Origin of the sequence: Pelagicoccus sp. SDUM812002, assembly GCF_031127835.1 — a bacterium.
GTDB lineage: Bacteria > Verrucomicrobiota > Verrucomicrobiia > Opitutales > Opitutaceae > Pelagicoccus.
Map to the genome: position 1 here is coordinate 230685 of NZ_JARXHX010000003.1, position 56053 is coordinate 286737.

Sequence of the window (56053 nt, forward strand, 5' to 3'; positions counted from 1 at the left end):
CCGAGAGCTCCGTTGAGAATCTGATCCCTCATAAATGCGTTCTCCTGCAAGCCGAAGAAGTTCAAGGCAATGCCAAAGACCAGGCCTATGACCATCGCGACCAGAATGTTTCGAGTGAGTTTTGAATTTGAAATTTTCATTGGCAAACAGGGTGAAGAAATGGCGGAGCGTAAAGCTGCTACAATGAAGCGGCAACACACCACCGCTTCAAAGCAATTAAGCTGTCCCCAGCTATTAGTGCGCCTAAACGCCTAACACTTTCAACAAACCACTCCAGACGCCCTTCCAAAAGCGGGATGCCTCCGTCGCTTCTTCCGCTGAGATCTCTTGGCACAAGAAAGCGCCTCGTCCTCGAAACACGTCGTCGAAGAGTGGATTGAAACCTCGAAAATACCCCCAAAAAGTCTCCGCTCGCACGACACCGTATCCAAGATCTGGAGAAAAGCCGATGGTTGCGATTTGATTGGATCTACGCCCTTGGTTCCTTTCCGTATCCATTCTTTCAAACCGCACACCTCGGATTCCCGATACAATCAAAGAGCAGTCGCCTTGGAAAACGAAGTATCGAAATTGAAACGTTAGCCACGCTTGCGGGTGAAACAGCCTCCAGCGTCGCTCGATCCGAACTGGCGATCCTTTTCGCGACACTAAGCCAGCGATGCTACTAGGGCGGACTACCATTTGCCCGCCTTCTGGAATTTCGACAACTGCGACCTCCAGCTCGGCTCTTCGCTGTGGTGATACCGTCACTTGTCCCGCGCCACCCTCCGGAGCTGTCAATTCCACCATCTCCACCAGTCCCGCTGCCAAGCACGTGGCTGGAATCTTCCAATCTAAGATGAACCGAGTCTTCCGGCGTAAACTCTCATCAGAAGCCTGCAGGTAGGATTCCTTCACCCAAATACGTTCTCCCTCAGCGAGACGAATTTTTGCCGAGACTCCACCATCACCTAGGCTTCCAGCTGGTAGAGCCTTGTTGACGAGACGGATCGGCCCAGCAAGCGATAGGAGCGGCGCCCATATGAAAAAGGCGAAGAGTTTCCAAGCGATCGGAACGAAAATGGCAGCGACCAAAGCTACGACCAAGTAGGGCTTCATTGTCAGCCACGCCTTTTCTAGGTGCTCGACAAAACTGGAACTCTCACCTTCTAAGGCACCGATTCGAGACTCTAGCGACTTCGCTTCCTCGCTGTACGAAATGCGGTTTACGCGCAACTGAGACTGTTCGTTCACAAAGACCTTTCTATCTTCCAGCAGCGAAGCCTTTTCAGCCTTCGCCTTTTGCAGCTTTCGTTCGCTCTCCGCACGCTCAGCTGAGCTCATCGTAATCAGTCTTTCGATACGATTTAGAATCCCGTCGAAGTATTCGATCACTTGATTGGCCGCCGCGATGCGCTTACGCGTTTCTTCGATATCCTCGCCAAGCTCGATCAGTCGAGTATGGGCGGATTCGAGTTCTGCATATACTTCGGTCGCCCGCTCCTGAAGATCTGCGAGCTCCGAAACTCGGTTCCCTTCCGAACTATAGCTCTTTTCGACAAACATCCAAAAAGCGAATACGCCAACCGCCAGCCCCGCCACCACCGCCAAGACAATCCCCTTGCCTAGGAGCCACTTGGCAAGTTTCAGCAGGATCAGCGGCATGAGCGTCGGTTATTCGGCACGTTCTACTCGAGGGGAAACAAAATCGACAAGCGTTTGTAGCGACTCCTCTACCGTTTGGGACTCTGTCTCGATGACGAGATCGGTAACCTTCGGCTCCTCGAACCCCGAGTCCTTTCCGGTGAAATTAGGCACAAGCCCTTTTTCCATTTTCGCATAGAGTCCCTTCACATCCCGTTCCTTGCAGGTTTCGAAAGATGCCTTCACGTAAACTTCAACCAAGTTATCTTTGCCGATGATTTCCCTCGCCATTTTTCTTAACTCCTCGGTTGGCGTGATGAAGGAGTTGAGCGTAACCATCCCCGCGTCGGCAAAGAGCTTTGAAACCTCCGCAATACGCCGGATGTTTTCTCGCCGATCGTCATCAGAGAAACCCAAGCCTGCATTAAGACCGGTGCGAATATTGTCTCCATCCAAGACGTACACGTGTTTTCCCTTTTGATGGAGGGTCTTCTCCAGGGCGATCGCCAACGTACTCTTTCCGGAACCCGAGAGCCCGCAAAGCCAGACAACCTTCCCTTTTTGTCCCAGCGAAACCTCGCGGTCAGTTTGCGTGAGTAATCTGTCGGAAATGGGATGTAGATTTTCGTCCATAGTCTGCCCAAATACTCCAGTAAGCCAGCTAGAGGGCAAGCCAAGAGAATGCACCTCACGAACCGGCGTCGAGTTTCCCCTTCAATTCTTCGATACGTTTAGAGACAAAGGGTTTCAGAGCCGTGTGATCATCGTCGGAAAGCGTCGCGTAATGGCTTTTCAGATACTCGTAAGCTTCTCTAACCTGACCGTTCTTGACTAGGACCTCCGCATAAACGCGACAGATGTGGTTCGGTACGGATTCGATGGCGACTGCCTGTTTGAAATAAGCTAAAGCTCGATCGAAGTCTTCCAAGCGCCGCCAGCTAATGGCGGCCTTCTCCACCAAGATAGGAACCTCCTGCGATAGTCGCTCCGGCGCTTTGTCTAGAAACGCCAGCGCCTGTTCGCCGTACTTTTTACGAATTTCCAATCCCTCTGGAGTTGTGAAAAGGGTATTCATCAACTCGTCTCCCACCTGCCAGACCGGCATGTCGTTGGCCAAAATGCGGGAGCCATCGATCCAAAAATAGATCGAGTCTGGATTGAGGGAAACGGCCAGCATCATTTTCTGCGCGACTTCCGACTTCAGCCGGTACCGCCAGTCTCCGTACATGCTGACCCAAACCAAGTTAGCCGCGATGTTACGATATCCCCCCAAAGCTGCCAACGTGATCCCTTGGCCTAGTCCTACCGACAAGGAAACCAAAGATTCCTCTGCCTGCTTGCCCGTAAGAGTTTGAGTTGATCGACGCAAAGGTTGCGTCAACAGGCCGACTAGAAGCGACGTGCAAAACCAAATGCAAAAAAGGCGAAGCTTAAAATTCACGGTGCTTCAAGACAAGGGCTGCCAAACTTCCGTATAACACAGTGTAAACCAATGCATAGCAAACAAGCCCTGCTATGGAAATCGGAGCGACGCCGGCTCCTTCAATAACTTGGGTACCGAGGTCAAAGACTCTTAAATCAGGAATGAGGAGCGTGAGCAATTTGAGCACGCTTTGACCGAACCCCTCGCCCCATTGAGCAACAAGCGAGCCTCTCAGTTGGCCGATGACCCAAACGAAAAAACCCATGAAAACCGCAAACATCGAAGAGCTCGCGTATCCCGAGAAAAAGGCGGTGATGCTAGCAAGAACCATCAGGCGAAAGCACTGAACACCCGCAAAGACCAGAACTCCGAGATAGCTCACAGAATGATCCGCTCCCAAAGTCTCGTCTGTCAATTCAGGCAACTGCTGCTCGCGAATAAACAGAGCAAGGAGCAAGGCCACAGTGAGAATTGCTACAAAGGAGCAAATCGTCAACCAAGCGCCCAGCAATTTGCCGACGAGAAACTCCCCTCTGCGAACCGGTTTGGAGAGAATAGGCAAAATGGTACGGTGCTCTATTTCACCAAAAAGGAGCTGGACAGTCGCCACTACGGTGACGATCGAGCCTAGCAAGGTCATGGCCCCAAAACCAAAGTCCGCGATGAAACGAAGCTCCGAGCTACCGAGATTGAACTCCTGAAAATACAGCCCACCTGCAAGGGAAACAACACCGCTCACCGCTAGCAGTAAAAACAGACGCATACGGATCGCTTCCCGATAAGTGTTGCCCGCTATCGCCGCAATTCTACTCCAAGCACCTTTCACGGAGCTCCTCCGCTTTTGTCGTCTGCAATGACGAGTTTTCGAAAGATATCCTCCAAATCATCTCCGATAGAAAAGGCCCTACCGCCTTTGCTCTCCGCCAACCGAGCGATCTCGTTAAGATCCGACTCCGTTAAACCATCGATTGCTAGTCGAGAATTTCCTCCTCCAGGCAACAACGTCTCAATACTTCCAGCCGCCAACAAACGACCTCTGTTCATAATACCGACCGCATCACACAAGCCTTGCACCTGCGTCAGCAAATGAGAGCACAATAAAACCGTCTTTCCTCGCTCTCGAAGACTACGCACGAAGACTCCGACTTCCGACGCCCCCACCGGGTCCACTCCGGCAGTCGGCTCATCTAGAATCAATATTTCAGGATCACCCAACATCGCCTGGGCAAAGCCTAAGCGCTGCAGCATACCCTTCGAGTAGGCTCCGAGCTTCCGATCAATCGCATCTGCCAAGCCAAATTGGGACAGAAGCGCAAAAGACTGCCGTTCCAGATCTGTTTTGGGGATTCCGAGCAAGCGGCCGAAAAAGCGAAGAAGCTCACGACCCGTGAGAAACTTGTGATAGTAGGGTGCGTCCGGTAAGTAGCCAATCCGCCTCCGTACTGCTGGATCCTTTGCGGACCCGCCGAAGATCTGAATCCCGCCACTTGATGGCTCGGACAATCCCAACAACATGCGAATGGTCGTGCTCTTGCCCGAACCATTTGGGCCGAGAAGTCCGAATACAGAGCCCTCAGGTATGTTGAGCGTCAACTTGTCTACCGCTCTCAGGTAGTGCCCCTTCTCCATCAGGGGGAAGTCCTTTGTCAGCTCGGAGAGCTGGATGGCTTGAGGAAATGGTTTCAAAACTAAGCGATCCTAAAGGTGGTAAAACGCTTGGGACGCACTCCTTCAGAGGTTTCTGTTTTGCGGATGTAAGCGTCGAGTTCGTCATCGACGCTTGCTAACATCTGTCGACACTCTTTCTTGTCTCCCTCAATTTCCAGCTCTACTCGTCCGTCGGCTAAGTTTTTTACAAAACCCGTCACCTCATATCCCTTGGCGAGCTGAGCAGTTGAGTACCGAAAACCCACCCCTTGAACATGACCAGAAAAGTAGGCCGTCAGATAGAAAATCGAATCCGGATCATTCATAAGCCCCTAATAAACAGTCATAAACGGAAGATACCAGCGAAAATTAAGCATCCAAACCAAAACCGCGTATCGACAATTTTGTTAATAACGCATTGGGAATAATAACTACCAATATTAAGTTGCATCCGAGAAATGCCATTCTTACGTTTCGGCGTCTTTTTTAAAAAGCCTGTCAACGAACCGAATGGGAAACTACGAGAGCGACGCGAATCCTAACAACGAGTGGGAAGAGAGCTGGGAATCCACTTGGAACGAATTCAACTGGGAGCAATACCTCCAGTCTGAATCTGACGAAGTCAGAAAGTACCAAGCAATTTACAGCAAATTGATCCGCAGTTCTAACCGGCTCGACGAGGTTGCCCTCTACATGGGCTGGCAACCGCGCGCAGAGAATGTTGAGCAGGAAGACGAAGCCCTGCCTCAATCCGAGGCTCCCTATACGCTTCACCGTCATCCCCTCTTCGTCTCCAGCAAAGCACTGCATGGGTGGCTCGTAGAGCAATGGGGGCGGCGTGTAGCCCTAACGCCAGAGGCGGTAGACGCGGCGAAAGCACTTTCTTACCAGACTTCACTTACAGAATCAGACTACTACGGATTGCTCGCCGTAACCGCATTGGATATGGAAGACTTCGCCTTGGCGATCGCCTACTTCAAGCGCGGCATGGTGTCCCTTAACACCGCGCTTGGCATGCTGTCCGAATTTGACTCCCTACAAATCGAATCCGTTTCTCTCTACGCGAAACATGCTCGAATTCGACTCTTCGATATTCGAGAAATTTGGCTTCGAGTCACTTCCGATTGTCGAGCGACGATCGCGAGAGGCTCCGACGAAGACTAGGCTACGCCCCACAGCCTTTTTACCGTCCTCCCACCCGACCACCGATCCACCTTAGTAGCATGACTCTCAAAAAGTTCAGGGTCCCGCGCTTGTCGCAGGGCTCCTTCTCTCCTGAGCGCCGCCTCACGCGCTCACTCCTCCGAAAAGCGGCAACTGGCAACGTTCATGCCTACGTGCAGGCCACTTCTTCGTACTCAAACTTCGTCTCCGAGTACCTCTATCTCGCCGGACTGACCGACAAGTCCGAGAGGCATTTCGAGATCAAAAACGTCCTTGCCGACTGCTGGCGGTACCTTCCATACACCCGCCGGGTCTCAGATTTCGAACGCTTCCTTCAGGTCCGTCTGGAGCGCTATCAAGCCTCGTCTAAACCCAGGTTCGCGGCTCCCCATGACTCTATAAACAAGCTGAGCCACGAGGGACGCTTCCTCCTAGCTTCCAGAATTCTCAACAATTGGAGCCACAAATCCGTGCGACTCGCTCTGAGAACCAAGAAGAAGGAGCTCTCTGACTCACTCATGCGCCTCCGTTGCCTTCTCACTGGAGTCGAAGCAGAGAAGCTCACTTGGGTAGAACAAGCTCAGATTATGCGAATTAGCGAACTCCTCGAGGGCGGCTTCTCCAACAAGGACTGCCGCAAGATCGAGAAAGAAGTAAGCGGACAATACCATGCCCTGCAATTTAAGGCCGACTGGCTCAGCTACCGTTGCGAACTCGCCAACCTTAGCTCAGAAATGACGCTCGCAGAAGAAGAGCTCGCTGAACTCAATGCCTCGATAATCGACCTAATAAAAGTTCAGCCGATGGAAAAGCCACGGCTCTACGACAGCTTGGTCAACCAAATTTCCTTTGTTCGCTTGCCACTGCTCTAACAGCTCGAGCGAGATAAGGTTTAAATCATCTCAGACCTGCTTGGCCCGGCAGTAATAATTCACTGCACCAAGGAGCGTCTCTTTTTTGACTGGTTTCGCTAGAAAATCATTCATTCCAGCTTCGAAACACAAATCCCGATCGTGAGCAAAAGCGTTCGCCGTTAAGGCGATTATTGGCGTCCCACGATTCATATGATCAGCTGGAAATGCTCGTATCCGCTTTGCTGTTTCAAATCCATTCAACTTTGGCATCAGACAATCCATAAAGATTAGGTCGAAGTCGATTTCCTCGACTCGCTCCAAAGCTTCCAGCCCATTTGATGCCACGTGTACCTCATGCGTTGCACGCTCCAAGAGTGACTCGATAACGTGTTGGTTGATACGGTTGTCTTCGACGATCAATATCCGAGCATTTTCCACGACCTCGGTAGTCCTCGAGAGATCCAATTCCTCGGCCACCGGACTTCCAGCGAAATAGGGAATCCAAAATTCGAATACAGATCCAGAAGGCATATTTCGCTCGTAAGTCAGCTCGCCGTCCATCAAAGAAGCAAGACGCTTGGATATCGCCAGACCTAGGCCTGTTCCCTTCTCCTCCAACCCGGATTCCGCTTGGCTGAAAGCTTCAAACATTCGCTCGAAGGACTTTGGGTCGATGCCCATACCGGAATCAACCACCGATAAGAGCAAGCCCTCCCGATCTCGATCTTGCATCGCGATAGTCAAAGAGACTCCGCCCTCATCTGTAAACTTGAGTGCATTACTCAACAGATTCGCGACAACCTGCCTTACGCGAACCGAGTCGCCTAGAACGAACTGAGGAACATCAGGTGCTATTACTAGCTCGTAGCGCAAACCCTTCTCTTTAGCTCGCGCTTTGAAAAGTGAGTGAGTGGCGGTGCAAGCGAAGATAAAATCGAAGGACTGCAACTTCACATCAAGCTTTCCTGCTTCGATCTTCGAGAAGTCGAGTACGTCATCAAGGATCCTTACTAAGGACTCGCCTGACAGTTTAATCATTTCGATCTTTTCTTGGATTTCTCGTCCGAAATCGTAGCTCAATAAATCATCGGCCACCGCTAAGACTCCATTCATCGGAGTCCTGATCTCGTGGGACATGGTGGCTAGAAAGTCCCCTTTCCTAGCACTGAGCAATACTGCGGAATGCGTTGTATCCGAGTTCTCGGATAACCTCTCCAGAAACGAGAACCGAGACCTCTCCAGCTCCGCCAGAGCTTCTGTACGGTCATTATTGAGTCTCTCTATCCAGTCATCGAAAGACTCCATTCTACTTTCGAACGCTCTCTCAAGATCGCGCAAGAGCGGGTTTTGCAACTCTTTGGAAACCGAGCTGCCTTGAGTCCCTTCGCCTTGTAAGCTCGTCTTTAAGCAATCGATGTCTCGTTCGAGCTGTCGGGCGTAGTTGACGGAACAATACATTCCAAAGGCAGCCAGTAACGAACCAATCCCGATGCTCAGCATGCTGGGCGGAGAAAGCCTCCACTCTTCCGATACCGCAAGGGATTGTTCCGTCACGACTCCGCCTTGAGGAGGATCTGTGGGCCAGGCAATGGGGCTCGATACAGTTAACCACAATGGGACTGCGATCAATGCGACTCCCGCCAAAGCAAGTAGCCAGTATCGTATTTGGTTTCGCATTCCCGTGTTCATCGAATCAGAGCCTCGCTCGCAAACAATTGCAAAAACCATGCAAATGCAAATGCAGGCACAAGAACTCGGCCAGACCTAACGAAAGAGCAGCGTCGGCAATCGGCAGTCGCGAAGTATTTCTGTCGTCGTGCTGCCAATAATGAGATGGCGGATCTTCGAATGACCATATGCACCCATTGCGAGCATACCAATGCCCATGTCTTTCGCGTATTCCGACAATTCCGGAGCTACTGCTCCATGCAGCATTTGACAGGTTACTTTCAACCCAGCTGAGCGCAATCGGTCTTCCGACGCTTTCAACTCGTTTAGTACACCTGATTCGTCGTCTTTCTTTGAAACGCTGACAAGATGAAGCTCAATGTCGGAAAAGCAGATCGAATTGCAAAAATAGTCTATGGCAGCATTGCAGCTCTGTACGTTTTCATACGCTAAGAGCACTTTGTCCACCGGTTGGAAAGATCGGGATGCGACCAAACAGGGCTTGGTCGAGGCCCGAACTACGCGTTCCATGGTAGAACCGAGATGCTCCGCCGCAAAGTTCGCATTCTCTCCACGCTTTCCGATTACAATAAGTTCCGCCGACTCTTCTAACTCGCTAAGTGAATCGACAAGGAACCCCGTTTTGTGGATACGCGATATCTCTCCTTCGTAACCAGCATTCCGCACTATTGTCTCCGCACGCTCTAGAACGAGCGTCGCTTTCTGCTCCTCCAATTGCTGCAGCTCTCCCATGATCGACTGGTAAGGCTGCAGTCCGAGGCTGCCGCTGAGATCGGCGACGAATGGGATTTCGAATTGCCGCAGATCAGTGACATAGACGATGTCGATCGACGCCTTCATTCGATGTGCGGCCCAAGCTGCATATTCGCAGCAACTTTGCGAATACTGAGAGCCATCAATGCAAACGAGAATCTTCATCGGAATAAGTTGGGTTAAAAAACGGTGTTGGATGGGACGCTGGTATTTTTGGTGACAATCACCACTCCGTCCCGAACGAACACTCCATTTTTCTCAAACATATCGGGTTTACCTTCGGGATTCAGCTTCACGTTGTCCCCGATTCGAGCACCCTTATCGATGATAGCGTTTTTGATCTCACAGTTGAGCCCCACCCCAACATCGGGGCGGCCGAGTTCCTTATTTTGGCGGCGATCATCGGCGCTCTCGAATTCATCCGCTCCCATCATGATGACGTTCTCGAGTCGAGTGCCTTCGCGCAGAACCGAGCGAATGCCAATCACGCAACGCTTGAGGTAAGAGTCCGTAATGATACATCCATCGCCAATGATCACATGATTGATGGAGCAGCGGTTGATCTTGCTCGCAGGAAGGTACCGAGCACGCGTGAAAATCGGTCGGCCACGAGAGAAGAAATTGAACTGCGGCATCGGATCCGCAAGTTGAAGGTTTGCATCGAAAAAAGCCTTAACGGTTCCGATGTCCTCCCAGTACCCTTCAAAGATTGAAGCCCTCAGCTTAGAGGAACCGAGCAATGATGGAATGACCTCTTTGCCGAAATCCGTCATCGAATTGTCAAGCGCGTCGATCATGGTCTTGCGGTTGAAAACGTAAATCCCCATCGATGCCAAACAGCATTCCTTAGCGTTGCCCGTCTTCAACGTTCCAGCTATGTTTTCCGGGATCTTGAGACCTTCAATAACGTTAGGGTCGGTCGGCTTTTCTACGAACTCCGTAATCTCCAAGGATGCAGAAACGCGCATTAGACCAAGCCCCTTGCAATTATCAGCAGGAAACGGAATAGCAGCGACCGTGACTTCAGCATCGTTCTTTATGTGCTCAGCGATGATCTTGTCGTAATCCATTCGGTAGAGCTGGTCTCCCGAGAGGATAATCACGTAATCATACTCGCTGTTGGTAAAGTGATGGATGTTCTGGCGAACGGCATCCGCGGTGCCTTGGTACCAGCTATCACCTTTTTCCGTCTGTTCTGCTGAGAGTATGTCGACGGTACCACCAGCGAAAGGATCGAACCGATACGTTTCCTGGATATGCCGATGCAACGAAGCCGTGTTGAACTGCGTGAGCAGGTAGATGTTATTTATGCCCGAGTTAAGGCAGTTGCTGATGGGAATATCGACCAATCGGTACTTCCCAGCTAATGGCACCGCAGGTTTGCAGCGCTCCTTCGTGAGCGGATAGAGGCGAGAGCCACGACCACCTCCCATAATTACGGCAATTGCTTTCTTTTGCATGATATTCTCTAAGCGTATTTGGAATCAACGACTTCCTATCGTTACCGTATCCAGCTTCGAAGAGTTCACAACCACAAAACCTAGAACGCTTTGTGAATTTAAGAAGACAACAAGAACTACCTCCGCCGGATTGAAGGCAGAGATAGGTATCTTGTTTCGCCTCCAAGGGGCCTGACCCGTTGCCCGCTGCCATATGCAGACAGGAATCCAAGCCACCACCGGCCAGAGCAGAGAGATTGCCGACTAGACGGCATTAATTCGATCGCAAACAAGCTTGGCAGCCGTCTTCACAGCGCTTCGCGTCGAGCGAATTTGCAACCATTCAAGTTGTGTCGTCAGGATCGCCTTCACGTTAAGACGTAGATCTTTATTTGTTCCGGGCGTTTCAATCTCAGGCAGTCCAGCTAGCGAGCGAATCTTTTGGATGTTTGTCAGCTGAAACAGCATGAAATCTCGAATGCTCACTCGTCCGTCGGCGTTGACGGGACATCCTGCATCGATCGACAGCTGCACCCAACCCCGCGAACATTTCAAGCGAGCGGCGATTTCGTCTATCGACAACGGGTGTTCGTCAGCTTTTTGCATAGGGTTTACATTAATTTTAAGTCTCCACCTGTAAAGACTTAGTAAACAAGAATACTCTCTAGGGGATCCCCTGAAACGAAAAAGGCAGCGTTCCCACAAAGGGAACGCTGCGTGATAAAAACCGATTTGAGGAGCGACTACCGTATCATGCCTGCGGCGACTGTCTCGTTGGTGAAGGCGTCCACCAGGATGAAGGAGCCCGTCACGCGGTTGCGCTTGTAGCTGTCGTAGCAAAGCGGCGAGGCGGTGCGGATGGTGATGCGCCCGATGTCGTTGAGCGTGAACTCGTTGTCGCCCTCGATCTTGTGCAGGGTGTTGATGTCCACCTTGTACTTGACCTCGCGAACCAGGGCCTTCGCCTCCTTGGAGCAATGGCGGATCAGGAACTTGCCCTTCGGGTTGAGGGGCTTGTCGGAGAACCAGCACACCATGGCGTCGATGTCCTGCCCGACCGTGGGCGGGTTGTTGGGCTTGCCGATCATGTCGCCGCGGCTGATGTCGATCTCGCGGTCCAGCGTCATCGCGACGCTCAACGGCGAGTAGGCCTCCGCGAGCTCGCCTTCCGCCGTGTGCAAGGCCTTGACCTTCGCCTCGAAGCCGGAGGGATAGACCACCACGTCGTCGCCGGGCTTGAAGACCCCGCCGGCGATGCGCCCCGCGTAGCCGCGGAAGTCGTGGTACTCGTCGCTGTGGGGGCGGATCACCCACTGGACCGGCAGGCGCGAGTCCACATGGTTGGCGTCCGGGCCGACGTACAGCGTCTCGAGGTGGTAGAGGAGGGTCGGCCCCTTGTACCAGTCCATGTTCTTGGACTGGTCCACCACGTTGTCGCCCTTCAGGGCGCTGATCGGGATGAAGGAGACCTCCACGATGTTCTCAAGGCGCGAGGCGAACTTCTGGAACTCCTCGCGGATCTTCTTGAAGGTCGCTTCCGACCAGTCGACCAGGTCCATCTTGTTGACCGCGATCACCACGTGCTGGATCCGCAGCAGGTTCGCGATGAACGAGTGGCGGCAGGTCTGCTCGATGACCCCCTTGCGGGCGTCCACCAGGATGATGGCCAGGTTGGCCGTCGAGGCTCCCGTCACCATGTTGCGGGTGTACTGGATGTGGCCGGGAGTGTCGGCGATGATGAACTTGCGGCGCGGGGTGGCGAAGTAGCGGTAGGCCACGTCGATGGTGATGCCCTGCTCGCGCTCGGAGCGCAGGCCGTCGGTGAGGAGGGCCAGGTTCACGTGCTCGTCGCCGCGCTGCTTGCTGGTGTTCTCGATGGACTCGAGCTGGTCCTCGAAGATCGCCTTGGAGTCGTACATGAGGCGCCCGATAAGGGTGGACTTTCCGTCGTCGACCGAGCCGGCGGTCGTGAAGCGGAGCAGGTCCATGTCGAGGTAGCCTTCTTCCGGAGAGCTGTTTTCAGTGCTCATAGTATTTGTGAAATCTGTAGTTAAGGTTCGGTTGCGCCGCAGCGGATCAAAAGTAGCCCGCCTTCTTGCGGTCTTCCATGGCGCTTTCGCTTCGCTTGTCGTCGGCGCGGTTGCCGCGCTCGGTCTGGCGGGCCGCCGCGACCTCCTCGATGATCTTCTCCATGGTGTCAGCGCCGGACTCGACCGCGCCGGTGATGGTCGCGTCGCCCATGGTGCGGAAGCGGATCTGCTTCCTCTCGACCGTCTCGCCGTCGCGCGGCTGGACGAATTCGGAGACCGCTAGGATCGTTCCGTTGCGGACCACTATGTCGCGCTCGTGGGCGTAGTAGAGGCTGGGCAGTTCGATGCTTTCCGCCTTCATGTACTGCCACACGTCCATCTCGGTCCAGTTGGAGAGCGGGAAGACGCGGAAGTGCTCCCCTTGGGCCATGCGGCCGTTGAAGATGTTCCAAAGCTCGGGGCGCTGGTTCTTGGGGTCCCACTGGCCGAACTCGTCGCGATGGGAGAAGAAGCGCTCCTTGGCGCGAGCCTTCTCCTCGTCGCGGCGGGCTCCCCCCATGGCCGCGTCGTACTGGCCCTCCTCGAGGGCGTCGAGCAGGGTCTGGATCTGCAGCATGTTGCGGGAAGCGTTCGCTCCCTTCTCCTCGACCACGCGACCGTCCTTGATCGCTTCCTCCACCGAAGCTACGATCAGGTTCGCGCCCAGCTTCTCCACCAGGTCGTCGCGGTAGACGAGGGTCTCGGGGAAATTGTGCCCGGTGTCCACGTGCAGAAGGGGGAAAGGGATCTTGGCCGGCCAGAAGGCCTTCGCCGCAAGATGCGTCATCACGATGGAGTCCTTGCCTCCGGAGAACATGAGCACGGGACGCTCGAACTGGGCGGCGGTCTCGCGAAGGATGTAGATCGCTTCGCTTTCGAGCTGCTTCAAGTGCGTTACTGAGTAATCTTGCATATCTTAGTAAAGTTAAGAGGGATTAAAGGTTGATTTCCAAAATTCGATTATCAGTCAATAGTGTTTTCATGAAATTTTCATGGCCGTTGTGTGTTTAACGGCAAAACAAAATCGATCTGCAGCTTTCTTGAGATCTTCGAGTCCGAGGACGCCAAAACTCAAACGCGCCCAATTACGTGGGCTTCGTCCCGCGTTACACAGCTCTCCCGGAACGTACAAGACGCCCGCTTCGATGGCTGCTTGGTGAAGCTCTGAGTCAAAGCCCGTTTCCATGTCGCCGGGGGCCATTAACCAGAGATAAAGTCCTCCCTCTGGCAGAGTCCAAGACCAGCCTTGAGCCAATAGCGTATCCGCCAAATGAATATGTAATGTCTCAATCTTTTCCAAATAAGACTTTCGCAAAACTCCAAGATGCCTATCGAAAAGCCCGGTCTCCAGTGATTTCGCGAGCAACGCTTGGTTGTAGTTGGCCGTTCCAAAATCCTGCTGCCCCTTTACTGCCATCATCCGATCGAGCCAATCACCGTGCGTGCAATAACCAAAGCCTACCTTTAGTCCGGTGGCGAAAGGCTTTGTGAGTGTCGTCGAATAGAAAATCGGAACATCATTCCCCTCGCCTGCCAAAGCAAGAGAGCTTTCCGCCTCGAATGGCTTAGCGTAGAAGAGCTCCCGATACGCGGCATCTTCGAACAGAGCAATCGTGCCATCGAACTTCCCTAGAAGTGCTAAGAGCGAGCTTTTGCACTCCCTTGATACGCTGTGGCCGCTGGGATTAGCGTAGTAGCTCACTAAATACACTGCTTTGACTCGATCCAAATTACCAGCCGCGGCGTACGCTTCTAAAACGTTGGAGAGACCTGCCTTATCAACGTCTCCATTGCGTAGCATTGGCATCGAAATCGCTTCAACACCCAAGCCGCGAAGCATCTCCAAGAAAACAAAATAAGTCGGTTGCTCGACCAACACGATATCACCCGGATCGCAGAGAGTTTGCACTGCGAGATAGAGAGCCTGTTGGGATCCATTACTTATGAAAGAACACTCGAGATCGTATGACCAACCTGCATGGTCCTGAGCCTCCAGGCGTCCCGTCATCAGTTTCCTCAACTTCTGGCTCCCTTGATTGGCTCCATATTGTAGAACCGATCGATCGCCTTCTTCACATAGGCTAACCGCAACTTCGGTTAGTTCGGCCAGAGGGAGAGTTCGATCATCAGTGAAACCGGCAGCGAGGCTCAGCAATTCCGGACGCTGCAAGGCGGCCGTCATCAGGCGAGCAATATCAGATTCCGTTTGACGGGTGCCGAGCTGAGAGAACTTGAGGGACATGAGGAGAGACTTTCATAACGAAAAAGACAGCGACGATAACCTCGCCGCTGTCTGATTAAATTTAATGATGTGATCGATTCGTCTAGGCAATCGATGGAGCTCCGTCCACGGCCGGTGGAGCGACATCCTCCTTCGACTTCTTCTTCACTGACTTCTCGTTGGCCTTCTTCTCGGCTTCACGCTTTTCATCGAGTTCCGTCTTGGAGGAAATGACATCAGAGCGAATTTCTCCATGCTCTAGAATTTCTTCTACATGCTTGCCGTCGATAGTTTCGTATTGGAGCAAGGCTTCAGCAATTGTAACCAACGCTTCCTTACGTTCCTCGATCATTTTCCGAGCACGTTCGAATTGTTCGTGAATGATCTCGCTCACCGCCTCATCGATCTGCTCGGCAGTGCTTTCGCTGTGATCCTGCGTGCGGTTGATGTCGCGACCGAGGAATACTTGATCTTGATTTTCGCCAAACGAGATAGGTCCCAGCTTGCTCATACCGTATCTGCAAACCATGTCCCGAGCCGACTTCGTCGCCTGCGAAATATCCGCCACAGCACCCGTGCTGTAATCGCCGGTGATAATCTCCTCTGCGAGGCGACCGCCCATACAAACTGCTATGTAGTCCTCAAGCTGCTTCTTGGACATTCCTAAGCTATCCTTGGTAGGGGCCATCATTGCCATGCCAAGAGTTCCCCCGCGCGGGAGAATCGTGACCTTGTGTAGGCGAACATCCCTATCGGTAAGAAGAACTCGAATCATAGCGTGTCCCGCCTCATGGTAAGCCGTAGACTTCAGATCATCCTCGTCTACGACACGACGGCGTTCGCGGCCGAATGAAATTTTGTCTCGGGCTTCATCCATGTCGATCGATTCGACCTTATCCTTAGCCTTGCGAGCCGCGGTAAGCGCTCCTTCATTGAGAAGGTTAGCGAGATCTGCACCAGCAAAACCAGGGGTGACACGAGCGATCGCAGAAAGGTCAACCTCTTCGCTCAAGCGGATCTTTTTGGCATGCACCTTGAGAATCTCTTCGCGGCCACGCAGATCCGGGAGTCCGACAACAACCTGACGGTCGAATCGTCCGGGACGGAGCAAGGCCTTATCGAGCACGTCGGCACGGTTGGTCGCAGCGATGATAATTACGCCCTCGGTCGTGTCAAAACCGTCCATCTCCACAAGCAAAGAGTTCAAAGTCTGCTCACGCTCGTCGTTTCCTCCGCCAAGTCCAGCGCCACGCTGGCGACCAACAGCGTCAATTTCGTCTACGAATATCAAACAGGGAGCGCTCTTGCGTCCTTGCTCAAACATGTCACGAACGCGGCTTGCGCCTACACCCACAAACATTTCCACGAAATCGGAACCACTGATCGAAAAGAATGGAACGTCCGCTTCGCCAGCCACCGCCTTTGCGAGCAAGGTCTTGCCGGTACCTGGAGGCCCCACCATCAAAATGCCCTTAGGGATCTTACCGCCCATACGTTGAAAACGTTTTGGGTCCTTCAGAAAATCGATAACTTCGCTGACCTCCTCTTTGGCTTCGTCGCAGCCAGCAACGTTCGCGAAGGTGATCTTGTCCTTGTCGCGGGTCAGCAGCTTTGCTTTGCTCTTGCCGAAGCTGAGAGCACCCTTGCCAGCCATTCGGAGCTGACGGACGAAGAGGAAGTAGAGTAACCCGATGACCAGCAGAAACGGAATGATGCCAGCGAGCAATTGCGGCAGAAAGGTGTTTGGGCTGGTTTCCTTGAAGACACCGCTCGATTGCAGTATTTCGTAGTTCGACTCAGAGAGCCGTCCCTTGGCGATGAATCCCTTGTTGGCGATCACCTCATCTCCCAAGTCATTCGTGACCGGAGTCGCAATCGTACCTCCAATCTCGTACCAATCCATGCCTCCATTCGGCATAGGAGCAATTTTGCCAGCAAGAACGCGTCCTTGCTGGGTCATTTCGATCACCTTGGTTACCGGTAGCGTTTCGACTTCGCCGGTCTCGGTAGAGTTTTGCCAGATGATCAGCATCAATGCGATGAGGACCACCCAGAATATGATAACCTTGGGTTGAAAACGCTCAGGCCCACCTTTCATGGGGCCGCGCCGGTTGGAACTATTTTTATCGGGCATTAAATTCTAATGGAGGCGTGTAGGTTGAGTCTCATCTATCGTAAGTCAATCGCAAGGCGGTTTCACAGTTAAAACCGAGTTTCTTGTCGGCAATCGGCGGAAATCCAGGCACCCAAAGGATTCCAAACTTCTCGCTAACGAAAACTGGCAAGCAGTCCCTATCCTTTCGGTCAATCTTACGGTCAATGAACAAATTCTTCAGCTTCTTTGGCGACGATTTACCGAGCGGCTTGAATGCGTCTCCAGGAGCTCTCGTACGGACCTGCACTCTACCACAAGAGTTCCCTCCTGCATCTAAGTACACGATTCTCGTGTCGTCGTTACCTCCAGAACGCACTTTTTCTTGGAGTTCTTCGCTCATCGTCACCTGCTCAAAAGACAGCCGGGCCCCGTCAGGAAGGTACGCTCGCGCCCCAAGCGGAAGGCAAAACGGCAGCCAGGTGGCGGCTTCCCAACTTCCTTCCTTCCGCAAAGAAAGCCAATTTTCAGTAAATTCGTAAAAAAACCCGGTCCCAACCTCCAACTTCAGTTTTTCGCCTGTTTCGATCGCGTTGAGGGCCACGGACATCGCATCCGACGAAACTGCGTCACCTCCGGGCAAAAGTGCCAGCACCCGACGCTGCAAGCCGACCGGTAGAGCCTTGAGGCCAGGACGCCTCAAGGCGGATTCGGACTCCTCCCAGCACTGCGACCAAAAAAACCTCGCTGCATAGTCCAAAGCGTCCGAATCCTCTTCGAGTAATCGGCGACTGCTGCCAACGCTCGCCAGCAACGGGCGATCTGCGGCACGCTGCCACGAGGGAACCGCTAGCTTCCGCAGGCGGGCTCGGTAGTTTGCATCCGAAGAATTGCTCTGGTCTTCTCGCCAAGGGACTTTTGCCGCCCGAAGGGTATCCTTGATCTCCTCGCGTCCCCAATCTAGCAAGGGCCGCAAGAAAAACAAACCGCCACCTGCCTCCGATATCTCCCTTGGCGCGCAGATACCCCTAACTCCCGCTCCGCGCGACAGACGCATCAGTATCGACTCGACCACGTCGTCTCCGTGGTGCCCAGTTACGATATATGCCGCGACCTCATCATTAGAACCTGTGGTCGCCCTGAAAAACGACAGCCGAGCCTCGCGAGCGAGCGCTTCGTTCACATTTTCGATTCCATCGACCCAATTCGCCTTCGCATGCAAAAAGGGAATATTTAAAGCAGAACACAGTTCCTTCACGAAAGTCGCGTCGGCTGCAGACTCTTCTTTCCTCAAGTCGTGATCGAAATGCAGGACACTGAGTCGTCCGCCCCACTCCTGGTCTCGAAGATAAAAGCGCAGCAGGAGTAGTGCAAAGACGGAATCCGCACCCCCTGAGCAAGCAACGTATAGCCGCTCAAGCGCATCGAGCTTAACCCCGACACCTCGAGGAAATCGGGAGAGATCTATTCTCGACTCTAGACGACGAGCTGCCTCTTCCCAATCCAATACCAGCCTCTCTCCGATTTAGAGTTTTTCGATAAACTGCTTGCCGACGTAAGGCACCAGAACCTCCGGAAGGCGGATACGTCCGTCTTCTTGCAAGCCGTTTTCGATGATCGCCACAAACACTCGCGGCACAGCGAGGCCCGAGCCATTGAGCGTATGCAGGATTTCGGGCTTTCCCGTTTCCGCATTGCGATAGCGGATACGAGCCCGGCGAGCTTGGAAGGACCCAAAGTTGCTGCAGCTCGAAACTTCCAACCAACGCTTCTGACCGGCTGCATAAACCTCGAGATCGTATTGCTTGCAGTTGGTGAACCCCATGTCCCCACCGCACATCAGCAGAGTACGGAAGGGCAAACCTAGTTTCTCGAGCAGGCTTTCCGCGTATCCGCGCAGCGACTCCAACTCGTCCATGCTGCTCTCGGGCTTAACCCATTTGAGCAGTTCTACCTTGTCAAATTGGTGAACGCGATTAAGACCCCGAACTTCCTTGCCATGGCTTCCGGCTTCGCGACGGAAACAGGCGGAGTGGCCGCAACGGTATATCGGCAAATCAGCTTCGTCTAAGATTTCATCGCGGAAGAAATTAGTCAAAGGAACCTCAGCGGTCGGGATCGCATACAGGCCATCCTCCACCGTTTGGTACATCTGCCCTTCCTTGTCAGGTAGCTGTCCCGTCGCTGTTGCGCTTTCGGCATTTACCAGAAACGGTACGCCAATCTCCTGGAACCCAGCATCGCTGCCTTCGTTGAGGAAAAAGTTGATTAGGCCGCGGGCCAGCTTCGCTCCATCGCCAACGAAAAAGGGGAAGCCTGCTCCGCTCACCTTGGCACCACGGCGCAAGTCGAGGATTTGCTCTATCCATTCGATATCGTAATGGGCCGTCTGGTAATCGGCATCGGCGGGTATTTCGCCAACCTCGCGCACCACCACATTCTCCGACTCGTCGCGTCCTTCCGGTACACTTTCATCGGGCAAATTAGGAATGTTGAGCACGCTCTCGCCCCACTCCGCCTCGGCTTCGCTAAGCTCGGCATCCTTCGCCTTCACCTCAGCAGAGACCGCCTTCATTTCTTGCACCTTGGCGATAAATTCTGGACTGCCTTTGGGGAGCTTGGCCATGTCGTTGTTGGCCGCCTTTTGCTTCGCGCGAAGCGATTCGGCTTCGGAGATAAGGGCACGACGCTTCTCGTCGAGCGCAAGAATAGCGTCGAGGTCGCACTTGATGTGCTTTTTAGCGATTCCCGCGCGAACTGCGTCTGGGTTTTCTCTGAGGAGTTTCGGGTCGATCATCTTCGATAGGGCTGAGAACTTCGCTTTAAGAAAAGGCTAATCTATTCAAAAAACGAGACCACGCCTTATTGGCCTCCTGACCTCAGAGTCAAGCCAGCTCAGAGGGCAAGGAGCTTTTCCACCTCAGCGAAAACCGTATCGCACTCGAGCAGGCTTACTTCCCCCTGCGGGGCCTTCAACGCAGCATTGGCAACGGCTCCTACTGGATAGGTCCCGCGAACCTCAGGCGAAACGAAGCTGTAAAGCGTAAGGTTTGTTGCACCCAAAGCGCCGGCCAGCTGGGCCGGCCCATTGTCATTGGCCACCACCAAGCTCGAACTCGCCAAGATCCGGCAGAGCTCGCCCCAAGAGAACTGGCCCTGCAAATCATGCACCCTATCCGGTAGTGGTTCGCTCAATACATGAGGAACAACTCCCAAGACCAAGACCTCAAGATCCTCGTGATTCGCCACCATTCGAGCGGCCAGATCCGACATCCCTGACCATGCCCGCTCCGTTTTAAACCTGCCTGGAAAAAGACAGACGACCTGCCTAGCATCCTCAAACATTCCCCGAACCAAATCAGGCAACCTCCCGCCTTGGGATAGCGACAAAGCTTCGCTCAACACCGGCTTCAGGCCGAAGATAGAACCAAAATCCTGGAAGCGCTCCACTAGGTGTCGCCTTTCGTCAGACAATTTGGAAATCACCTCGCCGTAACAGATCGAAGCACCCTCTCGAGCTGAACGCAGGCCAATCTTGCGACCGCCCTTCGCGAAGAAACACATTGCTCCCGTTCTAGCATACCCCTCGAAATCGAGAACGAAATCGTAGTGGTCCTGCCTAATCTCACGAAGCAAACTGGCAAAACTCGCCAACGCCTCGCTTCGACGAAAAACGATAGTTCGGTCAACGAAATCAAAAGACGCCACCAAGGGCTCGTAAAAGCGACGCACTACCCACGTGAACTCTAACTCGGGATGTTGGAGTTTGATCGATTCGACAACCCTCAGTGCGTGAACAATCTTGTCGAGCGGCGAGGTCATCAAGATCAGGACCTTCGCGGAACTCATGGCTAAGGACTTCCTCGCAATTGCCGCATCACCTCAAATACCGCGACCCCAGCAGAGGTCGCCAAGTTCAAGGAACGCAGGCTGTCGTTATAATGCGGAATCTTCAGACGCCGATCTTCACCGATTTCATCGTGTAACCAATCAGGAGCGCCGTAGCCTTCATTGCCGAAAAGCAAACCATCGCCCTCTTCGTATTGAATGTCCCAATACGGTTGGCTCGATTTGGTCGTGAACAGAAACAAACGCTTGGGCCCTGCTTCACTCCCTTTGAAGCCTTCCCAATTCTCGTGATGATGCACGTCGAGCGACTTCCAGTAGTCCATACCAGAACGCTTCAAGTGCTTGTCCTTAATCGCAAAGCCAAGGGGATGAATCAGGTGTAGCCGGGATTCCGTGATCGCGCAGGTGCGGCCGATGTTCCCCGTGTTTTGAGGAATCTCCGGCTGGAAGAGAACGACGTGAAGCAACGGCTTACTCACTGTGGGAAATCTGAAGTCCGGTATTGTCGGCGCTCAAATCGCGACCAACGCTTTCAAGCCCAACTTCGCTAAATGCCACACGCATCGCCCCCATCACAGCTTCCGCTGTATCCACTGAACAAGCGCAAAGCACACTGGAGCCACTCCCGCTCAGCCAACCCGTGTAAGCTCCTGCCTCGATACCAGCAGCGATCGCCGCGGCGGCGCCCGGAATATTTTTAAGTCGGTACGGCTCGTGCACGCTGTCATGCACAGCGTTGGAAAGCCCTTCGTATTGGCCCGAAGCCAACGCAGCCACCACGCAGGAAACACTGTTAATGCTGGAGACAACTTTCGCGAAACCGAGGGATTCGGGCAAAACTCCACGCGAAGCGGATGTGAGAACCTCAAACTCTGGAGACACCACCACTAAACGAAGGTCCTCTCCCACTTCTATCTTGTTGACCGCTTCGACTTTCGCAGGGCTGTCGAGAAAACGGGATACTGTAAAGCCGCCCAAAATCGAGGCGCTAGCATTATCAGGATGTCCCTCGAGCTCGGTGATCACCTCCACCAGCTTCTCCTTGTCCCAGTCTGCGCCGGACAATTTTGAGAGTCCGCCCAGAATGCCGCCGCGAACTGTGACGCTGGACCCCAGTCCACGCGCTTGCGGAACATCGCCGCGTATCCGGATTCTAACTTCAAAGGTTGCCACACCGCTTTCCGAGAAAAAGCAGGCCACCGTCTCTCGAGCCATTTCGCTCAATGGAAAAATGTCCGGCCCGAATGCTTCGTCGCCAACGCATTCGGCCCGCTCAACGGAAACCTCGTTGAAAAGGGCCACTGCCATACCCAAGGTATCGAATCCCGAACCGCAATTGGAGGTGCTTCCGGGGACTTTGCAAACTACGCGTGAAAGGGATGGCATAGGACGATTTTCGAAAAAGGCTGTGTCTCAATAAAAGCTAGCGGACGCGAAACGCCTTCATCGTACGATCGATGTCTAGCATCTGCGCTTTCTTTTTCAGGTCCTCTCTCTTGTCAAAGAGCTTTTTGCCCGTACAGATGCCGACCTCGACCTTTATTAATGCCTCCTTGAAATACATTCGCGTAGGGATAGCCGCCTTGCCGCCAGCTTCCAAAGCGCGTTCGATCTTCTTAAGCTCCGACTTCTTGAGCAGCAGCTTCCGCTCGCGACGCACCACGTGGTTGTTGATGTTTCCGAACGCGTACTCGTCGATGTGTATCCCATAAATGAAGAATTCACCTTTGTGAAATCGACAGAAGCCATCGGATATCTGCGCTTTACCGGCTCGGATCGACTTCACCTCGGTGCCGGTCAAAACGATGCCTGCCTCGAAGGTGTCCTCGACTTCGTAGTCGCGGCGCACCTTGGAGTTGCGGATATCTTGCGGGCTCGAGCCCTTGCCGCCTTTTTTGTTCTTGCCTGCCATCTCAGGTTATTATCGTCGTCCGGATATAAAAAGGGCGCGGCGGACAATGTCTACCGCGCTCTGTCGAAGTCTTGCGCGAGCACATGCACGCCCGCCGCCGTCGGTTTGCTACTCGGCGAGCTCGTAACTGATCTTGCCCTCGATGATCTCGCGCAGGGCGATATCCTCGGGATTTAGCTTCTCCAGCGATTCTACCAGCGGGCGATTGCCATGGCGAAGCTGTTTAACGCGGCGTGAAACGACGTTAATCAGAATGTTTGGGTCCTTGATGACCTTGCGTGCTTCTTTAATATAATCTTCTCTCAAAGCTGCCTCCTTATTAATGGAATCCGCCCTTTTACCTTGCTGCCAAGGTGGGTCAAGTGCTTATTCCGGCTTTCGCAACGGCTATGTCGCCCTGCGACACTTGGAATCACAGTTAAGCATCCCTGTTACAATGCCTAAATCCGATAACCTTTACGTCTGCTTCACCACTGTGTCGCGTCTGCCCGAGGCCGAATCCCTCGCCGAAGACATCGTTAAGAGCCGCCTCGCGGCCTGCGTCCAAATCGACTCCCCCGTCACTTCTCTCTACCGCTGGCGAGGAAAGGTCGAGAAAGAGGAGGAATTCCGCATCGTGATCTACGCACTTGAAACCTCGCTGGAAAAGCTGGAAAGTTTTGTAGACGATCGCCACCCCTACGACACGCCGAAGTGGGTTTGCTGCCGAGCGGAAAAAGTTTCAGAAAAGTACTTGAAATGGGCAAATGATGTGTGCAACCTCCGCGGCTTCATTTAACCGGAACCTTTTTCGACCATGTCACAGCATCCTAGCTACAAGTCCAACGCCGCAACCGGCGCCAAGAGAAACGTACTCAAGCGCTTCGAGCGCGTAGAGCTTCTAAAAAAGCGTGGCGAGTGGAAAACTGGCGACCGCGTTTCCGGACTCAAGAAGACCAAGCCAGAAGCCTAAGCTTCTAGATAACTATTTTCTAAAACGTCGCTCCCTAAACGGGGCGACGTTTTTTGCGTCCACTCGCAGGGCTAGGCTTCAGCCCGTAGCCACGGTGCAAGATCCCGAAAGCCCCGATCCGACCCTCACCTAAGGAACATTCGCTTCATCAGACTGTTCACCTTCGACCCCACTCCGCCAGAAGCGTTTTCTTTAGCGAGATCGAGGCAAAGGTTACCTTCCAGCAAGTCGGGCCGCAAAGCATCGACAGTCAGCCAGTGCTCGTATCCTTTCATCTCGGCGCCAGTTAGTGCCTTGAAACGCGTGGGAAGACCGTACCAAGTCAGTTCTACTCTCCAGCCAGCGTGATCGGGAGGGATCACTTCGTTGTGCATCAGATACGGATTCACTTTTAGCAAATCAGGTATCGACGTATCCCGTACGAAAGCTTCCACCGCTATTTGTTCGCTCATCAAATACTCCCACGCATCAGCCGCCTCGCCCCTGCGCAAGGCTCCGCAGAGAGCCCAAACATCTGCGCCCACTATGTTCATGCCGTTGTAGGAACCATGTTCGTTTTTGGAATCGTACGGCTGCTGGTCATACCACGTCTGAAAATCTGGTCCGAGCCAGAATCCCAGCTCGAAGTGAAGGTGGGCACGACTTCGCGGTATTGAATACCCGCCGGCGCTGCGTCCCATAACAGCGATAGCCTGTCCCCCATCTACGGATACGCCTGCTTCGATCTCTGATTCAATGGCGCTCAAATGAGCGTAGAGACTCACGACCCCAGGGCCAATTTGCGGATGTTCTATTACGATATATCGCCCGTAGCTACTGTTCCCAGCGACGGAATTCACGTAACGGACGGTCCCTTCCGAGAATGCGAAAATGGGATCTGTTGCCTCCTTGCGGCGGTCCCAAGCTGTCGCGCGTAGATCCAAACCTTCATGAAAACGATGGCCGCCATTTCTAACGCAACCGAACAAGCCAGACGTGATTCTTCCAGAAACCGTAGGCTGCAACACCCCTTCCATCTCGCCATGCTGCACGAACCCGGGATTAGGCGTCGGCCAAAAGTAGGGACCCAACTTCGCTGCTTCTTGAGCATGTCCCCAACATGCAAATACAAACAATGAGAGAAACGCATTAGCGCTTAAGCTTCTTTTGAATATCAAAATTAGATTCCTTCAATTTCTTTGCTAGCTCCTCGAGGTTCTTATCGCTCACCTCGAGGAACACAAAAATTTTCCCGTTCGCGATGGGTCCGTCGATCTTACGCACTCCTAACGGTGCCCCATTTACGACGAGCACCAAGCGCTTGCCCTGATTCGCCACCGAGATCTGATAAAACTCACGAGCCGCGGGTGGTTTCAAGGTAAATGCTAGGCATCGTCCCAAGTCTACATCTACAACTTCTATTGAATGGTAGTCGTACTCCGAGACGATCGCCTCGCTCTCGACAGGTATCTGGACTCGACTCAATGGCAGGGTCACAGCGGCTGAATAACCATCGCTCGATACCGATTCCAAAAAGAACCTAGCACGCGTGAAATTCGCTCCGTCCATTCCGGTGGACTGACAGCCAGCTAAGGCAAACGCGGCGGTCAATAATAGAAGCAATACAGAATTCGGCACGAAGGAACTATCCTCCTCGACACCGTACCTAGGCAAGCGAAGAGTTCCGCTCTAAGATTCCCTTACACACTCGCCATAATAGCGCGTCATGTTCTGCTTCAGAAAAACGCCGCATAAAAAGTACCCAGCCCCCAAGTCATGACCGCACCCGTCACCCTCGCTATCTGCGCCATCACGGCCATCGTCACACAAGTCGCCTTTTCAAAGCCAGAGATCTTGCAACGCTTGCTATTCAAGCCACGTGAGATCCTCGCTAACGGCCAATGGGATCGCATCCTATCGAGTGCACTGATACATGCGGATTGGATGCACGCGGGGTTCAATCTCTTCGCCTTCTACTCTTTCGGTAGCGCCATCGAAGTCATCTACGGATGGAAAACACTCCTGGTCGTGTACCTCTTTTCCGTCATCGGCGGCTCCATGCTTTCGCTCTTTCTTCATCGGCATCACTCATACTCGGCACTCGGAGCCTCTGGTGGCGTGAGCGGGGTAATCTTCGCCACAATCTTCCTCGTGCCAGGCACGGGCGTGAGCCTCTTCTTCATCCCGATCGCCATCCCCGGCAACGTATTCGCACTCATTTACTTGATTGGTTCTTTCTGGGGACTGCGCAAAAACGTAGGCAACATCGGGCACGACGCCCACTTCGGCGGAGCAATCGTCGGGCTCGTATTCGCCTTCGCAATACGCCCCAGCTTCTGCCTAGCGGATCCTCTCTATTTCTTGGGCTCGATCCTCGTGTCAATCGCGTGCCTGGCTATCCTCTTCATAGATCCCACCAACTCGAGCGGCTCACTCCTGCCGCGGTCGAAGCCTGAGAGGTCTGACTAAGCCAACTCTCGACCAAAAGATTTAAAGAATACCTCCGGCAAACGTGTCGGCCGTCCAGTGGTCTTGTCGATTGCTGCCATTTCAGTCTTCGCCAGCAGCAGCTGCTCATCGCGCTTGTTGTAGCCGCGATAACACAGGTCAAAACGCGTGGGCCGCGGATTCGTGATCGTTATGTCCAAACGAAGCGTATCCGGATAGAACGCCTGCCGCGTATACTTCACGCAGAGCTCCGACAAGGTCAGCCCCACGCCTTCGACATTCTTCTCGGTGTAGCCCCAATTCGCCAGAAACTGCACTCGGCCTTCGTGCAGGTATTCCACAAAAACGTTGTTGGCCACATGGTCACCATAATTGTGATCCGTAATACGGAATGGGATACAGGTAGTAAAGTCGACTCGATCGAGTGTTTTTATCTCTTGAAACATAGCAATTCTCCCCAAACACGCCGAAAATTCGCAGAAACTGCAACTAGACAATTCACTCGACCTCGCTTACCTCTCTGACGTGATGCCATCTCGCGGACGACACCAAAGCACCTCGAAGGAATGCCAGCACACCATCAAGAAAATCGAGGGTTTGCCAGGCGTGGTCGGCGTCATCATCGGTCGTTCCTACGGCGGCAAGTCACTCGGCGGCGGTAGTCGAACCGGTAGCGTCAAGATCCAGCGAAAGCAGCCAGGAGGACTGAAAGCCGTCACCCAAACCGCGAAGGGCCTGCAGGAACTGTTCATCCGAACCGAAAACGACGACAACGACGCGATCATCGAAGACATCGAAAAGCTCCGCTAGCTCACATCTCGCTTACTCTGCCTCTCCCATAATGCTCTTACGGGAGCGAATTCAATAAGCCAAAAAAACGAGAGAAGCTGAAGCTTCTCTCGTTCCTTAGTATTCGAAAATTTAATACTCTCAGAACCCCCAATGGCCGCAAGGCCTTACCGCTAGAGCGGACTGGAATTCTCGAGTCGAAGGTCTTAGACCTTCTGTACTTTAGTGGCGCAAGGGCCCTTACGGCCTTCTCCAATTTCGAATTCAACGGTATCACCTTCATTGAGCGCGTAGCCGTCCGTCTCGGAGTGATGTACGAAAAGATCGTCTCCGCCCTCACTCTGCTGAATGAAGCCGTAGCCCTTTTCCTGATCAAACCACTTAATTGTTCCTTTTGACATATATATTTTTTTGTATTCTCGCGTCGTCGGCCACCCAGAGTGCTTCCTGAGGACCGCGACCCGCAGCGGCACCGTAGACGCAGCCGAGCGTTTGTCTAAGCAATTCTCGAATAATCGCGTTTTCAGCCTAGTTTCGCTACGATTTCGTTGAAATAGCAGGAGCTTTAGCTTCCTCCCACCACCCATGCGCAGCCTCTTTGGGAAGAGCTCTTCCCGAATCGACTATTTCCGACTTTAAATGTTCGTCCGATTCGAACATTCCCAAAGCATCAAACGCCTACTCAAAGAATCTCCCGCCGTCGTCGCCCTTCTCGCTGCCAACATCCTATTGTTTGCGCTCAAGTGGCTGCTCGCTCCTGCCACCGCACCAGGCGAACCCCTTGTCGACAATCCGCTCGATGTCCTGCTCGCCTTGCACTTCCCATACTCGCCGGACTTCCATATTTGGCAATTTCTGAGCCACATGTTCATGCACGGAAACGAGACGCACATCCTGTTCAACATGTTCGGCGTATTCACGTTCGGTAGTTTACTCGAACAGGTCTGGGGCACGAAGCGCTTCGTCGTGTTCTATCTCGTAGCCGGCCTTGGAGCGAGCTTGATCTATACCGGACTCAACGTCTACGAGTTCGGCACTTACATCGATTTCTTGGGGACCTACAACGTCTCCACCGAATCCATACAGAGTTTCTTAGCCACCCGCGTGCCCAATAGCGAACTAGCTTCGCGACTCTCCATCGAGGAACTTGTCACCTTCTACGGGATCTACAACGGCAGCATGCTTGGTGCGTCCGGCGCCCTCTACGGCATCTTAGTCGCTTTCGCGGTGCTCTTTCCTAACGGGAAGATTATGCTCATCTTTCTCCCTGTCCCCATTAAGGCCAAATATTTCGTACCAGCCATCGTCGGGTTCGACCTTTTCTCAGAACTCACCGGTTTCAGCATCTTCGGCGGAGGCATTGCCCACACTGCCCATATTGGCGGTGCTCTCATAGGCTTCATCCTCATGATGTACTGGAAGAAGGATCTTCCCGATGCCAGTCACTTCATCGAACCTGACGAGAACGAAGAGGAAGATCCGCACCTCGGACGTTAAACTTCGCTCTCAGCTCAGAAGATTCGCCTAAGCGAGAGGTGGGCACTGGAGCTATTTTGGAATTGTCCGAAGAAGGTCGGCTCATCGCCTCCAAATAGATTTGCCCCCACGTCCCATTGCCATGCGTCGCTCGCTTTCCAGCTAGCGCTCAAACGGAAGTAGTTATCTTTCTGAGACGGGCTGTGGAACGCAAAACCGTTCAACGTAAGCGTTTGCTGCCATAACTGCTTTCTAAGGCGGAGGGTAAACAATTCGCGGTCACGATCTCCCAGTCCCCCGGCAGCTCCAACATCACGCGTGCGCTCAACATAGTACTGCACGCTAGCTGTCAGCTCCTTGCCGATCTCTTGCTCGTATCCTAGTAATAGCCTCAACTCGCTATTTCGCGTCATTACTTCCGTTCCCGTCGGGTCTGATTTGCTGTCGTAGCTGCCAAACTCCGCGCTCACGATCCCTCTTCCTAAAGGTCCGCGAGCCGATCCTCCAAACACATTCAAAGAAGGAAAGGTCGACAACCCAAGCGACTGATCGAATCCAGCTGGGCTTTTCCAGTACCCAAGGTATCCATACGCTGCCAACTCGTACCGCCCCTGCAAGCGGCTAGCTCGCAGGTGCAGCTCATTCGCTTCAAAGGCATCGCCCGGAGACGCCACTTCGATCGGCTGGGCTTTCGCTGTAATCCGGCCCGACATAGAATCCCAAAAGGTTAAGCGGTCTCCATCGATGAATCGATCCGACTCGAATCGCGGGGAATAAATCACTTCCAAGTCAGCGATGTCGTTGAAGTACGCTAGCCGAACTGAGTCTTGGGGTGCCTTCAAATACTCCAAGTCACGACCGAGGAGAAACGAGTTCCAATCTTTGGCGAAGAGATCGTTGATGAAAACCAAGTCCCCGACTCCCCAAGTCGCAACCTGTCTTCCCAGTTTCACATCCACGTCGCGAAGCGGCGAAAACGAAAGACTCAGGGCCCTCATATCTACTGGCCCTCTGCCGCTTTCCCAGTCGAAACTATGCTCGCTGGTCGTACCGTCCGCCAGGAAATCGACACTCGCCTCAATCAAGGCGGCTCCCACTTCCCTTTCGGTCTTCAGCTGCACTCTAGCCTCGCCAAGGCTCTCATCGCCGTATCCGGGAGCGTAGCTTAGCCGAATACCCCCTCTAAGCTCCGCAAATCCAGAGACCTCGTCCCAAAAGCTGTCTGTCGTTACCTGCACCTGCGGAGTGGACAGCGGCGACCCTCCCAAACCTCCCGGCAAGGCTGGTGGCTCGGCGGCCACAACAGCAGCTAAAGTGCACAAGGACGAGGTGACTAGAAATCTTTTGAACCGCTTCATCTCCCTAGTCTTCCTACTTCAACTGGCGACGCGGTGGATTCCTCAAGCTTCGCTCGTCGAAGAGTCCATCCTCCAGACCGATGCCGTATTCGATCTCCCTGTTCGTGACTGTGGTGTACCCACCAATCCTGTTATCTGTCATACGTCCCTTGACGACGGTGTAGTATCCGTCGATCTGCTGCACGTCGAGAGCTTCGTAGGTACGGTAAACTTCACCTTGCTCGTCACCGTACTCTATCTTCACCGCCAAGAAGGTACCCTTGTGGATCCAAGATCTATATGAGGCGAACTCGGCCAATTTAGAATCTCTCGGAGTCGACTTCAAAACGTAGTAATCTACAGTTTCTTCGACTAACTCATGGGTATCCATGCTTTCATGACGTCCCGAAACATCTTCGTAGAAATAGTGGGCTCCCACAAAACTCGTACGCTCGTCAGAAGCCGCGATTCGCTTCACCAGATCGAGTGCAGGCAAGTATAGCCAACGCTCGTCATCTCCGTCGGCTCGCTTCCAAACGAGAAACGTGGTACCTTTCACGTCCGATGGACGCTCGAAGTAGACGAAGAATTTTTGATCCCCAGATTCATCGTCATTGTTTCGACGTAAGATCGTGAGCTCGCGTTGACGTTCCCGCCCTTGAGCATCCGTGATGGTCATGCTCAGCTTCGCCTTGCCATCTTTTCCTTGGTAGTAGGCAGCCTTACTGGCGTTGCTCACGATCTCATCTACATCGATCGCCGAAGCGGATACTACTAGAAAAGCTAGGGTCACGATTGCTAAAGATTTCATTCTGTTGTTCATAATAATTCCTTCCTAAATTGACTTACCTATTCCTTCCCGAGAGCTGGGATCAGCCGTATCAAGGCGGGAAGCAGTAACAACGTTGTCAGTCCTGCAAGTACGAGTATCGAAGAGATCAATACACCGACCGTTTGGTAGGGAACCAAAGGAGCTAACAGCAAGGGCGAGAAGCCCAGGCCAATAACAATTATATTTCTGGCGATCGCACGTGCTGGTTCAGCAAAAGCTTCGTCCATTGCATCCTTCCAGTTACCTGCCTTGGCATAAGCTTCCCTGGAGCGAGCGATAAAATGGATCGCGTAATCGACCGCCAGACCAAGGCTTAGGGAGGATAGGACCGCGACTGGCATATCATACGCTTTTCCGACCCAGCCGAGCATGCCATAGATAACTGTGATGGTAACCGCCAATGGAATCATGGAAAGCAAGCCCCACCAGAAAGAGCGGAACAACAGTATCATCAGAACCAATACAGTTACAAAGCTTCCGAGGAACGCCTTCATCATTCCGGCTACCATTTGTTCCTGCCAGATTACGTTGATATAAGTTAAGCCAAACCATTCTGCCCTCGCACTGGCACTGAGTTCCGAATCTGCTAGGTATGTATTTACATTCTGGAGCAAGTTGCTCATATCGACATTGTCTCCACTCTTCAACTGTATCCACAAAACCGTCTTGCGGTAATCCGGTGTGACGAAATGCCAAAGATCTCGGGGACGATGGCTGCTTTCGTAAGTCATCAAACTCTGCGCCACCGCATTCGAGGAATCCGGAATTCGGTAGCGTAGCTCGTCTCCTTCGAAAAGCTCGCGATGAAGTGTCTTAACGATCTCCGGCAAGCCTAAGACCTTCCCTACGTGCTCGTTCTGCAAAATGAACGCTTCCAAGGCTTCGATTTCGACCAAGGCTTCCGGTGTTTTGAAAAACGCACCGGCCGCCCAGTGGCTTTCAAGAGCGAGGTTTACCTTTTCCCATGCGTCCCACTCATTGTCGCTCTCAACTTTTTCCTGAGCATCTAGGACCCAATCCTGCAGTGTGAGGAAACGATTCTCATCGAAAGTACCGTAGTCGATCTCGTCGAGACGCTGTGACAGCGCCGTACGCGAGGGTTCCGGCAGGTCCTTCGCTGCGTCCAGAACGGGAAGTGTAAAACTCTCCCGTTCCAAGCCTGGGGCCTCAAAGGCTAGATAGGCCATGTAGGTCCCCGCCAGACGCTCGTTCATCTCCGTATCCGCTACCCGGATCTCGTGGTCCTCTTCAAACCACTTAACCGGGTTATCGTTTATAACGATGCGCGTCACACCGACTATAGAGAAGGCCAGCAGGCCGACCGCCATTAACACCACCAATTTTGCCCGTCCGAAGGAGAATCTTCCCCCTACCCTCAAAAGGATAGCCATCCAGCTTTTTTCTTGTCCCGACTTGGCATCGGCCGATCCGAATCCGTCGAGCGAGGACTCTGGCAGCAGCATGATGTAGGCGGGAATCAGCAAAACGGTGAACAACCAGGCAAAAAGCGTACCGATCGCTACGAATATACCAAACACCTGAACTGGAGGAATCGGAGTCAAAGCTAGCGAGGCGAAACCGACGCTCGTGGTGATCGACGTAAAGAGCATCGGACTCCACAACTCGCTGAGAACTCCGCGAATTGCAGTTTTTCTGTCACGAGTAATTGGATACTTATCAAAGAAGTCCGACAAGATGTGCACCGCATCCAAAACCGCGATCGGCATGATGAAGATAGGGATCATCGAACTCATGATGTGAATCGTATTGCCGGTCACGACCAACAGTCCCATTGCAACCACCACCGCCAAGATAGCTACGATCATGGGAGACACGACCAGTTTCAGGTTTCCGAAAAACAGCCACATAAGGACAAAGATCAGCGCCATTGCCGCCGGTGCCGAGATCGCCATCTGGACGAACATCTCCTTGCCGAACTGGTCCTGAGCCACCGGTAGACCCGCAATGTAATAGCGATCCTCGCCTCCGAAGCCGGCAATTACAGCCCGCAATTCGTTGGCTACCTTGAAACTGGCACTCTTCTCGGTCAGCGGAAAATAAAGGGCCAAAGCCTTTTCGTCATCCGAGACCATCGAACTCGCGAACATCGGAAGATTCGACGCCGTACGAGCAATGGCCAAGGCGGCTTCCTCCGTCTCGGGAGGCTCGGGCATCATCCAGCGAAAGCTGACCACTCCTAACCCTGCCTGCTCGATGGCGTCGACAGTCGATGGAGCGATGATGTCAGCTCTAACCACGCCCGACACACCGTCACCATTTTCCCAATACATCTGCTCCGCCGCTTCTACTAAGTCGAATACGTCATGCAGCGTTCTCGGATTGAAAACTCCATTCGCCTCCTGGTCCGCAGTAACCCCCACCACTAACATGTCTTTGAGACCGAACTCTAACTTCAAGCGATTGTGGGTCACACGAGCGGGTTCATCTGCCGGCAACATATTCTCCGGATCTGTATCGACTTTGGCAGCATGAAGACCCAACGCCTTCTCCGGATACACCGTCGGCCAAATAACGAGCCCTAGCAGCAACCCCGCGACTAACACGGAAACGGTGAAAACCGTTTTAGAACGCTCCAAGGCGAGATTGAGAAAAAGAGACTTCATCAGATCACTTGAAAGCGCAGCCGCTTTTAACCCCCACCTTCTTTAGAAGCATTGCTAAAGGGCAAAATCGCGTGAAGGCAGCTTGAAACATGTTCAGTCCCACAAAGGCCGGCAGGATAAACCATAAGGGGTCCAGCCAAACTCCCAACGCAACCCCCGCAAGGATCAGCGTACCTGCAAATGCGATAACAATCCGGTCGATATTCATGAGACCTTACTAATTTAGATTTTTCTAATATTACAAGCTTTATTTTAGCGTTCTCTAATATTTACTTGCAACCGTCGGACGGCAACCTAAGTCAAGTGTCTCAAGAAATCATGCCATCAGATAAAGAAATAGCCTCGCTTATGCGGGCAGTAGGCACGCTAAAGGCGATGGCCAATCCCAAGCGTCTGGCAATTCTCTGCCGCTTGGGTGAAGGTGAAGTCAGCGTGAACGACCTCAGCGTCGAAGTTGATTTAAGCCAGTCAGCGCTCTCCCAGCACCTGGCGAAACTGCGCGATCTCGCACTCGTATCCACTCGCCGCGAGCAGCAAACAATCTACTACCATCTCGACTCCCCCGAGATCGCCACTCTAATCGCTACTCTCCGCAAGCTGTATTGCGAGTAGCCGCCCGCATCGCGGAACCTCAGCCGGCAAACCTTGGAACCATCGCCCGCTGACATAGTATCGAGTTCCGAACTAAGCACAAAAAAGACTCCGCCCTACTAGGTACGGAGTCTTCGAAAGTCTTTTTAGCGTAAGCTCAGAGCTTAGCGACCACGGCTGTATCCGCCGCCACCGCCACGACGATCGCCACCGCGACCTCCGCCACCGTATCCGCCGCCACCGTTGCCACCACGGCCACCGCCGCCGTAACCGCCGCCGCCACCATGGCCACGACCGCCGCCGCCGAAACCGCCGCCACCGCTACGAGGAGCGCGTGGAGTTGCTTCGCGAACAGAAAGCTCACGGCCCGCGATATCGCGGCCATTGAGACCTTCGATCGCTGCGTTCGCTTCTTCAGCGTTGTCCATTGTCACGAACGCGAAACCGCGCGAACGTCCAGTCTCACGATCAGTGATGATCTTGAGCTGTGAGACTGCACCGAATTCTTCGAATGCGTCTTGTAAATCGCCTTCAGAGGCGTCGAAGGAGATGTTTCCAACGTATATTTCCATAACTTATATTTTGAGCATCACTGTATTCGAAAAAAAAGGGTAATTCGAACAGCGACGCCAAACCGGAAAAACACCTCGGAATCCCTTAAACCAAACGGGATCCCATAAACAAAGACTGTGACAACGACGATTAACTGACTAACAGCGAGCTAATTCGCACGTCGCCTCATTCTTTTCACAAAATACCCTTACTGCTCTGCGGGATGACCGTTAGATCGAGCGCCTTTCAGGCAACATCGAACCTGCTGCCCGAGGCTAAGCACGTTTCAATGCTCGCAGAAGTTTCTGGAAATCCTTGGACGGAGCCTCAGTCCAAGATACTGGCTCGCCGCTTCCTGGATGGATGAACCCCAATCGCTCCGCGTGCAACATGGTACGGCCCGCAGGAATCAATTCGCCCGCAAATCCGCGCACATAAACCTTTTCGCCAATGATCGGATGTCCAATCTCACTGAGATGGATACGGATCTGATGCGTACGGCCCGTCTCAATACGGCAAGCAACTAAACTCGAGCCTTCGAGCTTTTCCAAAACTTCGACATGCGTCACGGCATGGCGGCCTAGTTCCTCACCCATCTTGTTGACCGAACCTTCCGGCACCGAACCTCGCAAGCCGTCCCCAGCGTCGCGAGCAATACGGGTCACGATGCTCTGGGCTTTCGGCCGTCCGTGCACCAAAGCCAAATAACGGCGCTCGATGGAGTGCGCTCGAAATTGCTCCGAAAGCGCCTTCAAGGCGGCGTAGGTCCGAGCAAATACCACCAGTCCGCTCGTATCCTTGTCGATGCGATGCACCACTCCGAGGCTCGCCCTGTTGCTAACCGCCTTGGGGTCTTTGGCTCGTAAATACTCGAGGGCGAGACGATCGAGAGTTTCCTCCTCATCGCTTTCCGGATGCGGCACTGTCATAACGCCTGAGGGCTTGTTTACTACAATTACCTCTGCGTCGAAATGCACAACCAACTGCGGGTCCAGCCGCGGTTCCGGACGGGTCTTGGGCTGACTCATGCGAAGCTCGATCCGCGTACCTGCCGTGACCGAAAAAGCCTGGTCAGAAACGCAGTTCCCATCGATGAAAACCTTGCCCGTATCGATCCAAGTCCGAGCCTTGCCCCAAGGAAGTTGGAAATGCTGCTTCACGGTTTTGTCCAAGCGGGCTCCATCAAGCTCAGTTGGGATGAATCGCTCGGGCTGGCCACCCGTGTTGGAATTGTCAGATTGCTTTTCGATGGCGGAAACGTGGTGGCGAAAACTTTAGCTGTCGAGTCCAGCGTTTCAACGTTCCTTCACGAAATCGTTGATACAGGCTTCCAGCAGCGTCATCAGCTTTCGCACCGCATCGCTCAAATAGCGGTCGGGATGATGGACCATGGAAATATCGCGACCGATCTTGGCGTCAGAGATTTCCCGGTAGCAAAGCCCTTCGCTCAAGGAGCCGAGTACCGCCATCTTCGGCAGCAAGGAGACCCCCTGCCCACTGTTCACAAGCTTCAAGATCGTGTCGATCTGGGCACTCTCGAACATCGCTTTGGGCCGCTCGTCGGCGGATTGGATGAACTCGTTGATCTGCCGCCCCGCGCAATGGATTTGGCTCAAGGGCAGGAACGGCTCCTTCTGGACGTCCGCTGAAAGAACCTTACGCTTGCTTGCGAGCGAGTGCCCTTTCGGCAACACCAGCACGAAGGGCTCCCGCGCTATCACCTTCAACAACAAGCGAGGCTCCTCCACCGGGGTCGACATCAATGCAAAGTCCAAGCTTCCATCGAGGATGCTGCCAAGCAGTCCCTCGGTGAAGTTTTCCTGCATCGTGAACGGCGGAATGTCCGACTGGTTTGCATGGCTCACCACATAAGGGATCAAGTAGGGGGCGATGGTGAGGGTCGCCCCGAAATGAGCTTCCCCGCCAGACGTCAACGCATCCTTCACCTCGTCGAGCGTGCTCTGATGCAATCGCAGTAGCGACTCCGCCTTGCCCTCGAGTTGCTTGCCCACATTGGTCAGCACGATGGTACGGCCCTGACGATGGAAAAGCGGCCCTCCGAGCTCGTTTTCAAGCTTCTTGATTTGAATGCTCAGAGCCGGTTGCGAAACCCGACACTCCTCAGCTGCTCGCGTGAAATTCCGGTGCTTGGCCACCGAACTGAAATACCTCAACTGCTGTAATTCCATAAAGAACGGTTATCGAAACCATATGTATTATATATTTCAACTATCTTCACAAGGATGCTACTATCACCCTTATCAGAAACAGAACGCTCTCCAAAAACGGGAGTGACAAACACCTGCAGAGGCTTCACCTCTCCTCCAAATTTATGGCAAAGATCAACAGCACTATTCCTGAATTCAAAGCACAAGCTTTCCACAATGGAGAGTTCGTAACCGTCTCTTCCGAAGACGTGAAGGGCAAGTGGGCAGTATTCTGCTTCTACCCTGCCGACTTCACATTCGTCTGCCCAACCGAACTCGGCGACCTCGCCGACCATTACGAGGAGCTCCAGTCCGCTGGCGTTGAAGTGTATTCGGTTTCCACAGACACTCATTTCGTACACAAGGCTTGGCACGACGCGTCCGAGACGATCAACAAGATTAAGTTCCCCATGATCGGCGACCCAACGGGAGCCATTACTCGCGGATTCGACGTGATGATCGAAGAAGAAGGCCTCGCCCTTCGCGGTACCTTCGTCGTAAATCCAGAAGGACAGATCAAGGTTGCTGAAGTACATGACCTCGGCATCGGCCGTTCCGCCAAGGATCTCGTCCGCAAGGTCAAGGCAGCTCAATACGTAGCTGCCAACGACGGCCAAGTTTGCCCAGCGAAGTGGGAGCCAGGCGAAGAAACGCTCACTCCGAGCCTCGACCTCGTCGGCAAAATCTGAGCCGTATCCAGATTTCCAAAACAGTCCTCTTCGCCTCCATGCGAGGGGGATTTTTTTAACCTGACTGCCCGACACACTAAACACGTAGCCGCCGACAGCCCATAAACCCAAGTCCTCTTTTAAACGCATGAAGCTCACTCCGCAAATCATCGACACTCTCAAAGCCTACTCCGAGAAGCTAACACGCTCCGTGCAAATCAAGCTCTTCGACGGCAAGCATTCCAAGCGCCCTGAGCTCGTCGATATGCTCCGGCAGGTCGACTCCGTTTCCGACAAGATCGACTTCATCTACAGTGAGACCGGCTTCAACGTGCGGGAAGGACTTACCTTCGAGATACAAGCCGACCACAAGCCTACAGGCATCCGCTTCTCCGGCATTCCTGGCGGGCACGAGTTCAACTCCTTCGTCCTCGCCTTCCTGCAGTCCGGCGGCATTCCCGTGAAGTTGGATGAGAGTATCATCCGCCAGGTCGCAGCAATCGACACGGAACTCAGCTTCGAGGTCATTGTTTCCCTCGACTGCCACAATTGTCCGGACGTCGTGCAGACTCTGAACCAATTTGCCATCATCAACCCTCTCATCTCCTGCGAGATGATCGACGGAGGCACCCACAAGAAGTTCGCCGAAGAACGTAACGTGCAAGGCGTCCCCACAGTCTTTCTTAATCGAAAACCCTTCTCGAGCGGCCAAATCAACGCTGCCGAAATCATTGAGAAACTGAACAAGGTCGTCAGCGTCGCGCCAGTCGAAGCGATCGCCGACAATACGCTCTACGACGTCACTGTCGTGGGGGGAGGTCCTGCAGCAGCTGCCGCTGCCATTTACACCGCTCGTAAAGGCCTGAAGGTGCTGATGCTTGCACAAAAGATTGGAGGCCAAGTCGCCGACACCATGGGAATCGAAAACCTCATCGGCATCACTAAAACCACTGGCCCAGAGCTCACCAAGAACCTCCGAGCACACGTTGAAACCTACCCGGTTAAAATTCGCGAGGAAGTCCGTGTCGATGGAATTTCCAAGAAAGACACCGGAGACTGGCAACTGAGCCTCACCAGCAAGGATACGATCTCATCACGAGCCGTCATCCTCGCCACTGGAGCCAAGTGGCGCGAACTAGGCGTGCCGGGCGAAAAGGAAAACGTCGGAAAAGGCGTCGCCTATTGCCCGCACTGCGATGGCCCGTTCTTCAAAGACAAGGACGTCGTAGTCGTAGGTGGCGGGAACTCCGGTGTGGAAGCGGCCCTCGATTTAGCCGGCATCGTCAAGAGTGTCACCGTTGTTGAATTTCTGGACACGCTCAAGGCGGACCAAGTATTGGTCGATCAACTACATGAAACACCAAACGCAACGGTGATCACCGGTACGGCCACCGAGAGTATAGAATCCGATGGCAAGAAAGTCACTTCGATGATTCTCAAGGAGCGCGCAACTGGCGAAACTCGTGAATACCCGACCGACGGCGTCTTCGTGCAAATTGGACTCGCTCCCAACAGCGCTTTCGCAAAGGACGTGGTCGCGACCAACAAGTACGGCGAGATCGAAATCAATACACGCTGTGAAACCGACCAAATAGGACTCTTCGCTGCGGGCGATGTAACCACCGTGCCATACAAGCAAATTGTAGTGTCGATAGGCGAAGGTGCCAAGGCCGGCCTCTCCGCCTTCGAATACCTGCTTAAAAGGGCGAAGACCGAGAAGTAGCGGAAAGCTGGTTATCCAGCACCCCGGGCGGTGATCGTTTATTCGGGTCAAACTATATGATAAGGCCGGCACAATCCTTTCAGATCTGCACCGGCCTAATCCGCAAAAGTCGTTACACCGCCTCAAGACTTAGACTTCTTCTTGCCCTTCTTACTCTTTTTACCCGACTTTTTCTTATCAGACTTCTTGGACTTTTTCGATTTCTTGGACTTCTTTTTATCTCCGTCTTTAGAAGTACCCTTCTTTTTCCTACCGTTCTTCGGTGATTTCGCTTTCTTAATCTTCTCTGGGCCCTTTTTGGCCGGCTTGGCCTTCTTCTCGGTTGCACCGACAGTCCCCTGAGCAGCTACAATCGCTTTAGCAGAGGCAATCATCGCGACCGCTTTGAGCGGTCCAACGCCGGGAACCTCGCACAGTACCTCCGGTTTCGTTCCGGCTACTGACTCGACCGTTGAAAAACCTTTCTCCTTAAGAGTCGCCTCCATGAAGGGACCTACACCTGAAACTTCAGTCAAATTAGTATTCATAATACTGTTACAATTGGGTTATAAAAAACAAGATAATGGTCTAGCGGCTAACCATCAGCGACTTCGTGAGTGAATTCGGACTCGTCGCTAAAGTCAATACAGCCGGATTCCTAAGGGTGTCAGAACGAGAAATTCACTTCGGATCAACCCAGACCTTACGACTCTGCAATCGAGACCTCGTTTTGAGCCCGGAGGTTAGGGTATCTCAGTTCAGGCCAAGAGGTAGCCAGAGTTTCTAACCCGACCTAGCGTTGACTGACACCTACGGAATCGAATTCGTAGCTAGTAAAGGTGACGTTTGCATCGTCATCGTTTGCATCGTCATCGATCTAGTCCGTCACACCGAGAAGAATGACGGTATGGCTGCGCGCTCAATCGATCCGACAAACGACAAATCTGGGCAAAGTAAAAGCCCGCCTGAGCTAAGCTCAGTGCGGGCCTCTTTGATAGCAGGAGTACCCCTACTCCTATGTTGCTATCGTGTATGTTTATACCCCAAAAATTGTAACGAAGCTTAGCCTCGTACCGGTTTCGCCTCTCGGTTGGCCGATGTGAGAAATATACGACATTTTCGCCATAAACGGAAATACTTCGTTCCACTAGCGTCCATAGGCAATGCCTATGACCTGAACAGTTGAGGGCAAGAGACTTAATGTGAGCTATTTATGGAATCTCCGACTACCTAAGGCCGCTAAAAAAAATCCTACCCTTCAAAAGATTCGATCATCCGAGACAAACGACACTGGTGAAGGATTCTAATAAGCTAACATACTCTAGACCTAAATGGCGATTATTCGTCCTCGCTCATAGCCCGCAGATCTTCAATTTCGCCATCTTCAGCGACCGAAATGCGAAACTGGATTGGCCGACAACATACCTGGCAATCCTCGACGAACTCTTGAATCGGAATCGTGCAGTCTACCACTAGTCCAATGGACTCTCCACAGTATGGACACGCAACGTTTCGATCTTGCTCCAAATTCATATGCTACCGGAAAACTTACCTCAATTTTCGCAGAACGCCAGCGGCATTTTTCTGCAGCACAGACTTCCTTGTCCCGACGAACTGGATCTTCGAATCAGCCGACCCCAGTCCGGATCGAATTCGTATACACCTTCAGCATTTTAAGGAGATCTGGACGAACAAATGGATTCACCGTACTGTAAGACACCTCCACTTCTTGATACCACGAAAAGCGAGTCCACTCTTCCATCAATGATCAAGGCTGAACCCCGATCGATAAAGCGCAGCTTATTCCCCACATTTGTACTCCTCTCAGCAATCGGCGTTTTCGCCAACTGCCAACGAAACGCGACCGCAGAGATCGAGCGCCCCTACATAGGGTGGGAAGACTTGCCCAGTATCCTCGAGCAGATTGAAGCTCCCTCTTTTCCTGACCGAGACTTCGAAATCACTGCATACGGAGCGGTAGCTGACAACGACTCCGATATAAAACCGGCGCTCGACCAAGCGATTGAAGAGGCTCATACCGCCGGCGGTGGACGTGTGTTGGTGCCGGCCGGTGATTGGTACATTGCCGGACCCATACACCTCAAGAGCAACGTCAACATCCACCTTTCGGAGGGAGCCACCATCAATTTCAGCACCGACCCCAAGGACTACGAGCCTCTCGTCTACACTCGGTTCGAAGGGACCGAACTAATGAACTACTCTCCGCTCATCTATGCATACGAGCAGGAGAATATAGCGGTCACCGGGAAAGGCACCTTTCACGGGCGGGCCACGGAAGACAATTGGTGGGGTGACTGGCGCCAACAAGGGACTCCAAACATTGAGATGGTGCGCCAGATGGCTGAAGACGGCATACCAGCTCAGAAGCGCGTCTTCGGCAACAATACCGGCCTTCGTCCCGTATTCGTCCAGCCTTACAAATGCAAAAACATACTCATAGAGGGGATTACCTTCCGCGACTCCCCCATGTGGTTCGTCAATCCCGTGCTAAGCGTAAACATCACGGTGCGAGACATAACCGTAGTCGGACTTGGTCCAAACAACGACGGTTGCAACCCTGAATCCAGCAAGAACGTGCTCATCGAGGGTTGCTACTTCGACACCGGCGACGACTGCATAGCCATCAAAGCCGGTCGCGACGCGGACGGACGTCGCATCGGCGTTCCATCTGAGAACATTATCATCCGCAACTGCAAGATGCTCGAAGGCCACGGAGGTGTAGTCGTCGGCAGTGAGATGTCTGGCGGCGTACGAAACGTGTTCGCCGAAGATTGTGCCATGGACAGCCCGCACCTCGAGCGCGCTCTTCGCATCAAGAGCAACACCTTCCGCGGTGGATTCGTAGAAAACATCCACTTTCGCAACGTCACCGTGAGCGAAGTTGCCGACGCTGTATTCCGCATCAACCTCTACTACTGGGGCCAAAGCGGAGAACACTATCCCTCCGTCCGCAACGTCAGTATGGAAAACGTCGTAGTCGAAAAAGCTCCGCGGGCATTCTACTTTCATGGGCGCGAGGAGCTCCCCATAAAGGATGTGCTCGTAAAGAATTGCCAGTTCAACAACATCTCGCAACCAAGCGTCATCACCGGAATCGAAAACCTCAAGTTCGAGAATGTCCGCATCAACGGACAACCCAAAGAACGATAGGTGCTTTCAATCTCATCTGCAGCCTTCACTTAAAGCAGATCGCAGGCCGTATCCAAACCTCGTATACACTATCGGCCTTTCGATAGAGCAGGAAGGGTTCAAAGAGGTTTCACAACTCCTTGCGATGGTGGGTTGACTCTCTCGTATCGAACTGAACGCTTAACCCTTCCTGGCTCGACCGCATCAACCCCACTTCCGAACCTAGCTACCCCAGCCTATGCAATCTACCAAGTTATTCGCTCTGACCCTGTCCATCTGCACCTGTTTCTTAAGCCAAATCGCCACTGCCGACAATATATTCAATGTCAGAGACTATGGAGCCAAAGGCGACGGCCAAACCATCGACAGCGACGCTATCAATGCAGCCATCGATGAGGCTGCGAAAAATGGAGGCGGCACGGTCCTACTCCCAGCTGGCGACTACCTTTCCTACACACTGCGGCTCAAAAGCCACATCACTTTAAAGATCGATGCAGGCGCAACTTTAATCGCGGCTGAACCCACAGATACTGCTGGTTACGACGCCCCCGAACCCAACCCTTGGAATCACTATCAGGATTTTGGTCACTCGCACTTTCGCAATAGCCTCATTTGGGGCAAAGGCCTAGAAGGTGTCTCCATTCTCGGCCCTGGCAAGATCTTCGGGCGCGGACTCAGTCGCGGCAACGGCCCCCACGCAGCACCCCTTGGCGCGCCTCCACCACCCGCCATCGACGGACTGCTACCTGACGTGCTCGCAGCGGATGGCGATTTCGAGATTCCGCATCGCCCCGATATCCACCCCGGCCCCTTTAACCATCCGAACCCACGCGACACGCTTGCGGACGGGATCGCCAACAAAGCAATCGCTTTACTGAGTTGCCGCAACGTCATCCTACGCGACCTGAGCATCCTACACGGCGGCCACTTCGCCATCATCACTACGGAGGTAGACAATCTCACCATCGACAACCTCCTCATCGACACCAACCGTGACGGTATCGACATCGACGCCTGCCAAAACGTCCGCATCTCGAACACTATCGTAAACTCACCATGGGACGACGCCATTTGCCTCAAATCTTCGCATGCCCTCGGCCATCCGAGAACCACCGAAAACGTCACCATTACTAATTGTGCCGTGAGCGGCTACGACGAAGGCACTCTCTACGACGGAACCCGCAAGCGTACGTGGCGAACTCGAGGTGGCCCCCACGGCCGTATCAAGCTCGGCACCGAAGCCGGTGGTGGCTTTCGCAACATCACGATTTCAAACACGACCTTTGACCACTGCCGAGGACTCGCCTTCGAGCAAGTGGACGGCGGCGTTCTTGAAGACATCACTGTATCCAATATCACAATGCGCGACGTGCAAAACGCGCCCATCTTCATACGTCTCGGCGCTCGTCTTCGCAATCCAGTCGCCGAAGGTCCCGGAATTGTATCCAGGATCCTGATCGACAACGTTACTGCTTGGAACGTTGCACCCGAGCACGGTATCATCATCGCCGGACTCGAAGGGCACCCCATAGAGGACGTCACTCTATCAAACCTTCAATTCCACTATGTCGGTGGAGGTACAACCGAACAAGCCCGACGCGTCGTCCCGGAGTACGAACGCGACTATCCGGATCCTTACAACTTCGGCACCATGCCTTCCTGGGCTCTCTTCGCGCGACACGTGAAAAACCTCCAGGTCCGCGGTGCCGAGTTTCGCGCCCTAGACCGAGAGCAAAGACCTGCTATCATCCTCGAAGACGTTGAAGGGGCACGCTTCAGCGATCTCGTCCTTTCAGGCGAATTCCGACTTGAAAGCTGGACGCTGAATCGCGTGTCCGGACTGCATGCACGCGGGTCGAGCGGATTGCCGGACGGTGAACATCCGTAACTAAAAGCAAGCAGCCCACCTGTGATACTTTTATATCAACAGAGGTATTACAGGGTATACTTCCAACCCTCTCGAGGTTCCTGCGACCGAATATATTGATCCGCCTCCGGCACGCCGATCGCTTTCATATTCTCGTTATCCCAATGGATCGTCTTTCCTGTTTTGAGAGCGAGATTTCCAATCAACACGCCTTCATTCAAAGGAGCTCCATATTCAAAATCCGCGTTCGCCCGCCGCCCTTCACGGATCGCTGCGAAGAACTCAGAGTAGTGGCTACCTTTGATCCGCGGCAAGGTCTTCGGTGGCAGGTCCGTTTTAAAATCCTGCCAACGAGCTTCCGGTAAAACGACCGGAGCAGACTTGGCACGCATATCGGGAAAATAGAGAGCGCCCTCCGTACCCACGAAATACATACCTGCACTCTCCTTGAGAGCATCACCCTCGGGCCAGTAAGGCAGATTCTCCGGCAAATGCGGCTGTCCGTCCTTTTCTCCGCTGTACCACTGCACCGCCACAGACTTACGGCCCGGCTTCGATTGATAGAGATAGTCCACCTTGCACCAACGAGGCGTGCCTACGTCGGACATTCTCGGATTGATACCGGATACCGTTGTCGGAGCGCCGAGGTCAAAACAGAATTCCAATACGTCCCACATGTGGGCGCCAATATCGCCCAACGGGCCATTTCCGAAATTCCACCACCCACGCCACGAGGAGGGTACGTAAATATTGTTGAACGGACGGTAACGAGCAGGCCCAAGCCAAAGGTCCCAATCGACACCGCCTGGGATAGGCTCCTCGGGTGCATCGGATTCATAGGTGTGATAGTCGCTTTCTCTTGGGCGATCTGTCCATAGGTGAATTTCGGATACTTCGCCTATAACACCAGCATCCAACCATTCCTTCAAAACGCGCAATCCGGCGAAGCTGTGACCATGCACTCCAAGTTGGGTGGTAACGCCGTATTTCTTGGCAGCCGCCCTCAAAGTACGAATCTGATCGATGGTATGAGCCATCGGCTTCTCAAGATAGACATGATATCCGCGCTGCATGGCTTCCATGGCAACCGGAAAGTGCGTATGGTCCGGCGTCGTTATTCCCACCGCGTCGATCCCTTTCCCCAGTGTATCAAACATCACGCGAAAGTCTTTGTATCGCGGAACGTCAGGAAACATTGAATACGTCTCCGCGGCTCTCCGTTCATCGACATCACAGTAACCCACCGTGTTTTCAGAGCGATTTCCTTGAGCCGCGTGCACGCCATGACCGCCCACTCCGACATAGGCGACGTTTAAGCGATCTTTCTTTCCCGGCTTTGCGGAAAGTGTGGTCACGTAGGGAAAGCTGAGCAAGCTACTCGCGTAGAGAGAGGTCTTAACGAATTGTCTTCTATCCATTGGGCTAGAGGATTGGGATAAAGGTAGGTACTTAGAAAAACCCAACCTCCCCACCTTGCCAACCCTGAAGATAGAGACAGGCCCTAGGGGCTGAAGTGATCGGGATACGTACCTTGCACGCCACCGGCTTACCATTCTTGACTGCCGTTTGCCAAAGAGACTGGAGAATATAAGCAACAGCTGGCTTCTCAAACGCCGAGTATGTCGAATTCAACGGTCGAGCATCGCGAACGGTACCTTCAGCCATAAGAGTGAATTCAACCACTACCTTACGATGTGTCCGACTTTCCTGCTTTCCGGAATAACATACAGCGGTCGTCCTACCTGAGAAATGACAATGTCGACGAGCTCGGTCCTGCCTGCTGCCGTAACGAGCTCTCAAATCATCCGAATACTCAACTACGATAGGCGTTAGCAGCTTTGGCTTTTCGCTGACATCAGACAGGGCATGCACCTCGCCAAGCTGCCCAGCCTCGATTTCGCCTTCCTCCAAGTATTGTAAAATCGTTACCGCCTTTACCGCTTCTGCAGCGGATCTCATACTCAAATCCCCATAGACTCTATGATTCCAGTCCAGACCTTGTTTCGCGAAGGCTTCCAAAATATCCTGACAGTCCCTTTCGACCAAACGAGCAAGCACCGTGTCCAAATAGGGTCCGCGACTCGTTCCCGAGCCGCCGCCAAACTATCAAAATCCTCTGTCCCGCCGCTGCTACTTGATCAGGTACTCCGCGATCTGGATAGCGTTCAGAGCAGCGCCCTTCCAGAGCTGGTCGCCAACCACCCAAAACGCAAGACCGTTGTCGAGAGCGCTATCCACGCGAATACGACCTACGCCACAGTTTACCTTTCCCGCATAATCAAGCGGCATCGGATAAAGCTTATTGGCTGGATCGTCGACCACGTCTACTCCCTCGAATGACGCTATCGCCTCGCGGGCCGCTTCCACGGAAACGGGACGTTCGAACTCCGCGTTGATGGAAATCGAATGCGAGCGCATCACCGGAACGCGCACGCAGGTGCAAGAGACCTTCAGATTCGGAAGATCCATGATCTTACGACCCTCGTTGAGCATCTTCATCTCTTCCTTCGTGTAACCATCGTCGAGGAAAGAGTCCACATGCGGAAGAGCGTTGAAAGCAATTTGATACGGATAAACGCTGTGTTCGATCGGCTCGCCTTTGGCCCAAGCCTTTAGCTGGTCTTCGAGCTCCTGCATCGCTTCCGCGCCAGTGCCGCTCACCGCCTGGTAAGTTGAGGCAATCATGCGCTTCAAACCGAAAGCCTTGTGCAAAGGATAGGCGCCCATCAGAGAAATAGTAGTCGAACAATTCGGATTGGCGATGATGCCTTTGTGGGACTTAGCCGACTCTCCGTTGATTTCCGGCACGACGAGGGGCACGTCTGGATCCATGCGGAAAGCCGAGCTGTTATCGATCGCCACGGCGCCCGCTTTAGCGGCTGCGGGGCAGAGAGCTTTGGACACCGTGCCGCTCGCGCTGAAGAGCACGAAATCGAGTCCTTCGAAACAGGTTTCCGTAGCTTCCTCGATGGTTATGGTTTGCCCAAGCGCTTCGACCTGCTTTCCTGCAGATCGAGCAGAAGCAAACAGCTTCAATTCCGACAGAGGGAAATTTCTGTCGCCTAGAAGCTTGATGAACTCTTGGCCAACCGCTCCAGTTGCGCCAACGATGCCTACTTTGTAACCCATTATATTTATGTCCTCGGACTTATTGCAGCCGACCACCCATAAGCTCCGCTCACTGGAGATCAAGCAAACAGCGCGACTCTTGATCGTATCGATTGAGAGACAGACCTTGGAACTCTACCATGACGGTCAACTGACCCGCACCTTCAGCATCTCTACCAGCAAGAATCCACCTTCCTGTGTGGAAAACTCATTCGGCACCCCCACCGGACTACATCGAATCTCTGAGAAAATCGGCCACGAGGCCCCTATCGGAGCCGTTTTGAAAGGCCGTGTCGACGTCGGTAAACGCTACTGGGAGCTCTCCGAGGGAGAGCAACAACCAAATCTTGTGACCACCCGCATCCTCTGGCTCGACGGGCTAGAGCCCGGCCACAACCAGGGCGGAAACCGCGACTCGCACGCACGCTACATCTATATTCATGGCACCAACCACGAGGAAAAGATCGGCACCCCAGCCAGCGGCGGCTGCGTCCAGCTTCGCAACCAGGAAATGATAGAGCTCTTCGACACAGTCGAAAACGGCGACCAAGTTTACATCGGCTAGCTCAACGCCGGTCGTCAGCAGCACCCTGTAATCGCTACTACACGGACGACGTGGAAGTCGTCCCTCCATGATCCCCATACCTGGAGGGACCAGTTCCACCCGGTTCGCCGTGCTGGAGAATCTCCGTCTTGCTCACTCGTCTCAATATCGTCCCGCTCTTCCAAATTTGCTCGACCCGCTCCCGAGCTCCCAAGACAACTAGCGGCACTTTCCAAACTATCACCCATGATTTCTCCCAACGACCGCGAAAGCGCAGACTCCTCCATTTTCCTCCCGGAAGTCATCGGTCGCGTATTCGCAGAAGGGGGCTTTCTCCAGACGGAGCTAAGCTTGGAGCACCGCCCCCAACAGGAGCAAATGGCCCGAGCCGTAGCCGCTGGCATGGAGCTCGACGAGCCCCTTATCTTTGAAGCAGGGACTGGCGTCGGAAAATCCCTTGCCTACCTCCTGCCAGGCATCATCCACGCCACCGAAAGCAAGCGCCCCTGCGTCGTCTCTTCCCACACCATTTCATTGCAAGAGCAGCTCCAACGCAAGGACCTCGAAATCTGCCGCAACCTCTTCAAAAGTATTCCCGAACTCGAGAAGTATGCGGAATTCAAGTCGGCCGTGCTGGTGGGAAAAGGCAATTACCTCTGCCCCACCCGCCTCGCCACCGCTCTACGCAACAAGACGGAGCTCTTTCCCACCGAGGAGATGGAGGAGCTCAGCCGCATCGCCGCTTGGGCTGAATACACCAAGACCGGCCTCCGCCAAGAGCTCAACCCACTCCCCAACTTCGATGTTTGGGAGCAGGTCAACGCCGAGGGATCTGCCTGCAACCGCAAGAACTGCAACCACAACACCTGCCACTACCAACGAGCCCGCGCCGAAATGCGCAAGGCCCAGGTCGTCATCGTCAACCACTCGCTCCTCTTCGCCTTGCTCAACGCTGGAGGCATGGCCCCGGGCGCTAAGGGCATTCTACTGCCCGACGACTTTCTCGTCATCGACGAGGCGCACACCACAGCCGAAGTTGCGACCGAGCACTTCGGAGCCCGCATCTCTAGCTATGGCGTCGACCGCCAGCTCAAGATGCTTTTCAACCCCAAGCGCAAGTCCGGCATCGTCCGCAAGTTCGCCCATCCCAAGCAGCTGCAGTGCATCATCGACGCACAAGAAGCCTGCCAAGAATTCTTCGGCTACCTCATAGCAACCCACCTCGCCAAGCATAAGGTCGTTCGCATCTCAGAGCTCGGCTGGTGCGAACCCACCCTCATTGGTCCGCTACGCGCCTGCGTGCAAACCATGGACGGGATCCTCTCCAAGATCGAGGACGGCCCCATGCACGACGAGATCAAGGACCAACGCAGCCGTATCCACAGTTATTATAGCGGCATCCGACGCTTCGTCGAACTCGCCGAGGAAGACCACGTGCACTGGATTGAAAAGAGCGGCCGCGCCGGAAACATCTGCACCCTACGCACCGCTCCCATCGACATCGCTCCCTACCTGCGCGAAGAGCTCTTCAACAAGGAAACCTCAGTCACCCTCACTAGCGCCACCCTATCCATCGCCCGCGACCTAAGACCCTTTCAAGTCAAGATCGGCGCGGAACAAGAAACGGCCAAGATGGCGGACTCCCCCTTCGACTACGAGAACAACACGCGCATCTACATCGCGACCGACGTCCCCGTTCCCTCTCCTCACGATCAACGCCTCGCAATCGAGGTCCTCATCGACTACATCCGATACTGCGTATCCAAAGTTTCAGGAGGTAGCCTCGTACTCTTCACTAGCTACTCCGACCTGCGGAAAGTCTCCGACTCCCTGCAAGCCGAGTTCATCGACGCTGGCCGCCCTTTCTTTGCTCAAGGCCAAGGCATGGGACGCTCGGACATGACCGCCGCTTTCCTCGAAGCCGGCAACGGCGTGCTCTTCGGGACCGACAGCTTTTGGACGGGCGTCGACGTCCCCGGCTCCGCTCTCGAGCAAGTCATTATCACCCGCCTCCCCTTCGACGTCCCCACCCATCCCATCGCCGAAGCGAAGTCCGAATACATCAAGGAGCGCGGCGGTCACCCCTTCTCCGAGCTCAACCTCCCCGAAGCCCTTGTAAAGTTCCGCCAAGGGGTGGGCCGGCTAATCCGCACTCGGAACGATAAAGGACTGATCACCATTCTCGACTCTCGTATCCTGCAGAAAAGTTATGGCCGCCAATTCCTGCAAAGCCTGCCAAAGCACAAGTTTATCCGAATGAACAAAGCCGACCGCGACGCCCGATTCTGCGAGATCCACAGCGAGCTCCCCGGCAGACGCGATCTCGACAACGAACCCCCAACAAGATAATCTAAACCGAGAAAAGCAATAAGATGAAAACCGAACGCTTCCAAAATTTCGTATCCAAAAATCCAGACAACGAACTTTTTCGATTCTCCCTCGCTCAAGCTCTCATCGAAGACGAACGGTACGAAGAGGCGCTTGAGCATCTCGAATTCTGTATCCGGAAAAAGGACGATTGGATGATGGCAGAAATCCTCAAGGGCAAATCGCTGCTCGCTCTTTCTAGACCCGAAGACGCCCAGCCCGTCCTCGCGCACGCTCTCCATTTAGCGGTCATACAGCATCACGAAGCTCCCGAGGCCGAAATCCGTAAGCTCCTCGACTCCTTGGCGTAGGACTGGATCTTCCACCATGCCATAGCACCATATATCAACCTGACCCCACCCATGAAAAAAGTATTTTTCACTCTGATTACCCTCGCAGGCATAGCCTTCATTTCCGCTTCCCACGCTGGCCAACTCGAAGTCGGCGTCGCCACGGTTGACATCACCCCCAAGCAAGGTGTCGAAAGCGTAACCGGCATGAGTGGTAAAACAGCCGTCGTCGACAAAATCCACGACAATCTGTACGCCAAAGCGATCGTATTCAAAAATGGCGAACAGAGCGTCGCTATCATTACTTTGGAATTGATCGTCTTTAGAACAGAATACCTCGATCGAATCCGAAGCGAAGTTTCGCAGAAAACAGGCATAAAAAACGTTATCTGCGCCGTTACACATACGCACGGCTCCGGCAGCCCCAGCGGCGAAGTCGCCGAGCGCATAATTTCCCAAGCCATCGATGCCGCCGTCGCAGCAAACGCCACCGTCGAACCCGCCAAGATCGGCTACGGACAAGGCGTATGGAATGGTGGATACAACCGCCGCATCATAAAGGAAGACGGAACCGTCGAAATGCTCTGGAACAACAGCGACCGCGTCGACACCTCTCCCGTCGACGACGAAGTAGGTGTTGTCCTGATACAACGCGCCGACGACAGCTCCACCCTCGCCACCCTCGTCAACTACGCCGTCCATCCCGTCATCAGCATGAATTTCGAAGAGCTCATCATCTCAGCCGACTACCCCGGCGCCATGGCTCGAAAACTGGAAGAACGGCTCGGCGGCACCTGCATCTACTTCATGGGCGCCTCAGGCGACATCAACCCCTACGACGCCGACATGTTTCGCTTCGCCACTCCCGAACAAGTCTTCGCCTCCGTCGACCAGCTCGGCGAAGAGCTCGCCACCGAAGTCCAAAAGGTCGCTTCCAAAATCAGCGCCTCGCTCGCCGACGTCTCCCTGAAATTTGACGCCTACTCCCTCGATCTCGCCCGGCGGGAAAACGGCCCGCACGGCGAAAAAGACGTGGTCGTCGAAGTCGATACCTTCCTCATCGATCAACAACTCGCCTTCGTCAGCCTCCCTGGCGAAATGTTCGTCGAGCTCGGCATGGACCTTAAAAAACGCAGCCCCGCCGAAATGACCTTCGTCATCACCTGCGCCAACCAATACCTCCGCTATGTCCCCACCATCCAAGCCGCTTGCGAAGGCGGCTACGGCGCCAGCAGCGGCACCCTCCTCGAAGTCGGCGCCGGCGAGCTCATGATTCACAAAGCCCTCGTCAGCCTACGACACCAAATGGGCCAAGTGAAACCCCTCGAACCGCGCTAGTTTAGACTGCCAGAAAACCGTCCGCTAACTTGCAGCCAAAGTCCTCAACCGATGCTCCTGCGGGCTCACCCCTCGCACCCGCTTAAACGCTGAACTCAGAGCGTACGGACTACTATAGCCGACCCGCTCCGCCACCGTGCCAACCGTCTCGTCCGGCTCGCACAACAAATCCGCCGCCAACGCCAAACGCCACTGCGTAAGAAACGCCATCGGCGACTCTCCTACTACCTCATTGAAACGCTTTGCCAAAGCCGCGCGAGAAACTCCCGCCTTGGCTGAAAGGCTAGCAAGCGTCCACGGATGCGCGGGATTCTGGTGAATAAGCTTTAGCGTTCGTCCCACCACCTTGTCTCCCTTTGCTTGATACCAAGGCGCATCTTGAATCTTCTTCGTGCTGAACCACGTCCTCAGAATCGCAATGAGCAGCATGTCCAACAATCGGTCCAGCACCGCCGCCTGACCAGGAGCATCCCTCGCCATCTCGTCGTTCAAAAGAGCCAACAGAGGAGATTCCCAATCCTCGCTCTTCACCCACAAAAGTGGCGGCAACGCGCCGCGCAAACGCTCGCTCACGTCAGCCATCGACTCGTAGCTTCCAATCAACATCAGAGTCGACGCTCTCGCATCATTCCCCCAAGTACGCACCCCTAACTTCATCTCCTCTGAAAGGGATCGCCCATCGGGAGACCTGCAGTCCTGCCCCGGATGAATGTAGATGGTTGGCTGCGTCGCCTCTCCATCCGCTATTATATAATGTCCTGGCGCTCGCGTTATCGCCACATCGCCAGGCCCTAAAGTTACCTGCTCTCCATTGTCGTGAGATATATGGCACTCGCCCCGAACCATCGCGATGACCGTCAACGGAGAATCCGCCTCGACGCGCAAGCTCCAAGGCGATGCTAACAAACCGCGCAGGGCAAAAGCACCTCGCGCCCGAGGTCCTTCCAGCAATCCACTGAACTCATCGATTTCTTCCACTTTAGACGATCGCTTATGAACTTGAGCATCCGAGCTATGGCCGACTCTCCAACAATCGGTTAGTCTAAGTGTGTTATGAAAACGAATACACACACACCGTCAACCCAATCCAGGAAAACCGTTCTCGTCATCGGCGCGAACGGCAAAACAGGCCGCCGCGTCGTCCAGCGACTACGCGACGCCAACTACCCAGCCAAAGCAGCCTCTCGTTCGAGCGAGACGACCTTCGACTGGTCGGACCAGAGCACTTGGGCCCCCGCCTTGCAAGGAACGCAAGCTGCCTACGTCACCTACTATCCGGATCTCGCCTTCCCTGGAGCCGCGGACAAGATCGAGGCTTTCACCAAGCTCGCAATCAGCCTAAACGTCAAACGACTCGTACTCCTCTCGGGACGAGGCGAAGAAGGCGCTCGCGACGCTGAAATACGCCTCGAAGAATCCGGCGCGCAATGGACCATCCTCCGCTGCGCCTTCTTCAACCAAAATTTCAGCGAAGCCCTTAGCGAAGCGATCAAGCACGGCGTATTCGCCATGCCCGTCAAAAACGCCGCAGAACCTTTCGTCGACGCCGACGATATCGCCGAAATCGCCTTCGAAGCGCTCACGGCCGACCGTCACATCGGACAACTCTACGAACTTACCGGTCCCAAGCTGCTAACCCTCGAGCAAGTCGCCCAAGAGCTCAGCGACGCAATCGGCCGCGAAGTCTCATTCCAGGCCATTTCCCAGTCGGAATACGCCTCTGAGCTCAACCAACACGGCTTCCCCATCGAAGAGGCAAACGCCATCGCCGAGCTCTTCGTCGAAGTGCTCGACGGCCGCAATGCTTACGTGACCAATGGCGTTCAACGAGCCCTTGGCCGAGCCCCTCGAGACTTCGCCACCTATGCTCGCAAAGCAGCCGCAACAGGAGTCTGGAACCTAGAGACCGCAATGTCATGAATGCTTGGATCCTCATTGTCATAATAGCATCGCTGCTCGGATCCGCTCTAGTCGGTGGCATTTTCTTCGCCTTCTCCTCCTTTGTCATGAAAGCCCTCAAGCGCATCCCCTCTCCCGAGGGAATCCGCACTATGCAATCTATCAACGTCGTGGTGATAAACCCGGCCTTCCTAGGACTCTTCATGGGAACTGCACTTCTGTCGCTGACCCTCATAGCTACTGTCATTCTCGGCTACTCAACCCACTCGTTCGAAGCCTTGCCGCATTGGTTCATGATCGGAGCGATTCACTACTTCGTCGGCACTTTCTTGGTTACCCTAGCCGGAAACGTGCCGCTCAACAATCGCCTCGCCCATGCAAATGCCGACAACGCACAAAGCCTCTGGAATACATACCTTAAAAACTGGACGCTCTATAATCACGTTCGAGCCACCTCAGCGACGATTGCTGCACTCTGCTTCACAATGGGTCTTCTCCAACTCTAGATTCAAAAACACTCACAACTTTTAAAATGAATTCGAACAACAAAACGACCGTACGGCTTCTCATCGAAGAAGCCTTAAACCAAGGCAACCTCATCGTATTGGATAGAATAGTACATCCCAACTATCGCTACACCTCCTCCACCGATCAGATGCAAGGCATCGACGCCCTCAAATCCTTCATCCTCGGACTACGTTCCGCCTTCCCCGACCTAAAAATATCCATAGTCGATCAAATAGAAGAAGAGACAAAAGTGTGTACCCGCATATCCATTACAGGCACCCACTTGGGAGACTTTCTCGACATTCCTCCAACGGGAAAAAAAATAACTGTCCAAGGCATCGTCATCAGTCGCCTCGAAAATGGACTCATTGTCGAGGAATGGGAGCTGCTCGACCAGCTCATGCTCCTACAGCAACTCGAAATCGCCCCCGTTTAAGCAAAAAGAGCTCGGACCCATCAAGGATCCGAGCTCTTTGAAAATCGGCAAATAAAACAGCCTAGTCATATGCTCACGCGCTTGCAGTATCCGCAACAAGCGTGCCGGCGAGAGTGACGAGAATAAGTAGAGAATAGGCGATGATGAGTGTCATTGTGAGTGTGGTTGGTTATTAAGTGTTGATTTGCTTCAATACCTACAAGTACCCATTCCACACCGAAAGGTGACAAACTTTTGGTTCATCACCAAATGCAGTGGAAATTGCTGTTTAGGTAAGACGGTGATTCCGGAGGTAGGGCTGCCGCTTGCGGCACGCCGCATTGCAGGTGATGAGACTTGCGGCATGCCGCGAGCGGCAGCCCTACGGAGCTGTTCTCCTAGGGTTCCTGCAAAATGAAGATGAACCAAACTTTTTGGCCCACTACCGCTAGCCGGGAAATGAAGACTAGAAAATAAAGAGAATCGATTGAGAAAAGCCTTCCATACATATAGCCGACATTTCATTGAATCCAGCCGATCATCGTCCCAAGCCTCTCTCCAGAAGATCCTAGAAAATTGAGAAAATCTGTGGTTCTACAATTTCGCACAAACGATCAAACACCCCTCCTCGCTCATCTGCTAAGATACCCCCGAAATGCACCAAATCCAAGCAATCCAAGCTCAACTCGACCGTATCGAGCTTTCCATTACCGAACCACTACCCATCGCAGAGCTCGCCCAGGACGCCGGCATGTCCTACTGGCATTTCCAGCGAACCTTTACCGCTATGGTCGGCGATCCCATTGGCCGCTACATCCGGCGACGACGCATAGCCCACGCAGCCATTCGCCTCCTCGACTACGATGGCACCCTGCTAGACCTCGCCCTCGACTATCAATTCGAATCGCACGAAGCCTTCACTCGCGCCTTCAAAAGCGAGCTCTCCGTCACGCCCAGTGATTGGCGAGAAGGTCGCGGCAGCATCCTTTACCCGCGACACCGTGAACGCCTCACTCAGGCAAAACTCGATCAACGCTACAAAAACATGCACCTACTACCCGAAATCGTCTCATTGCCTTCCACCACCTTCGTCGGACTTCAGTCTCGGTTCCTATCCGCCACATCGGACGAGGCTAACAACATGACCATCATCCCAAACCTCTGGAGCGCCTTCTTCGAACGTGCCGGAGAACTGCAAAACCTCATCGAAGGCGTCTACTACGGACTGTCCGAAAACCCAGAAGCCTTAAACTTAGAGCGAAAGCACCCAGACGAAGCCATTTACCTCGCAGCCGCCCAAGTCGATTCAGACGCGCCCGTACCCGAGGGAATGCATAGCTGGAGCTCCATCGGCGGCCTCTTCTCAAAGTTCGAACACCAAGGACCCGTAGATACACTTGGCGAAACCATTGCCTATATTTACGGAAAATGGTTCCCAGAAAGTGAATACAAAGAACGCGAAGGTCCCGACATCAACCGATTCGGCCCTCGCTTCATTCCACAAAGCGAAAATAGCCTCTTCGAAATATTCGTTCCTATCGCTCAAACCTAGGCGTCAACCCAATACCTCAGCGGCGGTGTACTCCGGCTGCGCCCCGCTCTTCCCCGCAACGAAGGTGCTTAACGCCAATGCCCGCTTCAAGCACGCTTTGGTCGTTCGACCTTCGAGCAATCCC

General features: G+C 53.7%; 60 protein-coding genes (2 of these 60 only partly in view). 20 read left to right on the forward strand and 40 right to left on the reverse strand.

The annotated features are described in order from the left end of the window. From QEH53_RS06495 to QEH53_RS06525, 7 genes are all read right to left on the reverse strand, one after another. Positions 1-140, reverse strand: partial view of a dicarboxylate/amino acid:cation symporter gene (locus QEH53_RS06495; protein WP_309022340.1) — the 5' portion only. Its footprint begins 1132 nt before the window's first position; only the first 140 of its 1272 coding nucleotides appear in the window; it begins with the start codon at positions 138-140; its stop codon lies beyond the left edge, outside the window. Positions 141-243: 103 nt separating this feature from the next. After that, on the reverse strand, positions 244-1644 hold the full coding sequence (locus tag QEH53_RS06500) for a hypothetical protein (RefSeq protein WP_309022341.1): 1401 nt from the start codon (positions 1642-1644) through the stop codon (positions 244-246). Positions 1645-1653: 9 nt separating this feature from the next. Continuing rightward, positions 1654-2256 carry an adenylyl-sulfate kinase gene (gene cysC, locus QEH53_RS06505; RefSeq protein ID WP_309022342.1) on the reverse strand — a complete coding sequence of 201 codons (603 nt, stop codon included), beginning with the start codon at positions 2254-2256 and terminating at the stop codon, positions 1654-1656. Positions 2257-2311: 55 nt separating this feature from the next. Further along, positions 2312-2992 carry a tetratricopeptide repeat protein gene (locus QEH53_RS06510; RefSeq protein WP_309022343.1) on the reverse strand — a complete coding sequence of 227 codons (681 nt, stop codon included), beginning with the start codon at positions 2990-2992 and terminating at the stop codon, positions 2312-2314. A 61-nt stretch (positions 2993-3053) separates the two neighbouring features. Further along, on the reverse strand, positions 3054-3872 hold the full coding sequence (locus QEH53_RS06515; protein WP_345785703.1) for an ABC transporter permease subunit: 819 nt from the start codon (positions 3870-3872) through the stop codon (positions 3054-3056). Further along, a complete protein-coding gene (locus QEH53_RS06520; protein ID WP_309022345.1) occupies positions 3869-4732 on the reverse strand; it encodes an ABC transporter ATP-binding protein in 864 nt (287 codons plus the stop codon). Before QEH53_RS06520 ends, QEH53_RS06515 begins: the two co-directional genes overlap by 4 nt. A 2-nt stretch (positions 4733-4734) precedes the next feature. After that, positions 4735-5019, reverse strand: coding sequence for an acylphosphatase (locus tag QEH53_RS06525; protein ID WP_309022346.1), 285 nt, complete (start codon positions 5017-5019; stop codon positions 4735-4737). A 184-nt stretch (positions 5020-5203) separates the two neighbouring features. Here QEH53_RS06525 and QEH53_RS06530 point away from each other — a divergent pair, with 184 nt between their 5' ends. Then, positions 5204-5857 (forward strand): hypothetical protein, encoded by a 654-nt coding sequence (locus QEH53_RS06530; protein WP_309022347.1) that lies wholly within the window; start codon positions 5204-5206, stop codon positions 5855-5857. 59 nt (positions 5858-5916) lie between these two features. After that, entirely contained in the window at positions 5917-6729 is an 813-nt protein-coding gene (locus tag QEH53_RS06535; protein WP_309022348.1) for a hypothetical protein, read from the forward strand. A 30-nt stretch (positions 6730-6759) separates the two neighbouring features. Here the strand turns inward: QEH53_RS06535 and QEH53_RS06540 are convergent, their stop codons facing one another. The 15 genes from QEH53_RS06540 to QEH53_RS06610 form a co-directional block, all read right to left on the reverse strand. After that, on the reverse strand, positions 6760-8388 hold the full coding sequence (locus QEH53_RS06540; RefSeq protein WP_309022349.1) for a response regulator: 1629 nt from the start codon (positions 8386-8388) through the stop codon (positions 6760-6762). Between the two features lie 87 nt (positions 8389-8475). Further along, on the reverse strand, positions 8476-9318 hold the full coding sequence (locus QEH53_RS06545; RefSeq protein ID WP_309022350.1) for a universal stress protein: 843 nt from the start codon (positions 9316-9318) through the stop codon (positions 8476-8478). A 14-nt stretch (positions 9319-9332) separates the two neighbouring features. Next, complete coding sequence (locus tag QEH53_RS06550; protein WP_309022351.1) at positions 9333-10613, reverse strand: glucose-1-phosphate adenylyltransferase; 1281 nt, start codon at positions 10611-10613, stop codon at positions 9333-9335. Positions 10614-10856: 243 nt separating this feature from the next. Further along, complete coding sequence (locus QEH53_RS06555) at positions 10857-11198, reverse strand: hypothetical protein (RefSeq protein WP_309022352.1); 342 nt, start codon at positions 11196-11198, stop codon at positions 10857-10859. 137 nt (positions 11199-11335) lie between these two features. Next, positions 11336-12622 carry a GTP-binding protein gene (locus QEH53_RS06560; RefSeq protein ID WP_309022353.1) on the reverse strand — a complete coding sequence of 429 codons (1287 nt, stop codon included), beginning with the start codon at positions 12620-12622 and terminating at the stop codon, positions 11336-11338. A 46-nt stretch (positions 12623-12668) separates the two neighbouring features. Continuing rightward, complete coding sequence (gene cysD / locus QEH53_RS06565) at positions 12669-13574, reverse strand: sulfate adenylyltransferase subunit CysD (RefSeq protein WP_309022354.1); 906 nt, start codon at positions 13572-13574, stop codon at positions 12669-12671. A gap of 66 nt (positions 13575-13640) precedes the next feature. Continuing rightward, positions 13641-14903 carry a PLP-dependent aminotransferase family protein gene (locus QEH53_RS06570; protein WP_309022355.1) on the reverse strand — a complete coding sequence of 421 codons (1263 nt, stop codon included), beginning with the start codon at positions 14901-14903 and terminating at the stop codon, positions 13641-13643. Between the two features lie 82 nt (positions 14904-14985). Then, positions 14986-17016: an ATP-dependent zinc metalloprotease FtsH gene (gene ftsH / locus QEH53_RS06575; RefSeq protein WP_309022356.1), complete on the reverse strand. Its 2031-nt coding sequence runs from the start codon at positions 17014-17016 to the stop codon at positions 14986-14988. Between the two features lie 31 nt (positions 17017-17047). Next, positions 17048-18481 (reverse strand): tRNA lysidine(34) synthetase TilS, encoded by a 1434-nt coding sequence (tilS, locus tag QEH53_RS06580; RefSeq protein ID WP_309022357.1) that lies wholly within the window; start codon positions 18479-18481, stop codon positions 17048-17050. A gap of 18 nt (positions 18482-18499) precedes the next feature. After that, positions 18500-19771, reverse strand: coding sequence for a serine--tRNA ligase (gene serS, locus QEH53_RS06585; RefSeq protein ID WP_309022358.1), 1272 nt, complete (start codon positions 19769-19771; stop codon positions 18500-18502). 98 nt (positions 19772-19869) lie between these two features. Continuing rightward, on the reverse strand, positions 19870-20823 hold the full coding sequence (locus QEH53_RS06590) for a glycosyltransferase family 9 protein (protein ID WP_309022359.1): 954 nt from the start codon (positions 20821-20823) through the stop codon (positions 19870-19872). Positions 20824-20825: 2 nt separating this feature from the next. Next, positions 20826-21290 carry a tRNA (cytidine(34)-2'-O)-methyltransferase gene (locus tag QEH53_RS06595; RefSeq protein ID WP_345785706.1) on the reverse strand — a complete coding sequence of 155 codons (465 nt, stop codon included), beginning with the start codon at positions 21288-21290 and terminating at the stop codon, positions 20826-20828. A 4-nt stretch (positions 21291-21294) separates the two neighbouring features. Next, complete coding sequence (locus tag QEH53_RS06600) at positions 21295-22209, reverse strand: homoserine kinase (protein WP_309022361.1); 915 nt, start codon at positions 22207-22209, stop codon at positions 21295-21297. Between the two features lie 37 nt (positions 22210-22246). Next, on the reverse strand, positions 22247-22735 hold the full coding sequence (gene smpB, locus QEH53_RS06605; RefSeq protein ID WP_309022362.1) for an SsrA-binding protein SmpB: 489 nt from the start codon (positions 22733-22735) through the stop codon (positions 22247-22249). A gap of 108 nt (positions 22736-22843) precedes the next feature. Then, positions 22844-23041 (reverse strand): DNA-directed RNA polymerase subunit omega, encoded by a 198-nt coding sequence (locus QEH53_RS06610; protein ID WP_191616457.1) that lies wholly within the window; start codon positions 23039-23041, stop codon positions 22844-22846. 130 nt (positions 23042-23171) lie between these two features. On the opposite strand from QEH53_RS06610, the gene cutA reads away from it, so the two are divergent. Next, positions 23172-23513: a divalent-cation tolerance protein CutA gene (cutA, locus tag QEH53_RS06615; RefSeq protein WP_309022363.1), complete on the forward strand. Its 342-nt coding sequence runs from the start codon at positions 23172-23174 to the stop codon at positions 23511-23513. An 18-nt stretch (positions 23514-23531) separates the two neighbouring features. Then, complete coding sequence (locus QEH53_RS06620; protein ID WP_309022364.1) at positions 23532-23687, forward strand: small basic protein; 156 nt, start codon at positions 23532-23534, stop codon at positions 23685-23687. A gap of 125 nt (positions 23688-23812) precedes the next feature. On the opposite strand, the gene QEH53_RS06625 is transcribed toward QEH53_RS06620, so the two are convergent. Both QEH53_RS06625 and QEH53_RS06630 read right to left on the reverse strand, forming a co-directional pair. Further along, entirely contained in the window at positions 23813-24844 is a 1032-nt protein-coding gene (locus QEH53_RS06625; protein WP_309022365.1) for a M23 family metallopeptidase, read from the reverse strand. After that, positions 24816-25340 (reverse strand): hypothetical protein, encoded by a 525-nt coding sequence (locus tag QEH53_RS06630; protein WP_309022366.1) that lies wholly within the window; start codon positions 25338-25340, stop codon positions 24816-24818. Before QEH53_RS06630 ends, QEH53_RS06625 begins: the two co-directional genes overlap by 29 nt. 102 nt (positions 25341-25442) lie before the next feature. Here QEH53_RS06630 and QEH53_RS06635 point away from each other — a divergent pair, with 102 nt between their 5' ends. Next, positions 25443-26135, forward strand: a complete 693-nt coding sequence (locus QEH53_RS06635) for a rhomboid family intramembrane serine protease (protein WP_309022367.1) — start codon at positions 25443-25445, stop codon at positions 26133-26135. On the opposite strand, the gene QEH53_RS06640 is transcribed toward QEH53_RS06635, so the two are convergent. Then, positions 26132-26560 (reverse strand): thioesterase family protein, encoded by a 429-nt coding sequence (locus QEH53_RS06640; protein WP_309022368.1) that lies wholly within the window; start codon positions 26558-26560, stop codon positions 26132-26134. The genes QEH53_RS06635 and QEH53_RS06640 overlap by 4 nt on opposite strands. Positions 26561-26642: 82 nt before the next feature. Between QEH53_RS06640 and QEH53_RS06645 the strand changes: the two genes are divergently transcribed. Next, on the forward strand, positions 26643-26924 hold the full coding sequence (locus QEH53_RS06645) for a hypothetical protein (protein WP_309022369.1): 282 nt from the start codon (positions 26643-26645) through the stop codon (positions 26922-26924). Positions 26925-27109: 185 nt separating this feature from the next. Here QEH53_RS06645 and QEH53_RS06650 read toward each other — a convergent pair whose 3' ends face one another. After that, entirely contained in the window at positions 27110-27304 is a 195-nt protein-coding gene (locus QEH53_RS06650; protein WP_309022370.1) for a cold-shock protein, read from the reverse strand. A 238-nt stretch (positions 27305-27542) separates the two neighbouring features. Here QEH53_RS06650 and QEH53_RS06655 point away from each other — a divergent pair, with 238 nt between their 5' ends. Then, positions 27543-28400 (forward strand): rhomboid family intramembrane serine protease, encoded by an 858-nt coding sequence (locus QEH53_RS06655; protein ID WP_309022371.1) that lies wholly within the window; start codon positions 27543-27545, stop codon positions 28398-28400. A 14-nt stretch (positions 28401-28414) separates the two neighbouring features. On the opposite strand, the gene QEH53_RS06660 is transcribed toward QEH53_RS06655, so the two are convergent. The 4 genes from QEH53_RS06660 to QEH53_RS06675 form a co-directional block, all read right to left on the reverse strand. After that, positions 28415-29680 (reverse strand): hypothetical protein, encoded by a 1266-nt coding sequence (locus tag QEH53_RS06660; RefSeq protein ID WP_309022372.1) that lies wholly within the window; start codon positions 29678-29680, stop codon positions 28415-28417. Positions 29681-29750: 70 nt separating this feature from the next. Further along, the gene (locus QEH53_RS06665) at positions 29751-30527 is read right to left on the reverse strand and encodes an outer membrane lipoprotein-sorting protein (protein WP_309022373.1); all 777 of its coding nucleotides are present in this window, start codon (positions 30525-30527) and stop codon (positions 29751-29753) included. 38 nt (positions 30528-30565) lie between these two features. Next, the gene (locus QEH53_RS06670; protein ID WP_309022374.1) at positions 30566-33172 is read right to left on the reverse strand and encodes an MMPL family transporter; all 2607 of its coding nucleotides are present in this window, start codon (positions 33170-33172) and stop codon (positions 30566-30568) included. Between the two features lie 4 nt (positions 33173-33176). Beyond that, positions 33177-33380, reverse strand: a complete 204-nt coding sequence (locus QEH53_RS06675) for a DUF2892 domain-containing protein (protein WP_309022375.1) — start codon at positions 33378-33380, stop codon at positions 33177-33179. A gap of 110 nt (positions 33381-33490) precedes the next feature. On the opposite strand from QEH53_RS06675, the gene QEH53_RS06680 reads away from it, so the two are divergent. Then, positions 33491-33784 carry a metalloregulator ArsR/SmtB family transcription factor gene (locus tag QEH53_RS06680; RefSeq protein WP_309022376.1) on the forward strand — a complete coding sequence of 98 codons (294 nt, stop codon included), beginning with the start codon at positions 33491-33493 and terminating at the stop codon, positions 33782-33784. Positions 33785-33927: 143 nt separating this feature from the next. On the opposite strand, the gene QEH53_RS06685 is transcribed toward QEH53_RS06680, so the two are convergent. The 3 genes from QEH53_RS06685 to QEH53_RS06695 all read right to left on the reverse strand — a co-directional run bounded on the left by QEH53_RS06685 (position 33928) and on the right by QEH53_RS06695 (position 36504). Beyond that, the gene (locus tag QEH53_RS06685; protein WP_309022377.1) at positions 33928-34335 is read right to left on the reverse strand and encodes an RNA-binding protein; all 408 of its coding nucleotides are present in this window, start codon (positions 34333-34335) and stop codon (positions 33928-33930) included. A 255-nt stretch (positions 34336-34590) separates the two neighbouring features. After that, positions 34591-35565, reverse strand: coding sequence for an RluA family pseudouridine synthase (locus tag QEH53_RS06690; RefSeq protein WP_309022547.1), 975 nt, complete (start codon positions 35563-35565; stop codon positions 34591-34593). A 45-nt stretch (positions 35566-35610) separates the two neighbouring features. Further along, positions 35611-36504, reverse strand: a complete 894-nt coding sequence (locus QEH53_RS06695) for a LysR family transcriptional regulator (RefSeq protein WP_309022378.1) — start codon at positions 36502-36504, stop codon at positions 35611-35613. Between the two features lie 143 nt (positions 36505-36647). Between QEH53_RS06695 and ahpC the strand changes: the two genes are divergently transcribed. Then, the gene (gene ahpC, locus QEH53_RS06700) at positions 36648-37211 is read left to right on the forward strand and encodes an alkyl hydroperoxide reductase subunit C (RefSeq protein WP_309022379.1); all 564 of its coding nucleotides are present in this window, start codon (positions 36648-36650) and stop codon (positions 37209-37211) included. A gap of 127 nt (positions 37212-37338) precedes the next feature. After that, positions 37339-38913, forward strand: coding sequence for an alkyl hydroperoxide reductase subunit F (gene ahpF, locus QEH53_RS06705; protein ID WP_309022380.1), 1575 nt, complete (start codon positions 37339-37341; stop codon positions 38911-38913). 122 nt (positions 38914-39035) lie between these two features. Here ahpF and QEH53_RS06710 read toward each other — a convergent pair whose 3' ends face one another. Both QEH53_RS06710 and QEH53_RS24150 read right to left on the reverse strand, forming a co-directional pair. Beyond that, positions 39036-39440, reverse strand: coding sequence for a helix-hairpin-helix domain-containing protein (locus tag QEH53_RS06710; protein WP_309022381.1), 405 nt, complete (start codon positions 39438-39440; stop codon positions 39036-39038). A gap of 790 nt (positions 39441-40230) precedes the next feature. Then, positions 40231-40425, reverse strand: a complete 195-nt coding sequence (locus QEH53_RS24150) for a CPXCG motif-containing cysteine-rich protein (RefSeq protein WP_345785704.1) — start codon at positions 40423-40425, stop codon at positions 40231-40233. A gap of 231 nt (positions 40426-40656) precedes the next feature. Between QEH53_RS24150 and QEH53_RS06715 the strand changes: the two genes are divergently transcribed. Both QEH53_RS06715 and QEH53_RS06720 read left to right on the forward strand, forming a co-directional pair. Further along, entirely contained in the window at positions 40657-42063 is a 1407-nt protein-coding gene (locus QEH53_RS06715; protein ID WP_309022382.1) for a glycoside hydrolase family 28 protein, read from the forward strand. A gap of 217 nt (positions 42064-42280) precedes the next feature. Next, complete coding sequence (locus tag QEH53_RS06720; RefSeq protein ID WP_309022383.1) at positions 42281-43930, forward strand: glycoside hydrolase family 28 protein; 1650 nt, start codon at positions 42281-42283, stop codon at positions 43928-43930. Between the two features lie 47 nt (positions 43931-43977). Here the strand turns inward: QEH53_RS06720 and QEH53_RS06725 are convergent, their stop codons facing one another. The 3 genes from QEH53_RS06725 to QEH53_RS06735 all read right to left on the reverse strand — a co-directional run bounded on the left by QEH53_RS06725 (position 43978) and on the right by QEH53_RS06735 (position 47038). Next, on the reverse strand, positions 43978-45327 hold the full coding sequence (locus tag QEH53_RS06725; protein ID WP_309022384.1) for a Gfo/Idh/MocA family oxidoreductase: 1350 nt from the start codon (positions 45325-45327) through the stop codon (positions 43978-43980). A 31-nt stretch (positions 45328-45358) separates the two neighbouring features. Next, on the reverse strand, positions 45359-45868 hold the full coding sequence (locus tag QEH53_RS06730; RefSeq protein ID WP_309022385.1) for an energy transducer TonB: 510 nt from the start codon (positions 45866-45868) through the stop codon (positions 45359-45361). A gap of 171 nt (positions 45869-46039) precedes the next feature. Then, positions 46040-47038, reverse strand: coding sequence for an aspartate-semialdehyde dehydrogenase (locus QEH53_RS06735; protein WP_309022386.1), 999 nt, complete (start codon positions 47036-47038; stop codon positions 46040-46042). 7 nt (positions 47039-47045) lie between these two features. Here QEH53_RS06735 and QEH53_RS06740 point away from each other — a divergent pair, with 7 nt between their 5' ends. From QEH53_RS06740 to QEH53_RS06755, 4 genes are all read left to right on the forward strand, one after another. Beyond that, the gene (locus tag QEH53_RS06740; RefSeq protein ID WP_309022387.1) at positions 47046-47582 is read left to right on the forward strand and encodes a L,D-transpeptidase; all 537 of its coding nucleotides are present in this window, start codon (positions 47046-47048) and stop codon (positions 47580-47582) included. 225 nt (positions 47583-47807) lie between these two features. After that, positions 47808-49910 carry a helicase C-terminal domain-containing protein gene (locus QEH53_RS06745; protein ID WP_309022388.1) on the forward strand — a complete coding sequence of 701 codons (2103 nt, stop codon included), beginning with the start codon at positions 47808-47810 and terminating at the stop codon, positions 49908-49910. Positions 49911-49933: 23 nt separating this feature from the next. Beyond that, positions 49934-50239 (forward strand): tetratricopeptide repeat protein, encoded by a 306-nt coding sequence (locus tag QEH53_RS06750; protein ID WP_309022389.1) that lies wholly within the window; start codon positions 49934-49936, stop codon positions 50237-50239. Between the two features lie 51 nt (positions 50240-50290). Next, positions 50291-51556, forward strand: coding sequence for a neutral/alkaline non-lysosomal ceramidase N-terminal domain-containing protein (locus QEH53_RS06755; protein WP_309022390.1), 1266 nt, complete (start codon positions 50291-50293; stop codon positions 51554-51556). Between the two features lie 24 nt (positions 51557-51580). Here the strand turns inward: QEH53_RS06755 and QEH53_RS06760 are convergent, their stop codons facing one another. Further along, entirely contained in the window at positions 51581-52525 is a 945-nt protein-coding gene (locus tag QEH53_RS06760; RefSeq protein WP_345785707.1) for an AraC family transcriptional regulator, read from the reverse strand. An 84-nt stretch (positions 52526-52609) separates the two neighbouring features. Between QEH53_RS06760 and QEH53_RS06765 the strand changes: the two genes are divergently transcribed. The 4 genes from QEH53_RS06765 to QEH53_RS06780 all read left to right on the forward strand — a co-directional run bounded on the left by QEH53_RS06765 (position 52610) and on the right by QEH53_RS06780 (position 55929). Next, positions 52610-53476 carry an NmrA family NAD(P)-binding protein gene (locus QEH53_RS06765; RefSeq protein WP_309022392.1) on the forward strand — a complete coding sequence of 289 codons (867 nt, stop codon included), beginning with the start codon at positions 52610-52612 and terminating at the stop codon, positions 53474-53476. Next, complete coding sequence (locus QEH53_RS06770) at positions 53473-53961, forward strand: anthrone oxygenase family protein (protein ID WP_309022393.1); 489 nt, start codon at positions 53473-53475, stop codon at positions 53959-53961. The genes QEH53_RS06765 and QEH53_RS06770 overlap by 4 nt, the downstream gene beginning before the upstream one ends. A gap of 26 nt (positions 53962-53987) precedes the next feature. Beyond that, the gene (locus QEH53_RS06775) at positions 53988-54398 is read left to right on the forward strand and encodes an ester cyclase (RefSeq protein WP_309022394.1); all 411 of its coding nucleotides are present in this window, start codon (positions 53988-53990) and stop codon (positions 54396-54398) included. 634 nt (positions 54399-55032) lie between these two features. Then, the gene (locus tag QEH53_RS06780) at positions 55033-55929 is read left to right on the forward strand and encodes an AraC family transcriptional regulator (RefSeq protein ID WP_309022395.1); all 897 of its coding nucleotides are present in this window, start codon (positions 55033-55035) and stop codon (positions 55927-55929) included. 3 nt (positions 55930-55932) lie between these two features. Here the strand turns inward: QEH53_RS06780 and QEH53_RS06785 are convergent, their stop codons facing one another. Continuing rightward, positions 55933-56053 carry the end of a carbohydrate kinase family protein gene (locus tag QEH53_RS06785; protein ID WP_309022396.1) on the reverse strand. It continues 167 nt past the right edge of the window, so the window shows 121 of its 288 coding nt (coding positions 168-288); the start codon falls outside the window, past its right edge — the gene reads right to left on this strand; the stop codon is at positions 55933-55935.

Excerpts from the sequence above, each read along its gene's own strand:
- QEH53_RS06500 (WP_309022341.1), bottom strand. The coding sequence starts at position 1,644 with ATGCCGCTGATCCTGCTGAAACTTGCCAAGTGGCTCCTAGGCAAGGGG.
- QEH53_RS06650 (WP_309022370.1), bottom strand. The coding sequence starts at position 27,304 with ATGTCAAAAGGAACAATTAAGTGGTTTGATCAGGAAAAGGGCTACGGC.
- QEH53_RS06620 (WP_309022364.1), top strand. The coding sequence starts at position 23,532 with ATGTCACAGCATCCTAGCTACAAGTCCAACGCCGCAACCGGCGCCAAG.
- QEH53_RS06560 (WP_309022353.1), bottom strand. The coding sequence starts at position 12,622 with ATGAGCACTGAAAACAGCTCTCCGGAAGAAGGCTACCTCGACATGGAC.
- QEH53_RS06675 (WP_309022375.1), bottom strand. The coding sequence starts at position 33,380 with ATGAATATCGACCGGATTGTTATCGCATTTGCAGGTACGCTGATCCTT.
- QEH53_RS06525 (WP_309022346.1), bottom strand. The coding sequence starts at position 5,019 with ATGAATGATCCGGATTCGATTTTCTATCTGACGGCCTACTTTTCTGGT.
- QEH53_RS06635 (WP_309022367.1), top strand. The coding sequence starts at position 25,443 with ATGACCGCACCCGTCACCCTCGCTATCTGCGCCATCACGGCCATCGTC.
- QEH53_RS06780 (WP_309022395.1), top strand. The coding sequence starts at position 55,033 with ATGCACCAAATCCAAGCAATCCAAGCTCAACTCGACCGTATCGAGCTT.
- ahpC (WP_309022379.1), top strand. The coding sequence starts at position 36,648 with ATGGCAAAGATCAACAGCACTATTCCTGAATTCAAAGCACAAGCTTTC.
- QEH53_RS06710 (WP_309022381.1), bottom strand. The coding sequence starts at position 39,440 with ATGAATACTAATTTGACTGAAGTTTCAGGTGTAGGTCCCTTCATGGAG.
- QEH53_RS06775 (WP_309022394.1), top strand. The coding sequence starts at position 53,988 with ATGAATTCGAACAACAAAACGACCGTACGGCTTCTCATCGAAGAAGCC.
- QEH53_RS24150 (WP_345785704.1), bottom strand. The coding sequence starts at position 40,425 with ATGAATTTGGAGCAAGATCGAAACGTTGCGTGTCCATACTGTGGAGAG.
- QEH53_RS06770 (WP_309022393.1), top strand. The coding sequence starts at position 53,473 with ATGAATGCTTGGATCCTCATTGTCATAATAGCATCGCTGCTCGGATCC.
- QEH53_RS06655 (WP_309022371.1), top strand. The coding sequence starts at position 27,543 with ATGTTCGTCCGATTCGAACATTCCCAAAGCATCAAACGCCTACTCAAA.
- QEH53_RS06535 (WP_309022348.1), top strand. The coding sequence starts at position 5,917 with ATGACTCTCAAAAAGTTCAGGGTCCCGCGCTTGTCGCAGGGCTCCTTC.
- QEH53_RS06765 (WP_309022392.1), top strand. The coding sequence starts at position 52,610 with ATGAAAACGAATACACACACACCGTCAACCCAATCCAGGAAAACCGTT.
- QEH53_RS06555 (WP_309022352.1), bottom strand. The coding sequence starts at position 11,198 with ATGCAAAAAGCTGACGAACACCCGTTGTCGATAGACGAAATCGCCGCT.
- QEH53_RS06645 (WP_309022369.1), top strand. The coding sequence starts at position 26,643 with ATGCCATCTCGCGGACGACACCAAAGCACCTCGAAGGAATGCCAGCAC.
- QEH53_RS06730 (WP_309022385.1), bottom strand. The coding sequence starts at position 45,868 with ATGAGATCCGCTGCAGAAGCGGTAAAGGCGGTAACGATTTTACAATAC.
- smpB (WP_309022362.1), bottom strand. The coding sequence starts at position 22,735 with ATGGCAGGCAAGAACAAAAAAGGCGGCAAGGGCTCGAGCCCGCAAGAT.
- QEH53_RS06695 (WP_309022378.1), bottom strand. The coding sequence starts at position 36,504 with ATGGAATTACAGCAGTTGAGGTATTTCAGTTCGGTGGCCAAGCACCGG.
- QEH53_RS06540 (WP_309022349.1), bottom strand. The coding sequence starts at position 8,388 with ATGCGAAACCAAATACGATACTGGCTACTTGCTTTGGCGGGAGTCGCA.
- QEH53_RS06530 (WP_309022347.1), top strand. The coding sequence starts at position 5,204 with ATGGGAAACTACGAGAGCGACGCGAATCCTAACAACGAGTGGGAAGAG.
- QEH53_RS06545 (WP_309022350.1), bottom strand. The coding sequence starts at position 9,318 with ATGAAGATTCTCGTTTGCATTGATGGCTCTCAGTATTCGCAAAGTTGC.
- cutA (WP_309022363.1), top strand. The coding sequence starts at position 23,172 with ATGCCTAAATCCGATAACCTTTACGTCTGCTTCACCACTGTGTCGCGT.
- QEH53_RS06735 (WP_309022386.1), bottom strand. The coding sequence starts at position 47,038 with ATGGGTTACAAAGTAGGCATCGTTGGCGCAACTGGAGCGGTTGGCCAA.
- QEH53_RS06570 (WP_309022355.1), bottom strand. The coding sequence starts at position 14,903 with ATGTCCCTCAAGTTCTCTCAGCTCGGCACCCGTCAAACGGAATCTGAT.
- serS (WP_309022358.1), bottom strand. The coding sequence starts at position 19,771 with ATGATCGACCCGAAACTCCTCAGAGAAAACCCAGACGCAGTTCGCGCG.
- QEH53_RS06680 (WP_309022376.1), top strand. The coding sequence starts at position 33,491 with ATGCCATCAGATAAAGAAATAGCCTCGCTTATGCGGGCAGTAGGCACG.
- QEH53_RS06725 (WP_309022384.1), bottom strand. The coding sequence starts at position 45,327 with ATGGATAGAAGACAATTCGTTAAGACCTCTCTCTACGCGAGTAGCTTG.
- QEH53_RS06715 (WP_309022382.1), top strand. The coding sequence starts at position 40,657 with ATGATCAAGGCTGAACCCCGATCGATAAAGCGCAGCTTATTCCCCACA.
- cysD (WP_309022354.1), bottom strand. The coding sequence starts at position 13,574 with ATGCAAGATTACTCAGTAACGCACTTGAAGCAGCTCGAAAGCGAAGCG.
- QEH53_RS06755 (WP_309022390.1), top strand. The coding sequence starts at position 50,291 with ATGAAAAAAGTATTTTTCACTCTGATTACCCTCGCAGGCATAGCCTTC.
- QEH53_RS06740 (WP_309022387.1), top strand. The coding sequence starts at position 47,046 with ATGTCCTCGGACTTATTGCAGCCGACCACCCATAAGCTCCGCTCACTG.
- QEH53_RS06665 (WP_309022373.1), bottom strand. The coding sequence starts at position 30,527 with ATGAAATCTTTAGCAATCGTGACCCTAGCTTTTCTAGTAGTATCCGCT.
- QEH53_RS06670 (WP_309022374.1), bottom strand. The coding sequence starts at position 33,172 with ATGAAGTCTCTTTTTCTCAATCTCGCCTTGGAGCGTTCTAAAACGGTT.
- QEH53_RS06600 (WP_309022361.1), bottom strand. The coding sequence starts at position 22,209 with ATGCCATCCCTTTCACGCGTAGTTTGCAAAGTCCCCGGAAGCACCTCC.
- QEH53_RS06685 (WP_309022377.1), bottom strand. The coding sequence starts at position 34,335 with ATGGAAATATACGTTGGAAACATCTCCTTCGACGCCTCTGAAGGCGAT.
- QEH53_RS06550 (WP_309022351.1), bottom strand. The coding sequence starts at position 10,613 with ATGCAAAAGAAAGCAATTGCCGTAATTATGGGAGGTGGTCGTGGCTCT.
- ftsH (WP_309022356.1), bottom strand. The coding sequence starts at position 17,016 with ATGCCCGATAAAAATAGTTCCAACCGGCGCGGCCCCATGAAAGGTGGG.
- QEH53_RS06720 (WP_309022383.1), top strand. The coding sequence starts at position 42,281 with ATGCAATCTACCAAGTTATTCGCTCTGACCCTGTCCATCTGCACCTGT.
- QEH53_RS06750 (WP_309022389.1), top strand. The coding sequence starts at position 49,934 with ATGAAAACCGAACGCTTCCAAAATTTCGTATCCAAAAATCCAGACAAC.
- cysC (WP_309022342.1), bottom strand. The coding sequence starts at position 2,256 with ATGGACGAAAATCTACATCCCATTTCCGACAGATTACTCACGCAAACT.
- QEH53_RS06745 (WP_309022388.1), top strand. The coding sequence starts at position 47,808 with ATGATTTCTCCCAACGACCGCGAAAGCGCAGACTCCTCCATTTTCCTC.
- ahpF (WP_309022380.1), top strand. The coding sequence starts at position 37,339 with ATGAAGCTCACTCCGCAAATCATCGACACTCTCAAAGCCTACTCCGAG.
- QEH53_RS06640 (WP_309022368.1), bottom strand. The coding sequence starts at position 26,560 with ATGTTTCAAGAGATAAAAACACTCGATCGAGTCGACTTTACTACCTGT.
- QEH53_RS06590 (WP_309022359.1), bottom strand. The coding sequence starts at position 20,823 with ATGAGTTCCGCGAAGGTCCTGATCTTGATGACCTCGCCGCTCGACAAG.